Origin of the sequence: Sporosarcina siberiensis, assembly GCF_042681925.1 — a bacterium.
Lineage (GTDB): Bacteria > Bacillota > Bacilli > Bacillales_A > Planococcaceae > Sporosarcina > Sporosarcina siberiensis.
On the sequence record NZ_JBHUGI010000025.1, the window covers coordinates 1 to 57,671 of the forward strand.

At 36.7% G+C, this 57,671-nt stretch carries 58 protein-coding genes and 1 pseudogene; 10 read left to right on the forward strand and 49 right to left on the reverse strand.

Annotated features, from left to right (window positions below):
- From ACFSFY_RS09595 to ACFSFY_RS09620, 6 genes and pseudogenes are all read right to left on the reverse strand, one after another.
- A pseudogene (locus ACFSFY_RS09595) lies at positions 1–223 on the reverse strand (ISL3 family transposase); the annotation flags it as partial.
- A gap of 266 nt (positions 224–489) precedes the next feature.
- On the reverse strand, positions 490–810 hold the full coding sequence (locus ACFSFY_RS09600; RefSeq protein WP_381537566.1) for a hypothetical protein: 321 nt from the start codon (positions 808–810) through the stop codon (positions 490–492).
- A 67-nt stretch (positions 811–877) separates the two neighbouring features.
- Complete coding sequence (locus ACFSFY_RS09605) at positions 878–1,780, reverse strand: acetamidase/formamidase family protein (protein ID WP_381537568.1); 903 nt, start codon at positions 1,778–1,780, stop codon at positions 878–880.
- Positions 1,781–1,850: 70 nt separating this feature from the next.
- Positions 1,851–2,570, reverse strand: a complete 720-nt coding sequence (locus tag ACFSFY_RS09610) for a sulfite exporter TauE/SafE family protein (protein ID WP_381537570.1) — start codon at positions 2,568–2,570, stop codon at positions 1,851–1,853.
- Positions 2,571–2,676: 106 nt separating this feature from the next.
- The gene (locus ACFSFY_RS09615; protein ID WP_381537572.1) at positions 2,677–4,191 is read right to left on the reverse strand and encodes an acetyl-CoA hydrolase/transferase family protein; all 1,515 of its coding nucleotides are present in this window, start codon (positions 4,189–4,191) and stop codon (positions 2,677–2,679) included.
- A 126-nt stretch (positions 4,192–4,317) separates the two neighbouring features.
- A complete protein-coding gene (locus tag ACFSFY_RS09620; RefSeq protein ID WP_381537574.1) occupies positions 4,318–5,028 on the reverse strand; it encodes a LytTR family DNA-binding domain-containing protein in 711 nt (236 codons plus the stop codon).
- Positions 5,029–5,102: 74 nt separating this feature from the next.
- On the opposite strand from ACFSFY_RS09620, the gene ACFSFY_RS09625 reads away from it, so the two are divergent.
- Positions 5,103–5,735 (forward strand): CBS domain-containing protein, encoded by a 633-nt coding sequence (locus ACFSFY_RS09625; RefSeq protein ID WP_381537576.1) that lies wholly within the window; start codon positions 5,103–5,105, stop codon positions 5,733–5,735.
- Positions 5,736–5,955: 220 nt separating this feature from the next.
- Here ACFSFY_RS09625 and ACFSFY_RS09630 read toward each other — a convergent pair whose 3' ends face one another.
- Together ACFSFY_RS09630 and ACFSFY_RS09635 are read right to left on the reverse strand one after the other, a co-directional pair.
- On the reverse strand, positions 5,956–7,263 hold the full coding sequence (locus tag ACFSFY_RS09630; RefSeq protein WP_381537579.1) for an alkaline phosphatase family protein: 1,308 nt from the start codon (positions 7,261–7,263) through the stop codon (positions 5,956–5,958).
- A gap of 153 nt (positions 7,264–7,416) precedes the next feature.
- On the reverse strand, positions 7,417–7,593 hold the full coding sequence (locus ACFSFY_RS09635; RefSeq protein ID WP_381537581.1) for a hypothetical protein: 177 nt from the start codon (positions 7,591–7,593) through the stop codon (positions 7,417–7,419).
- Between the two features lie 126 nt (positions 7,594–7,719).
- On the opposite strand from ACFSFY_RS09635, the gene ACFSFY_RS09640 reads away from it, so the two are divergent.
- A complete protein-coding gene (locus ACFSFY_RS09640) occupies positions 7,720–9,684 on the forward strand; it encodes a GTP-binding protein (RefSeq protein WP_381537583.1) in 1,965 nt (654 codons plus the stop codon).
- A gap of 59 nt (positions 9,685–9,743) precedes the next feature.
- Here ACFSFY_RS09640 and ACFSFY_RS09645 read toward each other — a convergent pair whose 3' ends face one another.
- From ACFSFY_RS09645 to ACFSFY_RS09665, 5 genes are all read right to left on the reverse strand, one after another.
- Complete coding sequence (locus ACFSFY_RS09645; protein WP_381537585.1) at positions 9,744–10,058, reverse strand: DMT family transporter; 315 nt, start codon at positions 10,056–10,058, stop codon at positions 9,744–9,746.
- Between the two features lie 2 nt (positions 10,059–10,060).
- Complete coding sequence (locus tag ACFSFY_RS09650; protein ID WP_381537586.1) at positions 10,061–10,408, reverse strand: DMT family transporter; 348 nt, start codon at positions 10,406–10,408, stop codon at positions 10,061–10,063.
- Between the two features lie 60 nt (positions 10,409–10,468).
- The gene (locus ACFSFY_RS09655) at positions 10,469–11,044 is read right to left on the reverse strand and encodes a TetR/AcrR family transcriptional regulator (protein ID WP_381537587.1); all 576 of its coding nucleotides are present in this window, start codon (positions 11,042–11,044) and stop codon (positions 10,469–10,471) included.
- 94 nt (positions 11,045–11,138) lie between these two features.
- Entirely contained in the window at positions 11,139–11,768 is a 630-nt protein-coding gene (locus ACFSFY_RS09660) for an SAM-dependent methyltransferase (protein ID WP_381537588.1), read from the reverse strand.
- 207 nt (positions 11,769–11,975) lie between these two features.
- Positions 11,976–12,875, reverse strand: coding sequence for a LysR family transcriptional regulator (locus ACFSFY_RS09665; protein WP_381537590.1), 900 nt, complete (start codon positions 12,873–12,875; stop codon positions 11,976–11,978).
- Positions 12,876–12,995: 120 nt separating this feature from the next.
- Here ACFSFY_RS09665 and ACFSFY_RS09670 point away from each other — a divergent pair, with 120 nt between their 5' ends.
- Together ACFSFY_RS09670 and ACFSFY_RS09675 are read left to right on the forward strand one after the other, a co-directional pair.
- Positions 12,996–14,186, forward strand: coding sequence for a coenzyme F420-0:L-glutamate ligase (locus tag ACFSFY_RS09670; protein WP_381537592.1), 1,191 nt, complete (start codon positions 12,996–12,998; stop codon positions 14,184–14,186).
- Between the two features lie 111 nt (positions 14,187–14,297).
- A complete protein-coding gene (locus ACFSFY_RS09675) occupies positions 14,298–14,831 on the forward strand; it encodes a GNAT family N-acetyltransferase (RefSeq protein ID WP_381537594.1) in 534 nt (177 codons plus the stop codon).
- Between the two features lie 19 nt (positions 14,832–14,850).
- On the opposite strand, the gene ACFSFY_RS09680 is transcribed toward ACFSFY_RS09675, so the two are convergent.
- A complete protein-coding gene (locus tag ACFSFY_RS09680) occupies positions 14,851–16,539 on the reverse strand; it encodes a diguanylate cyclase domain-containing protein (protein WP_381537596.1) in 1,689 nt (562 codons plus the stop codon).
- A gap of 359 nt (positions 16,540–16,898) precedes the next feature.
- Here ACFSFY_RS09680 and ACFSFY_RS09685 point away from each other — a divergent pair, with 359 nt between their 5' ends.
- Entirely contained in the window at positions 16,899–17,183 is a 285-nt protein-coding gene (locus ACFSFY_RS09685; protein ID WP_381537598.1) for a phospholipase, read from the forward strand.
- Positions 17,184–17,264: 81 nt separating this feature from the next.
- Here the strand turns inward: ACFSFY_RS09685 and ACFSFY_RS09690 are convergent, their stop codons facing one another.
- A complete protein-coding gene (locus tag ACFSFY_RS09690; protein ID WP_381537599.1) occupies positions 17,265–17,375 on the reverse strand; it encodes a YfhE family protein in 111 nt (36 codons plus the stop codon).
- Positions 17,376–17,521: 146 nt separating this feature from the next.
- Between ACFSFY_RS09690 and pgeF the strand changes: the two genes are divergently transcribed.
- Positions 17,522–18,298, forward strand: a complete 777-nt coding sequence (gene pgeF, locus ACFSFY_RS09695; RefSeq protein WP_381537601.1) for a peptidoglycan editing factor PgeF — start codon at positions 17,522–17,524, stop codon at positions 18,296–18,298.
- A 270-nt stretch (positions 18,299–18,568) separates the two neighbouring features.
- Positions 18,569–19,102, forward strand: coding sequence for an ECF transporter S component (locus ACFSFY_RS09700; protein ID WP_381537697.1), 534 nt, complete (start codon positions 18,569–18,571; stop codon positions 19,100–19,102).
- Between the two features lie 285 nt (positions 19,103–19,387).
- Here the strand turns inward: ACFSFY_RS09700 and ACFSFY_RS09705 are convergent, their stop codons facing one another.
- The 10 genes from ACFSFY_RS09705 to ACFSFY_RS09750 all read right to left on the reverse strand — a co-directional run bounded on the left by ACFSFY_RS09705 (position 19,388) and on the right by ACFSFY_RS09750 (position 31,227).
- Positions 19,388–19,933 carry a hypothetical protein gene (locus tag ACFSFY_RS09705; RefSeq protein ID WP_381537603.1) on the reverse strand — a complete coding sequence of 182 codons (546 nt, stop codon included), beginning with the start codon at positions 19,931–19,933 and terminating at the stop codon, positions 19,388–19,390.
- An 11-nt stretch (positions 19,934–19,944) separates the two neighbouring features.
- Positions 19,945–21,126 (reverse strand): Alp7A family actin-like protein, encoded by a 1,182-nt coding sequence (locus tag ACFSFY_RS09710; protein WP_381537605.1) that lies wholly within the window; start codon positions 21,124–21,126, stop codon positions 19,945–19,947.
- Positions 21,127–21,710: 584 nt separating this feature from the next.
- Entirely contained in the window at positions 21,711–22,358 is a 648-nt protein-coding gene (locus tag ACFSFY_RS09715; protein WP_381537607.1) for a vWA domain-containing protein, read from the reverse strand.
- A 107-nt stretch (positions 22,359–22,465) separates the two neighbouring features.
- Positions 22,466–23,500, reverse strand: coding sequence for a macro domain-containing protein (locus ACFSFY_RS09720; RefSeq protein ID WP_381537699.1), 1,035 nt, complete (start codon positions 23,498–23,500; stop codon positions 22,466–22,468).
- Positions 23,501–23,643: 143 nt separating this feature from the next.
- Entirely contained in the window at positions 23,644–24,174 is a 531-nt protein-coding gene (locus tag ACFSFY_RS09725) for a YehS family protein (protein WP_381537701.1), read from the reverse strand.
- Positions 24,175–24,290: 116 nt separating this feature from the next.
- On the reverse strand, positions 24,291–24,926 hold the full coding sequence (locus tag ACFSFY_RS09730; protein ID WP_381537608.1) for an NUDIX hydrolase: 636 nt from the start codon (positions 24,924–24,926) through the stop codon (positions 24,291–24,293).
- A 145-nt stretch (positions 24,927–25,071) separates the two neighbouring features.
- Positions 25,072–26,652, reverse strand: a complete 1,581-nt coding sequence (locus ACFSFY_RS09735; protein WP_381537703.1) for a malate:quinone oxidoreductase — start codon at positions 26,650–26,652, stop codon at positions 25,072–25,074.
- Between the two features lie 193 nt (positions 26,653–26,845).
- On the reverse strand, positions 26,846–27,418 hold the full coding sequence (locus ACFSFY_RS09740) for an MEDS domain-containing protein (RefSeq protein ID WP_381537610.1): 573 nt from the start codon (positions 27,416–27,418) through the stop codon (positions 26,846–26,848).
- A gap of 95 nt (positions 27,419–27,513) precedes the next feature.
- Positions 27,514–28,704: a DUF4317 domain-containing protein gene (locus ACFSFY_RS09745; RefSeq protein ID WP_381537612.1), complete on the reverse strand. Its 1,191-nt coding sequence runs from the start codon at positions 28,702–28,704 to the stop codon at positions 27,514–27,516.
- 195 nt (positions 28,705–28,899) lie between these two features.
- Positions 28,900–31,227: a putative bifunctional diguanylate cyclase/phosphodiesterase gene (locus ACFSFY_RS09750; RefSeq protein WP_381537614.1), complete on the reverse strand. Its 2,328-nt coding sequence runs from the start codon at positions 31,225–31,227 to the stop codon at positions 28,900–28,902.
- Between the two features lie 453 nt (positions 31,228–31,680).
- Between ACFSFY_RS09750 and ACFSFY_RS09755 the strand changes: the two genes are divergently transcribed.
- Positions 31,681–32,580, forward strand: a complete 900-nt coding sequence (locus ACFSFY_RS09755; RefSeq protein ID WP_381537616.1) for a diacylglycerol/lipid kinase family protein — start codon at positions 31,681–31,683, stop codon at positions 32,578–32,580.
- Between the two features lie 114 nt (positions 32,581–32,694).
- On the opposite strand, the gene ACFSFY_RS09760 is transcribed toward ACFSFY_RS09755, so the two are convergent.
- From ACFSFY_RS09760 to rpsF, 16 genes are all read right to left on the reverse strand, one after another.
- Positions 32,695–33,366, reverse strand: coding sequence for an ankyrin repeat domain-containing protein (locus ACFSFY_RS09760; RefSeq protein WP_381537618.1), 672 nt, complete (start codon positions 33,364–33,366; stop codon positions 32,695–32,697).
- Positions 33,367–33,570: 204 nt separating this feature from the next.
- Positions 33,571–34,050 carry a 23S rRNA (pseudouridine(1915)-N(3))-methyltransferase RlmH gene (rlmH, locus tag ACFSFY_RS09765; RefSeq protein WP_381537620.1) on the reverse strand — a complete coding sequence of 160 codons (480 nt, stop codon included), beginning with the start codon at positions 34,048–34,050 and terminating at the stop codon, positions 33,571–33,573.
- A gap of 399 nt (positions 34,051–34,449) precedes the next feature.
- On the reverse strand, positions 34,450–35,700 hold the full coding sequence (locus ACFSFY_RS09770) for a S1C family serine protease (RefSeq protein ID WP_381537622.1): 1,251 nt from the start codon (positions 35,698–35,700) through the stop codon (positions 34,450–34,452).
- Between the two features lie 101 nt (positions 35,701–35,801).
- Positions 35,802–36,590: an MBL fold metallo-hydrolase gene (locus ACFSFY_RS09775; RefSeq protein WP_381537624.1), complete on the reverse strand. Its 789-nt coding sequence runs from the start codon at positions 36,588–36,590 to the stop codon at positions 35,802–35,804.
- 14 nt (positions 36,591–36,604) lie between these two features.
- Positions 36,605–37,417 (reverse strand): two-component system regulatory protein YycI, encoded by an 813-nt coding sequence (locus ACFSFY_RS09780; protein WP_381537626.1) that lies wholly within the window; start codon positions 37,415–37,417, stop codon positions 36,605–36,607.
- Positions 37,404–38,741 (reverse strand): YycH family regulatory protein, encoded by a 1,338-nt coding sequence (locus ACFSFY_RS09785; protein ID WP_381537628.1) that lies wholly within the window; start codon positions 38,739–38,741, stop codon positions 37,404–37,406. The genes ACFSFY_RS09780 and ACFSFY_RS09785 overlap by 14 nt, the downstream gene beginning before the upstream one ends.
- Positions 38,732–40,564, reverse strand: coding sequence for a cell wall metabolism sensor histidine kinase WalK (gene walK / locus ACFSFY_RS09790; RefSeq protein ID WP_381537630.1), 1,833 nt, complete (start codon positions 40,562–40,564; stop codon positions 38,732–38,734). The genes ACFSFY_RS09785 and walK overlap by 10 nt, the downstream gene beginning before the upstream one ends.
- A gap of 5 nt (positions 40,565–40,569) precedes the next feature.
- Positions 40,570–41,280, reverse strand: a complete 711-nt coding sequence (yycF, locus tag ACFSFY_RS09795; protein ID WP_381537633.1) for a response regulator YycF — start codon at positions 41,278–41,280, stop codon at positions 40,570–40,572.
- 178 nt (positions 41,281–41,458) lie between these two features.
- On the reverse strand, positions 41,459–42,916 hold the full coding sequence (locus tag ACFSFY_RS09800) for a peptidoglycan DD-metalloendopeptidase family protein (RefSeq protein WP_381537635.1): 1,458 nt from the start codon (positions 42,914–42,916) through the stop codon (positions 41,459–41,461).
- Positions 42,917–43,291: 375 nt separating this feature from the next.
- A complete protein-coding gene (dnaB, locus tag ACFSFY_RS09805; protein WP_381537637.1) occupies positions 43,292–44,644 on the reverse strand; it encodes a replicative DNA helicase in 1,353 nt (450 codons plus the stop codon).
- A gap of 16 nt (positions 44,645–44,660) precedes the next feature.
- On the reverse strand, positions 44,661–45,107 hold the full coding sequence (gene rplI, locus ACFSFY_RS09810; RefSeq protein WP_381537639.1) for a 50S ribosomal protein L9: 447 nt from the start codon (positions 45,105–45,107) through the stop codon (positions 44,661–44,663).
- 2 nt (positions 45,108–45,109) lie between these two features.
- Positions 45,110–47,080 (reverse strand): DHH family phosphoesterase, encoded by a 1,971-nt coding sequence (locus tag ACFSFY_RS09815; RefSeq protein WP_381537641.1) that lies wholly within the window; start codon positions 47,078–47,080, stop codon positions 45,110–45,112.
- Positions 47,081–47,094: 14 nt separating this feature from the next.
- On the reverse strand, positions 47,095–48,039 hold the full coding sequence (locus ACFSFY_RS09820; protein ID WP_381537643.1) for a YybS family protein: 945 nt from the start codon (positions 48,037–48,039) through the stop codon (positions 47,095–47,097).
- A 236-nt stretch (positions 48,040–48,275) separates the two neighbouring features.
- Positions 48,276–48,512, reverse strand: a complete 237-nt coding sequence (rpsR, locus tag ACFSFY_RS09825) for a 30S ribosomal protein S18 (protein ID WP_381537645.1) — start codon at positions 48,510–48,512, stop codon at positions 48,276–48,278.
- A gap of 108 nt (positions 48,513–48,620) precedes the next feature.
- A complete protein-coding gene (ssb, locus tag ACFSFY_RS09830; protein ID WP_381537647.1) occupies positions 48,621–49,136 on the reverse strand; it encodes a single-stranded DNA-binding protein in 516 nt (171 codons plus the stop codon).
- 60 nt (positions 49,137–49,196) lie between these two features.
- Positions 49,197–49,484 (reverse strand): 30S ribosomal protein S6, encoded by a 288-nt coding sequence (gene rpsF, locus ACFSFY_RS09835; RefSeq protein ID WP_381537649.1) that lies wholly within the window; start codon positions 49,482–49,484, stop codon positions 49,197–49,199.
- A gap of 149 nt (positions 49,485–49,633) precedes the next feature.
- On the opposite strand from rpsF, the gene ACFSFY_RS09840 reads away from it, so the two are divergent.
- On the forward strand, positions 49,634–50,203 hold the full coding sequence (locus ACFSFY_RS09840) for a DUF3267 domain-containing protein (protein ID WP_381537651.1): 570 nt from the start codon (positions 49,634–49,636) through the stop codon (positions 50,201–50,203).
- 39 nt (positions 50,204–50,242) lie between these two features.
- Here ACFSFY_RS09840 and ychF read toward each other — a convergent pair whose 3' ends face one another.
- The 3 genes from ychF to ACFSFY_RS09855 all read right to left on the reverse strand — a co-directional run bounded on the left by ychF (position 50,243) and on the right by ACFSFY_RS09855 (position 52,650).
- Complete coding sequence (ychF, locus tag ACFSFY_RS09845) at positions 50,243–51,343, reverse strand: redox-regulated ATPase YchF (protein WP_381537653.1); 1,101 nt, start codon at positions 51,341–51,343, stop codon at positions 50,243–50,245.
- Between the two features lie 210 nt (positions 51,344–51,553).
- Positions 51,554–51,751: a DUF951 domain-containing protein gene (locus ACFSFY_RS09850; protein ID WP_381537655.1), complete on the reverse strand. Its 198-nt coding sequence runs from the start codon at positions 51,749–51,751 to the stop codon at positions 51,554–51,556.
- Complete coding sequence (locus ACFSFY_RS09855; protein WP_381537657.1) at positions 51,748–52,650, reverse strand: mechanosensitive ion channel family protein; 903 nt, start codon at positions 52,648–52,650, stop codon at positions 51,748–51,750. The genes ACFSFY_RS09850 and ACFSFY_RS09855 overlap by 4 nt, the downstream gene beginning before the upstream one ends.
- Positions 52,651–52,722: 72 nt before the next feature.
- On the opposite strand from ACFSFY_RS09855, the gene yyaC reads away from it, so the two are divergent.
- Complete coding sequence (yyaC, locus tag ACFSFY_RS09860; RefSeq protein ID WP_381537659.1) at positions 52,723–53,331, forward strand: spore protease YyaC; 609 nt, start codon at positions 52,723–52,725, stop codon at positions 53,329–53,331.
- Here the strand turns inward: yyaC and ACFSFY_RS09865 are convergent.
- From ACFSFY_RS09865 to rsmG, 5 genes are all read right to left on the reverse strand, one after another.
- Positions 53,275–53,979, reverse strand: coding sequence for a DUF554 domain-containing protein (locus tag ACFSFY_RS09865; protein WP_381537661.1), 705 nt, complete (start codon positions 53,977–53,979; stop codon positions 53,275–53,277). The two genes, yyaC and ACFSFY_RS09865, sit on opposite strands and share 57 nt — an antisense overlap.
- Positions 53,980–54,039: 60 nt before the next feature.
- Positions 54,040–54,879 (reverse strand): ParB/RepB/Spo0J family partition protein, encoded by an 840-nt coding sequence (locus tag ACFSFY_RS09870; RefSeq protein WP_381537664.1) that lies wholly within the window; start codon positions 54,877–54,879, stop codon positions 54,040–54,042.
- Positions 54,872–55,633 carry a ParA family protein gene (locus ACFSFY_RS09875; protein WP_381537705.1) on the reverse strand — a complete coding sequence of 254 codons (762 nt, stop codon included), beginning with the start codon at positions 55,631–55,633 and terminating at the stop codon, positions 54,872–54,874. The genes ACFSFY_RS09870 and ACFSFY_RS09875 overlap by 8 nt, the downstream gene beginning before the upstream one ends.
- A gap of 341 nt (positions 55,634–55,974) precedes the next feature.
- Positions 55,975–56,847, reverse strand: coding sequence for a nucleoid occlusion protein (gene noc / locus ACFSFY_RS09880; RefSeq protein WP_381537666.1), 873 nt, complete (start codon positions 56,845–56,847; stop codon positions 55,975–55,977).
- 94 nt (positions 56,848–56,941) lie between these two features.
- Positions 56,942–57,658 carry a 16S rRNA (guanine(527)-N(7))-methyltransferase RsmG gene (gene rsmG / locus ACFSFY_RS09885; protein ID WP_381537668.1) on the reverse strand — a complete coding sequence of 239 codons (717 nt, stop codon included), beginning with the start codon at positions 57,656–57,658 and terminating at the stop codon, positions 56,942–56,944.
- Positions 57,659–57,671 lie beyond the last annotated feature (13 nt).

Consider the following 57,671-nt stretch of genomic DNA (forward strand, 5'->3'; position numbering starts at 1 on the left):
AGGGAAGCGTAATACGTGAAGTCTGTGTTCCATTTTTATAGATTGTATAGTTTTGATTTACAATGCCGCAGGCATCGCAATGTGTAGGGGTAAAGCTTAGTTTTTCTTTTATAAACTTACAGCTATTTCCTTTAAAAGTACCCATTTGAAAAAAATCATGTTCAAAAATAACGTTTGAGTCTTGAATATCAATGAGCATTCTAATATCATTAGTAATTGACAAGTGAGTTCCCTCCTAGATGATGGTTTTCGACGACTTTAATTCTACAGGGAGCTTCACTTGTTTTCTACTGAAAATAAAAATAACGTAAGTGAAATTCCATCACCTTCTCCAGTAATTCAGGAGAGGGTGATTTTCTTTCACCAACGTTATAAATTATAGAACCAAAAAGACCCGGCCAGGGTCTTTTTTCAATTTCCTTTATATCCTCTATTTGTATCATCGATGATTTCTAACTGTATAACCAAAAGATTGTTTAATAGCGTTTTTCAAGAAAGTAATTGTGCCAAACCACCAATGATTGCTATTGTAAGTAATACCTTGCTAACCGTAATAAGTTTTTGGTTTGTTAACTTCAATACCACTGCCAAAACAGCTATGAGACCCCAAGCTGTCGCCAAAACTCTTTGTCCTGTGTAGCTTGTAGGCAACGCGGTAAACGCTAGGTAAGAAACAAAGATGCCTAACAACATATTAATAATAAAAATACTATTTCCCGACCCGCCTTTACGTCTATGCAACAAAACTAGAGTAATGACTGCCGTTATTATTAAAATGATAAATAATATCTCCAATATTCCCAGTGCCATAAAAGTTTCTCCTTTCTCAACTTATAACTGTACTACCATTTATGAACCATCTTATATCTATGATACCCTATTTTGACGCCAATTTAAATAACGGCTCGCCAAAAAGTGATTTTGGTATAGCAACACGCACAGTCATTAGCGGATTGACAATTTGGCTGATTTGCAAATCGCATGTCGCACTTAATAAACGGTAGGCTTCATTGAATGGCAGCGATAACTTTTCCTGTAGGAGTGTAACAACAGTTTCCAGTCCTCGGTTCGTTGCTTCCTCGAACGTCTTACCTGAAGAAATCACCATATAGGAATCCTTTGTTTCTACGAAAGGCATTGTAATTTTCTCCGTTAGTTTCGTAAGTCTTAGCGTTACTTTCCCATCGATTTCAACACCGGAACCGTTTAATTCACCATCACCCATTGCTGCGTGCAAATCCCCAAGTCCGAACAGGCCGCCATCATGGAATACAGGGAAATAAACCGTATTTCCAGTTGTGATGTATTTGGTATCCATATTTCCGCCATGATTTCCGGGTGAGACAGTCGAAACTGCTTCTCCTTCTGGAGCAACACCTATGACACCAATCATTGGACGAAGTGGCAAGCGAATATTTTCATTAAAAATCACTTTATCCCCTACGATAGGCATTATTCTAGTATCCATTTTCGGTACTAATTCTCCAATAGGTCCCATCCCTGGATAAAGCATCATTACACCATATTCATCTAATTGAATATCTAAAATTTCAACACGTAATGTATCTCCGGCCTTCAATCCTTCGATGTATATGGGCCCTGTCGCAGGATTAATAAAGGGTACTTCTACATCTGTTCTAAGTTGTTCCTCACTTTTAAACACACCGCTGTAACAGTCATGCGTTTCAACAACAAATGTTTCTCCCAGAGTAACTGTATAAGCAGGTTCATGTGCGCTTGAAAAGCTTGTAACAAATCTATTCTTTTCCAAGTAAATCATACCAAATTCCTCCATTTCTCAAGTTCTGTACTTGTATTCTTTTAATCAATTTAGTTTAGTATAACTTTAATCAGTTCATTGTGGAATCAAGTAATAAATAGAGTCCAGTGAACACCAAAATTACATACGTAATCCTTCGAAAATATTTTTGATTGATGTAAGCAAAGATACGCTGTCCTATATAAAGACCAATAAACAACACAGGTAAAGCAGCTAAACTAGAAGTCCAAACAACTTTACTTGTGCCCGCAAAAAATACTTGAGTAAGTAAGCTTGCGGAATAAATAAAGAGATAAAAAGCCAGTGTTGTTGCGCGCAAGGATTCCTTATTCGTTTCCGTGCCAGAGAAATAAAGTAATAACGGGGGTCCCGGCATACCAATTGCTGTAGTAAGTCCTCCCGAAAATAAACCTACCGCATAATCGCGACGGTTCGTTTTTTTAATTCGGTATTTTAAAATCAGTAAAAACGTAAGCACTAAAATTACAATGCTTATTCCAAGCTTCAATCTTGTAGCATTCGCCATTAAAAACAAAAAAATACCAATCGGCAAGCCAGGAATACTTCCTATGATAAAGCGTTTTACGATACCCAAATCTATATCTTGCCGTATTTTAAAGAATAGGACGGCAGAAATAATAAGAGACAATACGATATTGATTTGAATGGCTTCCCTAGGCTCATATATCATAAGTAAAAACGGAGTGGCCATAATTGAAAAGCCAAAGCCTGTACTTGTTTGTAAAACAGAGGCAAATAAAATAATTAAACCGAATCCAATAATCACCAAGTCAAAACACCACTTTCAAATGAACCTTGTGATATCTAACTATACCATTTTAAACCATAAAAAAAGAACCTAAGCAAGTCGAAATTGCTTAAGTCCCTTTATTTAATCAAACAAGTTGTCTAGCAAGTTCACGCATAGTCCCATTCTTCGCAAAGTTTGTGTGCCAAGAAAATGCCTTTTCCAATACGTGTGGCGTATGCCCACCCCGTTCAAGTGCCTCACTATAGTATTCGCGAAGTTGCTCACGATACATTGGGTGCGCACAGCGTTCGATAATCAGTCCTACACGCTCTCTTGGAGCAAGTCCGCGTAAATCTGCATATCCTTGTTCCGTAACAATTACATCGACATCATGTTCCGTATGATCCACATGCGAAGCAAAAGGTACAATGCTAGAAATGTCTCCACCTTTTGCAATTGATTTCGTCACAAAAATCGCCAACCTTGCATTCCGTGCAAAGTCTCCAGAACCACCAATCCCATTCATCATTTTCGTTCCCGAAACATGCGTTGAATTTACATTTCCGTAAATATCCAACTCCAACGCTGTATTAATTGAAATTAATCCAAGACGGCGAATGATTTCAGGGTGATTCGAGATTTCCTGCGGACGCATGACCAACTTATCTTTATACGTCTCAAAGTTATTAAAAACATGTTCCATTTTCTCTTCAGATAAAGTAATGGATGCACATGAAGCAAACCGTACTTTTCCAGCATCGATTAAATCAAACACCGCATCTTGAAGGACTTCCGAATACACTTCTAAATCCTCAAATTCCGAGTGAATCATCCCGTGTAGGACTGCATTAGCAACGGATCCAATTCCCGATTGGATAGGTGCAAGTTTTTTCGTGAGTCTTCCCGCATGAATCTCTGTGCGCAAGAATGTAAGTAAATGCTCCGCCATCACTTCAGTTTCTTCGTCTGGTGCAACAATTGAAGACGGCGAATCAAGTTGATTTGTAAGAACGATCCCTATAACTTTATTGACATCAATCGGTATACCAATCGAACCAAGTCGATCATCCACTTTTGTTAATTGGATTGGTTGTCGCTCACCGAGCTTGCCCGGATCATATAAATCATGAATGCCTTCAAGTTTTGTTGACTGAGCTAAATTAATTTCAATAATAATGGACTTCGCATGCTTTGCAAATGCCAATGAATTCCCAACGGACGTCGTTGGAATGATCATTCCATCCGCCGTTATTGAAACCGCTTCCAAGATTGCTATATCGATTGGTTCAAGAACATTTTCTCTAATTAGTTCTGCTGTATGTGAAAGATGATGATCGACAAACAAATGTTCACCGTCATTGATCTTTTTACGCATTGTTGGATCCGCTTGAAAAGGAAGACGCTTGTGCACAATTCCCGCCTCAGCAAAAAGTCGGTCGATATCAGAGCCGAGTGAAGCACCTGTATAGACATTTACTTTAAAACTTTCTGTTTCAGCACGCTTTACTAATGCTAAAGGAACCGCCTTTACATCACCTGCACGTGTAAATCCACTTAAACCTAGCGTCATACCATCTTGAATCCAAGAAGCTGCCTCTTCAGGTGAAACAATTCGATTCCTCAATTCAAGATTATTAATTCGCTCGTTAACGTTCCCCATTCAATTCTACTCCTTTGTTCACACTATCTACTTATTTTATCTCAAATACGAATAATAAAGAGAAATTCGGTACTAAAGAGAGAATTACACGCCAGGGCAGTAGGAAAAGCGTTTAAAACAGTGTATTTAAAAACCCAATAACTTCCTAAAGTAGCTGGAGTATGATTGGCTTACAGGTATTCTTGTCTGATCGTCCATAGCTAACACAAAAGTAGAATGGGTATCTGGATAAATCGCACGAATATGATTGACATTTACAATGTAAGACCGATGACAGCGTACGAATGATTTTCTAGGCAAAATATATTCAAACTCTTGCAACGTATTTTTATGTGTTCCAAAAAACTCTTTTGCATAGACATATGTTTTTCGATCTTTCACCTCTATGTACCGTACATCTGAAAAGTGGGTCGGAATCCATCCGTCCGTTGTTTTTACTGTAACAACGATCTGTCCATCTGTGAATGTCGGGTGAATTGCCAATACACAGCCTTCAATCAGTCCGTTCTTATGAAAGGGAACGGCCATTCCATGATACGGCACTCCGAATAATTCACGATTAATGAATTCAGATACTTTTTGATTTTGGGCGATTGCCTTATATGCAATCGTCCCTTCCCTAACCGGATCACCCGGCCGAATCTTTAAGTCGACACGTTTACTTGGACGATAATAAATGTATTCTGTTGTATTTGTAACTGCAATTGATATTTCATCAGAAAAAAGCTCTCCTACTACATCTAATAGTGATGTGCTATTTAAAAACTCCACGGAAATATACCTCCCAGTTAATGGCTGCTCATTTTTCTGTTTTTCATCAAAAGCTCTTATTGTCATCTTACCATTTCTCCATTATAGTATATATATAGTCGAAAAATTTCGATAATGTTAAACTGGAGGAGGAAATAGAAATGTTTGTAAGGGATTTATATTTAGAAATACATGAAGTAACCACAGTAAGAAATGATCAGAGTGTAGCTGAGGTCTATGAAACCATCAACAAAAGTGGATACAGATGTATTCCGGTAATCGATACTGAAGGCATGTATAAAGGAATGATTTACAAAGTCCATATAATGGAGTATCTCTATGAAAACGATGGCGACGAAAATGCTACAATCGATTCCTTATTGAAGCATAAAAACGAAACCATCTCCAAATTCTCGCCTTTCTTAAAAGCTTTAATAGCCATTAAAGCGTTACCATATGTGTGTGTTGTTCAAGACGGTAAATTACTTGGGATTTTAACACAAAACCGAGTAGAAAGTGTCTTAAAAGATGCATTTGGAATGACTACAGGTGGTATAAATATCACACTATCTTCCGTTGAAGCGAAAGGTATGATTGAAAAGTTAACAAGGACGCTTCGTGGTGAGAATATTGAAGGTATGTTTACACTAGATAATGGATCCGTAATTGCCCGTAGAGTCGTTATTACGCTTGAAGATGGAAAAACGGATGAAGAAATCAATGTACTTCGCGATAAGTTAATTAAACACGGATTTAGAATTTTACACATTGATCATATTGACAAAGTAGAGTAAAGAAGAGGAGAAAATCCTCTTCTTTTTTTAATTTGATAGATATCCGACAGCTGGACGACGATATCCGCACATTCAAGGGCGATATCAGACACTTTCTACCAGATATCCGACAAAACAAGCGAGATATCCGACACTTCTATCATTATATCCGCATAACAGGTCTTACGGCCTACGTGAATTGCTTCATTACTTATTCAATTTATCGAGCTTGCACCTAATCTTAATTGTCCAACATTTCTTCTATCACTCTTCCGTCCGTATCTCCTAAGTCCACCCCAAGAAGCCGCGCAAACGTTGGTCCTTCGTCAACGAGACTCATCGACTGTACTTCCACATTTGGTTTAATGCCCTTACCCGTTGCAATAAAAACCGTAGAATACGATTCTTTTTCGGGAGAATACCCGTGTGAAGCATAGGTATACTTGCCTTCTTCCACATCTTTAGTAGATATTACGTCGATTGACTCACCATCAAGATGTTCCGTAAAGTAAAATCCCTGCCGCGCTTCAAGCATGAAGGCAGCCTTTGAATCAGCTCCAAGCCCTCCCGCATCCTCACCGGTCAAGACAAACTCAATTCCGTTGTCTTCATTTGCAACAAGTGAATAAAGTAATGCACTTAACCTAGCCTTTGTTTGAACATCTTCCGGATCTTTCAAGTAAATATAAGCCGAACCATCGTTACTTTTACATATTGCCTTCCATTCTTTCACTTTTCCTTTGTTATTAAGAATAATGAGGCCGCTTTCCTTGAGATATACATTCATTTTAATCACTTTTGTATGATCGAGAGAACTATGATCACCAAGCGCGACAATTGTGGAGTGTTCATACATACCGCTTTCTTTTAGAGCCAACAGTATTTTTCCAAGTCGCGCATCGTGACGCTCGATTGCGTCTGAAGCTTCTTTTGAAGAAAATCCATAACGATGTCTTTGTGTATCAAGATCTACAAGGTGAATGAGCATCAAATTCGGCTTTTTATTCATTATTGTATAAACGGTAGATTCTGTAACGAAATCATCCAATTCCGGTTGCGCGGTTCCTCTTCGGAGATGGCCAAACATTCGATTCAGCTTAAGTTGGTAAAGCTTACTTCCATTCATAAACGAAACCGCAATCTGGTTATGCCAAGGCCGATTCGCAAATATTTCGGGCATATGATAGTCAATTTTGGCCTTTGCCGTTACGGGCCATAAGAACGCAGCAGTCGTCATACCGGCTTTCTTGGCCTCGTCATACAAAGTTGTACCTTTAATGTGATGTCGCTGCCAGTACCAATCTGGTGATTCTCGGTTCGGTTGCAACATCGTGTTCGTCACAACGCCATGTCGATTCGGATAATTCCCCGTTACTATACTTGTATGACACGGATACGTTACCGATGGATAAATCGTTTTTACTTGCTTACAAACTGCCGCCTTATCAAATAACTCTTGAAAATTCGGGAGTTGTTCTAATTTCGGGAGATCTAATGCAGAGAGACAATCAAAAGAGATCACAATTAAATGCTGAGTTAAGCGTGTCATCTTACACTTCCTTATCATTTAGAAGATTATTAACAACTCTGTACTCTTTTACTTTGAATCAAATGTAAAAGAAAAACACCAACTTAAATTAGCTGGTGTTTTGTCAGGTATACGGAAATCTATGGGTTACTTTTCCGTCCTGTTGTTTTCCTATTATAGCTCCTGATAATCTCTTTGATGCAGTCCTCCGTCTTTCACTTCTGAATGATACAAAGCTTTAAGTGCATAACTTTTTTCAAGATCAAGTTCTTTCATAACCTGTTTAAGACGAGCGGAAAGTTCGGGACTGTTTTTCACGAGCTTCTCCATCTTTGATTTAACGTATTGCATAACTAATTCAACCTCCTGTACACTCGATTTGTCTTTACAGTATACCATTAATTGAGCCGACATTTCGTTTCAACGAACAGGTGGTATAATAAATCCAATCACTACGAAGTGAATGGAGGGTCATGAATGAACAAGACCATCGGAATTCTTGCACATGTAGATGCGGGTAAAACCACTTTCTCTGAACAACTGCTTTATCACACAAATAGCATTCGCGAGCGTGGCCGTGTAGATCATAAAGACGCTTTTTTAGACAGTCATGCAATTGAAAAAGACCGCGGCATCACAGTTTTTGCCGATCAAGCGGTATTCGACTTTAACGATTCTCACTATACAATTATAGATACTCCGGGACACGTCGACTTTTCACCCGAGATGGAACGTGCTGTGCAAGTAATGGATTATGCCATTATTATCATTAGTGCTGCTGACGGTGTTCAAGGTCATACTGAAACCGTTTGGCAACTTCTACAAAAAAATCATATACCTACTTTTTTCTTTATTAATAAAACAGATCGTCCCGACACGAATACAGCTGCTATTATTGAAGAATTACGTTTGAACTTATCGGATAACATTATTGATAGCACTAACTCTTTCAATGATGGTGTAATGACAGAGGAATTCATTGAGTTCATTGCTGAGCGTAATGAAGGTCTTTTCGAGTATTATATGGAATTTGGATACGACAAGGACAAATGGTTAAAGGCAGCAAAGACAATGATTAAAGACGGCAGCCTGTTTGTTTGTTCAAGTGGTTCCGCACTTAAAGATATTGGTGTCCTTGAGTTTTTCAAGAAGTTGGACCAACTTACAGATACATTTTATGAAGATGAGCAAGAATTCGCAGCACGTGTGTACAAAGTTCGACATGATGACAGTGGAAATCGCGTTACTTTCCTTAAATCGGTAAGTGGTGTCTTACGCGTAAGGGATGAAGTATTGGCTGGTGGAAACGTAGAAAAAATTACGCAGATCAGACACTATAACGGTGCTAAATATAAAACAATCGAAACTGCCCATGCAGGTGAACTCTTTGCGGTGACAGGTTTAACAAACGCTTCCGTAGGTGACGGTCTTGGTAAACTAACCGAGAAAGCTACTTATGAGCTAATTCCTACGCTCAAATCAAATGTTTTGTTCGATCCAACTGTTCATGTCCAAGAAGTGCTTCGTGTATTCAATATACTGGATGCTGAGGACCCTTCCCTGCGCGTCATTTGGGATGAATACTTTCAGGAAATCCATGTTCATGTGATGGGAATTATTCAGTTGGAAGTTCTTCAGCAAATTGTTAGCGAACGTTTCTCCATCCGTATTACATTTGCAGACCCTAAAATACTTTACAAAGAAACAATCGAAGACGCAGTAACGGGTTACGGTCATTTTGAGCCCTTGAAACATTACGCAGAAGTTCATATACACATCGAACCTACCGAAAGAAACAGTGGACTGTCCTTTGAAACCAACTGTCACGCCAATATCTTATCCATTGGCAACCAAAATCTTGTTCGTCATCATTTATTTGAACGAAGCCACCACGGGTTATTAACCGGATCTACGTTAACAGATCTCAAGTTCACACTGCTAACCGGCCGTGGACATAATGAATACACGTCTGGTGGGGATTTTAGAGAAGCGACATTACGAGCGCTTCGACAAGGTTTGGAACAAGCGGTAAATATTCTACTTGAACCTTATTACAACTACAAAATAAAAATAGAACTGGGTCACATTGGACGAGTTCTGTCGGATATACAGCAAGCACACGGAACATTTGAACCACCCGAAACAACAGGCAGTCAGACGACGATTACCGGCCGAGTGCCTGTTTCAACTTTTATGGATTACAGCACCACCTTCGCATCCATTACAAATGGCAAAGGGTCGCTCAGCTTACAATTTGGAGGGTACGACCGTTGTCATAATGCGGAGGAAGTCATTGAAGAAATTGGCTACGATAAAGACGCTGACCCGGAATACACATCGACATCTATTTTCATCCTAAAAGGTAAGGGCTATAAAGTTCCTTGGAACGAGGCAGAAGATGCAATGCATTGCCTGGATAAAAAGAAAAAGCTTCACTACTAGATGGGCATCGCAGCACAGTGCGATGTCTTTTTCATTAAAACGATTATCACTAGCTTTACTTAAGAAAGGACTTTTAATCCCACCACAGCAATTATAATAAGCAACACACTTGCATAGCGACCAGGACTTCTTGACTCACCAAAAAAGAACATATTAATAAGCACTGCACCAGCTGTACCAACACCTATCCACACTGCATAGGCAATACTAATCGGCAAGTAACTAAGGGCTCCATATAAAAACGCAAATGAAGCACCAAAACCAACAATGTATAAAGATCCACTTTTTAATGTTTTTTCTTGACTATGCATTTTAAGACCAATAACACCGACAATTTCACTTACGGATGCTAAAAAGACAAATAACCATCCCATTTTCACACAAATCCTTTCGCTTGTTTTTCTTCTTCGACTTTATCCGCTAAATTTAAACTAATAACTCCAACTACTAATAGAACGATGAAGAAAATTTTACCGCCACTTAAACTACCACCAAAAAAGAATACATCCATTAAAGAGGTTCCAACCGTACCAATTCCAGCAAAAACTGCATATACCGTTCCAGTGGGAAGGTTTTCACAAGCTTTCGCTAAGAAATGGAAATCAACCAAAATGAAAGCGACAATAATAACCCAATGCCACCAAACGCTTGCGACATTGAAACCGAAAATCCAAAATAGCTCAAAAAAGCTTGTGAGTCCTACAAAAATCCATCCTTTATTCATTTCCCATTCCTCCAACACTTTTAATGACTGAACGTCATTCATTAAATTACGTACTAAAAGTTAATCCTTCACACCAAGTGCATGTTTTACAAATTGATTCACTTCAATCTTTTGAATTCGCGCCTGATCGTCTTTATCGCTGTCATATAAATAGATTTGCTCGGCCGCTGACTCAATGAGCCCAATCATAATTTTTGCAGTTCGTTCAACATGGATTGATTCACGTATGACACCTTCCGATTGAGCTTCTCGCAACAGGTCGCTTACCCATACATAAAAAGGATTGTATACCGCTTCCCATTCTTTTAAATGTTCTGTTGATGCGAGTCCTGCATAAATCAGGGCCTGTAACTCATTATAATCACGCGTTACCATGAAGATGGAATCTATTATTTGTTCTATTTTAGTCGAAAAGGAGACATCATCTTGAACGTTTCCTTTTATGATCGTTAACGTTTTTTCAACCATAATTTCTGCGATTGCGGGCATAAGTGATAATTTAGAAGGAAAGTATAAATAAAATGTGCCTTGCGCAACGCCCGCTTCTTTCACGATATCGGAAATCTTTGTTTTTTCAATTCCTTTTTCACTAAAGATCTTTACGGCTGCACGAACAATATTGTCTTTTTTATTCAACTTTATGACCCCTTCCACAATTATGACTGAATGTCATTCATTATAATACGCTTATTTAATTCCGTCAAGCTATTCAAAATTAAAAGCCTTTTGTTCAACGAATAAATTGACCGTCTTCCAATGCTTCGTAACGAAATATTAAGAACCGTTCATTGTCATTTACTTCGTACATTCGAGGCACTTTCACTTCATTCAAAAACTCAAAAGGTGTCGTTTCAAGATATTCAATATACTCCATTGTTGGATAGTAAAGGATGAGATCGACAGAACGATTCTTTTTATCGACAGAAAGTAATATATTATCAATCACTTTTGAAAATATTTGTACTGAAAATGGATTGAAAAAGTAAAACAGATTATCCGTTGGCTCTACTTCATATTCCTCAGCCAAACACATTTCAAACTCGATGAATCCCTCCTTCTGCTTATTCTTCTGCATATAGCTGGCCTGGTTCTCAAGTGCTTCTTGGTACATCTGTGGGTTCATTTCAATGCCTTTAGACGATATATGGAATCGATTGTGTACATAAAAAGGTAGTCGCCCTTTACCACACCCAAAATCGACAACTACATCGGACTTCCCTAGTTCATATTCGTCGAAGAGGGCGTCTAGTGCTTCGTAGGGTGACGCTTCATAGCGGTTGTAATGTGCAGATTGTGTATACCATTCGCGCATTCCAATCGTTTTAATCCCTAGACTGCGATCGTATTCTTTTTCATTCATAAACATTCACCCCTTAAAAAGTTCATCTCTAATTACAGATTATCACACTAAACAGAAGAGAGTATACGTACTTAAGTACAATCGTCAAACTCCACGGGCTCCAGGTTAATTTAGTACTTACTACATCATAAAGATATATCTACGTTTTCCATATGAATAAAAAGAGAGTTTGATGAGAATAAATAAAACACAAGTAAGGATTGTTCCTTATGCATCGCTCAGACTATTCTTTTCGATTATTTCTACAAACCGAGTTGCAGCCGGCGATAAAGATACGCTTTTCAAGTAACAGACGCCTATGCTTCTTTTCGGTATTTCTTCTACTAATTGAACTTCATATAATAGTCCTTTATTTAAATAGTCCTTAGAAAACTCTTTGGATACACATGCAATTCCTAAATTTATTTTTGCAAATTCAAGCAATAAATCATGGGAACCCAACTCAAATTCCGGAGAAACTTTAATACCTTTAGATTCTAGAAAGTCCTCTACATACTTTCGTGAATTCGATTTCGGCTCGAGCAATATTAAAGGCAGTTGCACAACTTCGCTAAACTTCATTGGTTTAGATACGATGTTTTTGTATTTTTCTCCGCTCACGAAAATATCATGGATATCAATGCTTGGTCTTAATTCCAATGCGGGATCATAGAGTGGGAAATTACAAATTGCAATATCCACTTCGCCAGACTTTAATAAAGAACAGAGCTCAGATGTTGTTCCATTAATGATTTTAAACTTAATTTTATGATATCGATTATGGAATGTCTCTAAAAAAGGAAGTAAAAAGTACCTTGAGATTGTATCCCCTACTCCTATTTTTAATTCGCCGGCGGTTAAATTTTGGAATTCTAATATTTTTTCTTCTCCTACATGGAGTAAGTTAATTGCCGAGTTGGCATATTCAAATAACAGACTTCCTTCATGTGTTAACGAAACTCCTTTAGGCGTCCGATTAAACAAACGTATGTCCAATTCTTTTTCTAATTGCATAATCGACTGACTTACTGCCGGTTGTGTCATATACAATTCTTTTGCCGCTTGAGAGAAACTATCGCTTTTACCCACTTTGCAAAATACTCTATATAAATCTAATCTACTAACCACATAAGCACCCCTTATACCACCTATTCGATATATTAATTTTACTTATACCATTATTTTAGTGTATATTACAAGTAGATACGAATATTAAAAAATAATCTTTAATAATTAGGAGCGATACTATTGGAAAGAGTCGTTGGTACAGTTGTTAGAGGTCTACGTTGCCCAATCATAAATAGAGGCGACAATATCGAAGAAATTGTTGTCGATAGCGTTTTAAAAGCTGCAGAAGTTGAAGGAATTCGATTTAATGATAAAGATATTGTTACAATTACAGAGTCTATTGTTGCTCGTGCCCAAGGGAATTACGCCACAATCGATCACATAGCTAAAGATGTTCACGCAAAGTTTGGGGATGAAACAGTAGGTATTATATTCCCGATTCTAAGCCGTAACCGTTTTGCAATCTGCCTTCGCGGTATTGCCAAAGGTGTTAAAAAGGTTGTTTTGATGTTGAGCTACCCATCAGATGAAGTAGGTAACCACTTAGTTGAGGTTGATACTTTAGATGAAAAAGGTGTTAACCCTTGGACTGACGTTTTAACGGAAGAACAATTCCGTGGTCATTTTGGATTCGTTAATCACGCTTTTACAGGTATTGATTATATCGAATATTATAAATCCATCGTTGAAGAATACGGCGTTGAATGTGAAGTAATTTTCTCGAATAACGCCAAAACAATTTTAGACTACACAAAAAATGTTCTAACTTGTGATATACACACGAGACTCAGAACGAAAAAAATACTGAAAGAAAATGGCGGAGAAATCATTTACGGTCTGGATGATATTTTAGCAGAATCTATTGATGGAAGTGGGTACAACGAAGACTACGGTCTTTTAGGCTCAAACAAATCAACAGAAGATGAAGTTAAACTTTTCCCACGTAACTGCCAGCCCGTTGTTGATAAGATTCAAGAAATGCTTATAGAAAAAACTGGTAAGAATATTGAAGTGATGATTTATGGTGATGGTGCATTCAAAGATCCTGTAGGAAAGATATGGGAACTCGCTGACCCTGTCGTATCTCCAGCTTTTACATCTGGACTTGAAGGCACACCTAATGAAATTAAACTAAAATATCTTGCAGACAACAACTTCGCTGATTTAAGAGGCGACGAACTTAAAACTGCCATTTCCGAGTTTATCGACAATAAAGACGATGACCTCGTAGGTTCAATGGAGTCACAAGGTACAACACCTAGGAAACTGACGGACCTTATCGGTTCCCTATCGGATTTAACTTCAGGTAGTGGAGATAAAGGTACGCCAATCGTATTTATACAAGGCTACTTTGATAATTTCACAAAGTAACATTTATAAGTGCATGAAAAACAAGCAATACTAATGAATTCATTAGTATTGCTTGTTTTCATCTAATTTCCCCCATCTTCATATATAAAACTAGAAAGTAGCTGAAAAAGGATGACGATTATTCGTTTAAAAAACCAAATGAAGGTCACAGTTCAAGAAGCAACTAAAGAATATGCGAAACAAATAATTGATTTTTATAATGTTGTAGGCGGTGAAACAGACTTTCTTTCATTCGGGAAAGATGAATTTAAGCGCACTATAGAAGATTATAAAGACTTTATTGAATCAACCAGACTTGAACAAAACTCAATCATCTTATTGGCAATCCACAACGATGAAATAATCAGTATTGCTACCATTAGTTCGAGCCAAAAAGTAAGAGTAAAACATGTCGGTACGTTAGGTATTGTCATTAGCGAGAAGTTTATTGGAGTTGGTTTGGGAAAAGAAATGATGCTACAGCTCATTCAATGGGCAAGTTCAAATAGTATAACGAAAAAAATTAGTCTTGTGACGAGAGAAGATAATACCGTGGCCATTAAGTTGTATGAAAAACTTGGATTTAAAGAAGAAGGTCTTTTAATTAAAGACAACTGCATTAACAACGTGTATTACAACTCTTTAATAATGGCCCTGTTTATATAAAACACAAAACAGAAAATCTTTATACCCCTCCCTTCCCCTTAATCGCCACCTGAACATCTTCTTTAAACATCAGGTGTTTATCATTCTCCTCAAATAGTTGATTGCTATAAAATTGATAGATATTTTCACCCGTACCCTTCGCATTATACATAGCAATGTCTGCATACTTAATCAATTCGTCTGGCCTTTGACTATCGTCTGGAAACATAGCTATCCCCAAACTAGCTGTTACATGCAATTCGTTACCTTCAACAAGAAATGGTTTTTGTACAAGATCTAATAGCTTTGCAATTTTACGCTCAAACTCCTGATTAGATGTCACATTATAAAATAGAAAAGTAAACTCGTCTCCACCCATTCGTGCAACAAAGTCTCTATCTTTCACAAAAGAATCCAGACGCTTAGACAGCGCTTTTAATAATTCGTCCCCCATGTGGTGACCTAGTACATCATTAATCACTTTAAATCGATCTAGATCCATTAAACAAATAGCCATTGGTTCTTCTTCTATTTCCAGTCTTCTATTCAGCTCTTTTGAAAAATATGTTCGATTTGGAAGTTTGGTTAAGGAATCATGATAAGCCATATGCTGCATTTTCTCTCTTGTCTCTACAATCTCAGTAATATCTATTGTATAGACGTGAATATTTGTTAACTCTTCTTTTCTATAGATAGGTACTAATGTAATTTGTACGTTTATATACGTATTAGATAAAGTTTTAATTTTTGTTTCAAGCATTCGAGAATTGCCACCTAATGCCTCCGATAGATGAAAAGAAAATTCCTCTTGATCTGAAATATGGATAAAATCAATGAATGAGCTATTCCCTTTAATACTTTCAGGTTTCACACCAGTCATTTTTTCCACTGCATAATTAATCTTCTCAATTAGTCCTTTTGGATTCAACGAATAAATAGCAATAGCCTGATTATTAAAAAGTGTTGCATAGCGCTGCCTATTTTCATTAATTGCCTCTTTTTGTTCCTTACTATAAATTTCAGAAAAGAATCCTGGAACTAATTCTAATAAAATCAAAGCAAAAATATTCACCATTATTGGAAGTAATCCGTTATGTAAGTAAACCCATTCAGTTATTATAATAAATTGTTCTCCAAACAAATCAACGTCAGAAAACATTGTAATACTCGAGTAAAGAGCGTATCGAATACTCGCGAAAGCGATACCTATAGCAATACTACCAACAATAATCCATTGGATACGAATCATTGTTATATTTCTAATCTGCCTAATAAAACGAATTGCTGATATTGTATTTCCAATGAGCAATAGATTTGCACTAATAAATAAATAAAGACTCATCTTTAATTCTTCTTCAACCATATCACTCCAAATATCTACAATATTAATCAGGCTGATACATAAAGCAAAAATAATTGAGCTGAAAATTAATTTTAATATTGATACATCCCTCAAACAAATGGTGTTGATTGCCGTATTCACTGCAAAAGTACTATAAAGAAAAAGTCCTATTCCAAGCAAAAAATTAACATCGACAAACACACCCTCCACGTCTGAATTAAGGTGTACTATAAAAATAAGCGCTCCAAATATGAAAGATATGACGTGTATTTTTATTTTCGCTTGTTCAACAACTTTCATTTTCTTAATGAAAGTTATTGCTATAAAAGCGCATAGGCTAGCTACTATAATAGATATTAAGTATTCAGTTAGGGAGTAATACACCATTTATAGAAACCTCCATTTTAAACTACAATCATTACGATACTGAATCCTTATAACCATCAACTAGTGAATGTATAAGTTCTTCCACACACTTTCCATCTAGTTTCTTGTAAGCACCTTAGATTAACGTTACAGGGTATTAAGACTTTTTTTCAATTTATTAGCAGGTAATATTCGCTACTGAGCTATGATTTTACAGAATACTTAGTCGCTTTGCAACAGCACAATTCTGGGAACTTTATCACATTATCTATAATTACTAGTATTGTTAGAAATATCTACATCGTCTTTAGGCAATTATTGTCACATTACTCTTTCCTCTTGAATAGCTTGTATTAAGCGAACAAAAGGAAGTGATGTGAATGAATAGAAATGAGAAAAAGAGACTACGTTTTTGCGTATTCCCAGGATATAATTGGTGTGGGCCCGGCTGCAGCGGTCCAGACGCCCCTATAAACGCTGTAGATGCAGCTTGTAAAGTTCACGATGAATGTTATCGGGGCACTGGAAACCGGTGCAGATGTGACCGTGAGTTCTTACGGCAACTAGAGCAACATATGGATTTAAATACACAAGAAGGTCATCATGCCCGCGTTATTCATAAGTATATGAAGGTCCATTCTTTCTTCAACTGCAAGTTTCTTTAAAACACTAAAAACGATTGCCTGTAACCTGCAATCGTTTTTCAGCATTTATTATGATGTATGCTCGATTACCAACCTGAGTAGTCATTTGTGTCTGGATTTTTCTTCCTCTTCTTTAATTTTGTCCGCCTTCTTGAACTCTTCCTGGTACAATACTTCTTGCGCTGAACTAAGGCCATTATTTTTAACAGTCATTCGTTCATGAGGCGATCTTTTATCACTTATTAATGGATTCTCCTTTCCCTATGTCGTTAATTAGACATTCAAAATGATTGTTTATGTTTATTTGCTCAACATATACATTTTGAATGCAGTTGAGTATATTAAAAGCAGGTGATGATATGAAGACAAAAATGTATGTAAATAATGAGGTATTTATCGCAGGGATGACACTAAAAGATGAAACACAACTTGAAGACAATAATACCGCTCTTCATTCCTGTACGAATGCAAAAAGTATATTGGAAAACCGTAATAAGCTAGCTCATACCTTAAATTGTGATCTGGATAATTTTGTTTGCGCCAATCAAACACATAGTGCAAATTTCCACCGTGTAACACTTTCTGATAAAGGAAAAGGATCCAATCAATCGGATACTGCCATTCCAAATACAGATGCACTGTATACGTACGAACCGGATTTGTTGTTATGCAGTTTTACAGCCGATTGTGTCCCCGTAATTTTTTATAACAAAGTCAACGGCATGGTAGGAGTCATTCATTCCGGTTGGCAAGGTACTGTAAAAGAAATCACTTCACAGGTTTTTGGACATTTAACACATATTGAACTTTGTGATCCTATGGATGTTCATATCCAAATTGGTGCCGCTTTGAGTCAGGAAAGATTTGAAGTCGATGAAGACGTTTATTTAAAATTCAAAGACCTTGGTTATGCGGATGATTTTATTTATTACAACGATCAAACCAACAAATATCACATCGACAATCAGCTAACAGTGAAAAAGCAATGTGAATTAGCAGGTATCCCAGCTGGACAAATTACAATTGACCCGACTTGTACCTACTTGAGTCCAGATGGATTTTCATACCGCAAGGACAAAAGCACCGGAAGACATCTGAGTTTTATTATGAGAAAAAGCTCAACACTCAATGAATAAGGGTTTATTTTCTAAAGAAAAAGTGCTTTAGACCAATTGGTCTGAAGCATTTTTTGTACTCTATATAATCTTTAATAACGAAGAGTAGAACTTTCTAATTCATTCACTTGTCGTAAAACTGACGAAGTATGAATTCTTTATTGCTAGCAATTAATTATGACCCCATTCCAATCTGACCCCTACGTTTTATTCTTAATTGGCACTTTCAATAGCATCAACGATTTGCTAAGATTGAGAAAATTACAAACGAGGAAAGAGATGTTGAGGACAATGCAAAATACTACAAGTCAATCACAGGCACGTACATTTAATTTAATTCTTACAGCTATACTTATTGCGCTCGTTTTCGTCGCAACCCTATTATTGAACATTAAACTGCCCATTCGAGCAAACGGAGGACTCATTCATATGGGAACTGCCATGCTTTTCATAATTTCAATCTCATTTGGGCCGAAAAAAGGAGCCATCGCTGGTGCTGTAGGAATGGGTTTATTCGACTTAATATCCGGTTGGACGTTGTGGGCACCAATCACGTTTTTAGTTCGGGGATTGCAGGGATATATCGTCGGTAAAATTGCTTGGTCCAATGGCCGAAACGGAAATAGTAAAGGATACAATTTATTGGCTACAATTGTTTCGATTCCACCCATGATTGCTGGTTATTATATCTGGGAAGCATTTCTTTTCAACAGTTGGATTATACCCATGGCATCTATTCCAGGTGACATCGTTCAAAACGTGGTTGGAGTTTTAGTAGCCATTCCATTATGTGTTCTACTGAAAAAAACACCGTTCTTTAAATAGATTTTGAGGAAGAATGCTTTGTACATAGAGCATTCTTTTTTTGTTGCTTTAATATGAAACCTCGCAACGTTCTGAAAACCTCGCAACGTTTCGCCCAAACTTCCCAATGTTCTATGAAAATTCACGACGTTCCCCCTAGACTTCGCAACATTTTCCGAAAACCTCACAACGTTATACCATTCTAGCTCTATCAAGTCCTTCTGCAGTATTTACATAATATACAATAAAAACACGTCGACATATGTTATGTCGATGTGTTTTTATAATTATTTCCGAATAGAAAAGTCATTTATTCATTTGAGCAAGAAAGTCTCCTAAAGGATCTATTTCTTCCTCTGCTTCAACAGGGTTGTCCTCAGCCCTTGTGATCTGACCCCAGTCAAAGTTGTCTAAATCATCGTCAGGATCTCCCTTAGGTGAGTGATCTTCGATTTCGGGTTCTACTACTGTAGCAGCTATTTCTTCTTGTAGATATAAAGCGTCATCCACCTCTAACGCATTACTATTTAGTGATGCAAAGAGTGAGGCCGTACGATTCGGGTCTGACATTAGCTGATAGACAATGCTTCCGAGCAGTGCTTCGGAATGTTCGTGTTTCAGCCAATCCCTTTGCGCTTTGGTTAAGCCTTTTGGCAGCGGAATGACGATGGCTTCTCTATGTTTTACTATAGAGGCATTCACCCCATCGATTACAAATTCAGCAATTTTACTGGAGAAGTTTCTTCTTTCGACTTCTTTCAGCTTTTGCAATTGCCGTAAAGTGTGATCGGACGTATCGGACGGAAGACGAAATGTAATGGGCTGCCCTCTTTTTAATCCTTTTTCATTCATGCACTATCACCCTATTTTGTTTTTACTGTTTTCTCTTCTACTTTTGGTTGTACCTTTTGATTTTTTCTAGCAAAATCCGAAATTAACTTATAATACGAATTTGCCATCATCCAAACGCTTTCTTTTTCATCTTCAAAGAAATCGATATTATAACCATCTAGGCTATTATTCAGCGTTTTAAGATAATCTTTAAGGACGATTGAACCTCCACCAATAAAGTAACAAATTTCAGATTGCGAGTTTCTAGCCCACACATTACGCAAATGGCGGTATTGCTTTTTCGCTAAATCCATGAGAATTCGGTCTACGATATCATGCACGCTTGTCCGACTTCCTTTAACCATGATGTGGTTACGGTCATTTTTCTTCGTAATAATATCCACAACATCCATACGGCTGTCTAACTCAACACCGTGCCTTGCATAAATTTCTTCACGAATGGCATCAAGTGATGCTGATACTCCCAAGTTAAAGCCCTGTGCTTTATCATCATCGACTTTACGGTCTTTTATAACCGCCACATCCGTTGATAAACCACCAATATCTTGAATCAAAATTCTCTTGTCTATCAATTCTTTATTTATGATATTCAAGTCATTATCCATCACGAGATTAATAAATGCCGCAAATCCTTCTGGATACACTTTCACTTCATCAAACTTGATGTTTACTTTAATTCCTTGATATTTAGGCGTAACTAAAAACTCTACTTGGTGTACAGATCCAAGCAATTGAGAGCGATAGCCAACGTCTTTTCCTTCTTTAACTTCTCTTAGTGGAAGTCCTGTCCCAAGTGTATACGTAGCCTCGATGACATTATTATTGCGTTTGAAAATTTCTTTATTTTCATCGCGTGCCGCATCTAGTGCTAATGAAGCAAACATCATTACGAGCGTTTGGTCTTCCTCTGATTTGTTACTCCCTGGATCAAGTTCTGTTGAATTACCGCTTTTTGTAGCTAAGCTTCCTACACGGTAAATTGCGTTGTTTTCTTTTAATGCCGGAGAATGTAAACGAATATGGATACCACTTATAGGATCCTGACTGTCAAGTTCTTCAATTCCGATGATTGGACGATCTTCAACATCCTGTGCAATCACATTTGGTATATTAAGCTCTGCATCTAACTTTCCAAAAATAGCTTTCAAAGAATCATTTCCTACGTCAATTGCTGCAATTCGAGACACTGTCAAAATAATCATCCTTCCTATGAATATACATTACTACTTAAACTTTATCGGAGTTGAGCGGTAAGGTCAATATTAAACCCACAGTTGACATACAAACGTAATCTTGTATACATTAATGTAAACAAGATTACAATTCAGTACACTCCATCAAATAAGGCATGTGTACTACTTTGTAAACTTGTAAACTTTATTGTTTACATTTGTACACAGCTTTGTACACAACGATACTTATAATGTATACATGCAAATAGCAGTTTTTTCGAATACAGCATCTGACGTATTTTTGCTGTTTATTATCAAATTCGATAGTTCTGAATCCCCTTACAATTAAAATAACATCATTCTTTTATCATAATTCAAAATGGAAAGTACCACTATATTTGTATTTCATAAAAAACCAGCCTTACAGTTGCTCGTATTAGCCTTTTAAAATAGAAAAACGCATCATTCTATCAGGTTCTTACAAAAGCGCTTATAGATACCGCTCCTATAGCCTGAGGTGGTATTGGGTCAAAATAAAAAGGTGTTTGTGTTAAACATTCATGAAAAATCAAAATTCACGATTGTTTAACACAAATACCTCATAATTACTTCTGACGATTCTCGTAATCTTCTTCAATATCTTTCTTCCAAGAACGATCTATTTTCTTACCTTGTCGGAAGGAAGTAACAGCTTCATTAAGTACTTGATAGTTTAACTGCGTTCCCTCATTATCCGCATGATATTCAACTGCAAAGTCTTTATGAATACCAAACCTTGCCGCCGTAGAAATTGCGTCTATATTGGCACCAAGGAATATGAATTCCCAATTGTATTTTTCTTTTTGTTGGGAAATCAGTTTATTTACCATACTGTTAGTATATTCCTTACTTGAATTTTCCATTCCATCCGTAGTAATTACTACAAGAACCTTCCCGCTACTGCCTTTTTCACTTTTACTTTTTTGCACATGACTGATTTTATGGATTGTAGAACCAATTGCATCAAGTAGTGCAGTTGTGCCACCAACCTCGTATTCTCTTTCTGAGATAGGTTCAATCTCAATTATGTTCATACGGTCATGAATTAGTTTTAGTTCATGATTAAAAAGCACTGTAGAAACAGCTACCTCACCTGCCTCGCTTTTCTGTTTAGTAAGTATCGCATTATACCCGCCAATTGTATCCGCCTCAAGACCAGCCATAGAGCCGCTTTTATCTATAATAAAAACTAATTCAGTTACATCTCTTTTCATATTCATCATCCTCCTATTTACTTTGTAACCGGATTTTCTGACCGATTAACTTAATAAATTAAGAATAACAATTTAATTGAACGAATGGGTCGCTTCTAAAGCGACAATTAAGCCCCTAGTATTATTTGATCAAAACTAAATAATACTTCATTGATTTCATGAATATTATAGTTTTTTTCTTCGATGAAGTATTCAATAATAACATCAAACTTGTTACTCCGCGATAATGCATACCCCGCTCTTCCTAGTAAGTCGATCGTTTCATCTAAATTTAACTCGAGCGCTATTGCAAATGCAATGACCGTCTTTTTTTGTGGAGTATAATCTATGGAATTGCGAATTTTGGAGAAATGACGACGGTCAATATTCGCTTTTTTATAAGTTTCCACATCTGTTTTCTCTTTTTCATCAATTAATCGAAAGAGCATAACGGTGAACGAATCCTCTAATTGGTTCAAAACAGCTTCCAAACTTCTACTTTTCAGATTTTTACTTAATGATTCTTCGGAAGAAACCTGAGATTCTAACACTTGTTCTTCTCTCAACTCAAAAACTTGTTCGAATTCATAGTTTGAATTACGACGATCTAGGAGAAAATGAGTATCTTGTTTCTCTACATAATGCTCATTGATATATTGATCTATCTTAGGAAACAGTTTCTTTGTTAGTCCGAATGCATCTTTGTCATAAACAACGATATAAACATGAATTTCATGGTCCATTAGAAATGAACTAATTGTCGAAATTGCTATTTGTATAGCTTGCTCCTTCGGATACCCATAAATGCCCGTAGAAATAAGTGGAAATGCAATGCTCTCATATCCATGTTCTACCGCAAGCAATAGCGAGTTCTTATAACAATTCGAAAGAAGATGTTCTTCGTTTGAACTTCCGCCATGCCAAATAGGACCAACCGTATGAATAATTTTCTTTGCTTTTAATTGAAAACCCTCTGTCATAACAGCCTGTCCTACAGAACAGCTACCAATCTCATTACATGCCGCCTGCAATTTGCCTGCACCAGAAGCACTAAAGATGGCACCACATACTCCACCGCCTTCTTGAAGGGCACTATTTGCTGCATTTACAATGACATCTACTTCCATTCTTGTAATATCATTTCGTACAATCTCTAAAGGAATGATTTCCAACCTCCATTTCAATTAAGCTTAATAATAGTACGTATGTATTTTATCCATTCGATTCTCATCACACGAAAACCTGTAAAAACCATATAAAAAGGTCAGAATTCGATAAAGAATCCTGACCTTTTTCCTATAATTATTTACTCTCGATATCTAAGTGCCAATCCTTTTAGGAAATTTCGTGCATAGCGATCGCCACATTCTTTGTAATTACGTTGGCCTTCTTTTCTAAGAACTGCACTCAATTCACTTTTTGAAATAGTTACTCCAGCGTCTATTAAGATGTCTAACATGTCCTCACTTGTTAGAGAAAGTGCGATTTTCAACTTTTTAAGCAAAACATTATTTACATTTCGATTGTCTTTAGTCATTAAGAATTGATTCGGAGAAGCCCCAGGTTTTGATTCCTGTTCCCCTCTTTTGAAGACTATGAATCCATTTAAAAAGGATTCAAATGAAGAGTTTTCAAGACTTGTTTCATACTCATTAACTTGATTTTCATTTTCTTCTGGATCAGTAGCAGCATTGCCTTTTGATTTTGACAACATTTTTTGTACTTCTTGTTTTGTTAATTCCATACCGCCTAGTTTAAAAATCTCAACCATTTCAGCATCTTTTATATCCAGTGCATAGCGTAATCTAACCAATCGATCATTATTATTCATCTTTATCCCTCCAGAACCTTTGAAACCTTGTCTTCAGTATAAACCTTTACCTTATCCAATGCATTTATCTAACAAAAGAAATTACATTTTAACATGTCTTTTAAAATACACTGCTTAAACACTTATACTTTTCGGTTATCTAATTTCATAATTTCTATAAAGTGTTTTAAAATCCGAGCCGTTAGTCCCCAAATCGTACGCTCTTCATAATCAAAAAACCATTCTTCCATTGACCGGTTTCTCCATTGATACCGTGTACCGTTCATTATCTTTTCATAAGGAAAATTTGGTGAGGGTACTGAATCAATGCTTATTAAATGCATATAGGGTTCATGGTTTAAAAGCCAGTTGATTGGGATTGTAAATACCTCTTCGACTTCATCTTTATTGTACGAATGAATAATTTGATTGTAATCAATGGTTGCCACAAACGGATACACAACAAATGAGGAAGATGCAATATAAGGGCTTAATTCCCCAACAATTGTTATTGTCTCGGGGTCAATACCTAATTCCTCTTGTGTTTCCCTTAAAGCCGCCGCCACTGGAGATGCATCTGTAGAGTCAATGCGACCACCTGGAAAGCTAATATCACCTGGCTGTTTTCTCATGGTGAATGAGCGCACTTCGAAAAGGACATGCCATTCGCCATCTACTAAAACAAGTGGGATTAAAATTGCAGAACGAAAAGCTGTATCTTCACCGATAAATAGGGATTTACTTTCATTTAATTGGTTCTTAAGTTTGTCTAGAAACAAGTTATTTCCCTCATCTCATCTTCTAGTATTCATTTAATCTTATCACTTAAAGATGGAGGATTAAAGAATACCCTTTATTTTAAAAACATAATAAAAAGTAAGCAAGAACAGCCTAGCACCGGCCGTCCAAGCTTACTTTTATTTTTTAATTCGTTTCGATATCAATTTGAACTACTTCTGGTTCCACATCTAAAGAATTGTCTACAGACTCACTTTTGTCGCTTAAACCCAACAACGTTTTTCCAGTGAAAGCGTGAGTTTCCTCCAAAAGTTCAGGGTTGTCCATAAGTGATTTGCCATAAGAAGGAATCATTTCTTTAATTTTAGGTTCCCATTCCGACATATGTTCCGGGAAACATTTCTTAAGTAATTCAATCATAGCGTGAACTGCAGTAGACGCACCTGGAGACGCGCCGAGTAAAGCAGCAATTGTACCATCAGCCGAAGTAACCATCTCTGTACCAAACTGAAGAGTTCCTTTACCACCAGCCTCAGTATCCTTAATAACTTGTACACGTTGACCGGCTACAACGGTATCCCAATCTTCAATTTTAGCGTTGGGGATAAATACCTGTAATTCTTTCACGCGCTTATCTTTGGATAGCATTACTTGCTGAATCAAGTATTTTGTTAATGACATCTCTTTAGCACCTGCAGCCAACATAGTTACAACATTATTTGGCTTTACTGAAGTTACTAAGTCTAACATCGAACCTGTTTTTAAAAACTTTGGAGAAAATCCTGCGAAAGGTCCAAAAAGCAATGACTTTTTATTGTCAATAAATCTTGTGTCAAGATGTGGAACAGACATTGGCGGTGCACCAACTGCCGCTTTTCCATATACTTTAGCATGATGTCTCTCAACAATTTCAGGTTTGTTACACACTAAGAACATTCCACTTACTGGGAACCCACCAATGTGTTTCCCTTCAGGAATACCAGACTTTTGCAGTAAGTGTAAGCTTCCGCCTCCGCCTCCTACAAACACAAATTTAGCTGTGTGGTTTTCGATTTTTCCTTCAGCATTATTCTTGACTCTTACTTCCCAATTGCCTTCTTCCGTACGTTTGAGATCTTCAACACTTTGATTGTAATTAACTTCTACGTCTTGAGTTTTTAAATAATCCAGTAACATTCGGGTTAAAGCACCGAAGTTAACATCGGTACCCGTGTCGATTTTTGTTGCCGCAATAACAGCATCTGCCGAACGATTTTCCATAATAAGAGGAATCCATTCCATCAGTTTTGCCGGATCATCCGAAAACTCCATGCCTTTGAAAAGAGGATTCTCGGACATTGCTTCAAAGCGTTTCTTTAAATAGGCCACATTGTCTTTTCCTTGTACCATACTCATATGCGGCAATGGCATAATAAAGTCTTCGGGATTTTTTATCAACTTTTTAGTGACAAGATAAGACCAAAACTGCATGGAAATCTGGAATTGTTCATTAATTTTAATCGCTTTTTTTATATCTATTGAACCATCTGGTTTTTCAGAAGTATAGTTAAGCTCGCAAAGTGCAGCATGCCCTGTACCTGCATTATTCCATTCATTAGAGCTTTCTTCTCCTGCTGTATCGAGCTTTTCAAATACTTTAATATTCCATTCTGGTTTTAATTCCTTCAACATTGTTCCTAAAGTAGCACTCATAATTCCAGCACCAATTAGAATAACGTCTGTTTTTGTTTCTCTGTTATTCATTTTAACCTTCCTTACTCTATTTATTTGCAGAAGATAAGGGCCATCTGCTTAGTCTTCACATCAATGTGAGGAGCGACCTAGTCGCATATCTGTTCTATTTTAATTATATCATATTGTTTTATAGATTAAGCATTATACCCTTGCAAGAAAGATAATTTAAGTATGATTCAAAAACGGGAAAATAAAACACGCCTGGAGGAATTGCACCAAGCGTGTTTTATTCTCCCGTATTCAATGGCTTATACTGTTCAGAGATAACAAAATCATCTTCCATTAATACATAAGGATGTGTCTCCAACAAAATATTTTTTAAATACTCTGGCATTCTCTTTGCTTCGTATGCACAAATTAAAGGAAACGACAGCAAACTCACAGCTTGGTCTACTATCTTCTCAAAGTCTTCTATAAGGTGTAGCGGTTCTTTCATACTCGCCCACTCCACATGTGCCCAAGATCGAAATGAAATTTTGTTTTCCACATAGGGCTGGACCATTTCAGTAAAGTACTCTTCGATTGCAGGAGGATGATAACTACCACTCGACCAATAGAAGTCAAAACTATTTACAAAGTGAAGATACTTCATTTCGTCCTTTGTTAACCGAGCACTCAACTCTTTATGAATAATAGGGTAAATACGATCATTTTCAATTAAAATAACGTATTCTTCGGACTTGATAGCCTCTTCTATAAAGTTTAAGACTTGCTTGAGATAACTACTCATCTCATTATAGGAATACAGAACATGGGCATCTCTTTGATTTTTAAACAACTGATTGATTTTAGTGATCATCTATTTATCACCTCTTCTCTGTATTTCACTTAATTATATCATTATTTTGCTCAGACAACTACCGTGTTTTTAGAAAAGTCAAATTACATTCATTGTTAATACAATAATTCTTCCTGAACGAGCTTAAATCCTTCTATTATCGTATCTTCTTCGACTTCTATTAATAAACAACGTTTACCGTTGTAATTGACCTGTCTAACATATTTTAAATCTTGAGGACTAATTGCGATATTCGCCACTTTTGTGCTGATTTTTATGGACTTCGATGTGAAACTTGGAAGGATATGACTCGCTTGCATTTCATATGTTTCATCATCAATCACCTTTTGGAAAGCCATTTCCACTTTTTCCGCATTCACATCTTGCACACCACAGGCCTGTAACACCCGTTCCATCTCTTTAGTGTCTAATGTAGGCATAACGGTGTGTTCATCGTCAGCATCTTCCTCATCCATCATACGATTGATTTCTTCATAAACACTGGCCAGAGTTTGTGCATTCACTTCATCGCCAATCACTTCTTTTACAATTTCTTCGAAGACAGCTTTGTCATCTTCTGCAGTCATAATTTCTTCGCCATCAAGAACTTTCTCTATAAAATGGAGATCTGGCTTATTCGCCTTTCCTGCAGCATAAAGGATGCGGTTGACATCTGCTGCGTTATCGGTAAAGACAGGAAACAAAAATCCTCCAATCGGAGAAGTAAGATTAATGACAGGATCCGCCATTGTATTTGACTTATATTCTTTCTCAACAAAATCAAAGGTAAGTGAATGCTTCGGCAGTTCAGTCTGATTTAAACTACAAAGAATAAAAGGAGTTGTATATGCCTCGTCACGAGGTGCCATACCGTGTTCATCATAATTATGTTTTGCCGGTATAAAATAATTTCCTCGAACGAATGTGACAACTATATCTTTTTCATATTGGACTTCCTCCACCATTTTCAGTGCAATTCGATTCATATCCGCTTTCCATTCTTCTATACCATCTGCGTGAAGACCTTTATATAGATGCTGCTGCGTATGATCTGTCTGCTCTTCTGTTTGACGTTGAAATTTCACTTCAAATAACTTCATGCCCAGTTTTCCACCCAAAACTTTTTTAAAGTTTGTAAGGAATAACTCTTGTTGTTCACGTTCTAACATGGAAAACAACTGTTTCTCCTCATGAAAAATTTCACTGCTTTCCTGTTTAATATACACTTTATAAATATCAGCAATTGTCAGTAATTCATTATCTAACTTAAATTGTTTGCGTATTGATGCAATATCTTTCTTATTCATCTCTATATCCAACTCCCTAACTTATCTTATTAATCCTAAAAAAGAGCATCCAAAGCTACAGATGAGCTTTAGATACTCGTTTATTATAGCAATGTTTTGGATGGATAACAGTTATAACCTTCGTTATTTATGGTACGACTGCCATTATACTTTTAAGAAGTTTTACACTCTACCAGAAGCCTAATTTGAATTACATTACATAATTGTTTCAAGAGTCTCCTTCACTGTAGCGAAATTATTATTCATAGTACCAGCACCCCACTCGGTACGGTCAAGTAAGGCTTCTATTTGATTGGCCGGCAATGGACGGCTAAAATAGTAGCCTTGCACTAAATCACAGCCCTCCATTTTAAAATAGTTAAATTGCTCCGGAGTTTCTACCCCTTCCGCGACAGACTTTAAATCCAAATTTTTTGCCAAAGTAATGATTGCGGAAATAATAGATGCAGTCTTTTTGTTTTCGCATAGGTCTCTAATAAATGATTGATCAATTTTTATTGAATCGATTGGTAAATCCTTTAAATAGGACAAAGAAGAATATCCAGTTCCAAAATCATCAATTGAGATTCGAACCCCTAATTTCTGCAATTTATTTAGTGTTGATATCATAGATTCAGTGTTTTCTAGGAAAATGCTTTCTGTCAACTCAAGTTCCAAGATTTCCGGATCCAAACCAGTTTCATGAAGCGTTCTTTCGACAGTTTTAACAATATCATTGTTCACAAATTGCTTGATTGAAAGATTTACAGCTATATGGACAGGGTGATCATATTTGCGATTCCATTCCTCTGCCTGCATACAAGCCATTCTCAGCACCCATTCTCCTATCGGGATAATCAGTCCCGTTTCTTCCGCAATCGGAATAAATTGATTTGGAGGGATTAGACCTCGTTTTGGATGCTCCCACCGAATTAGAGCCTCTGCACCAAATACATGTCCCGTTTGAGAGTCTATTTGTGGCTGATAGTGCAACACAAGCTCATCATTTTTTAACGCGCTATGAAGATCTCTCTCAAGGTTGACTCTTTCCTCAAGAGAACGACTCATACAACTAGTGAAGAATTTGTAGTTATTCCCACCCAATATCTTACTGTGATACATAGCATAATCCGAATCCCTGATCAACTCTTCTACATTCTCTCCGTCTGTTGGATACAGGGTGATTCCAATACTCGCTCTTACATAAATTACATTGTTCTCAATAACAAGTGGTTTCCCAATTTCCGTCAAAATCCTCTTCGCAATCCGAGAGACCTTAGATTTCTCATTTGTTAACAATATTACAGTGAATTCATCGCCACCTATTCGGAATACGATATCCTCTTCAGATACACAATTGATTAAACGTTTTGCAACTTCCTGCAATAGTTTATCACCGACCGTATGACCATGAGTATCATTAATCATTTTGAACTTGTCTAAATCCATGAATAATACAGCAATTTGATTCTTCAAATCTACAAACTGCTTTAGTTTCTGAGTAAACTGAAGTCGGTTAGGAAGTTCAGTTAATGTGTCGTGATAGGCTAGATATGTGTTTTTCTCTTCCGCCTTCTTCCGGCCAGAGATATCCTGGATGGCACAAATAGTAATCTTCTGCCCTTCCCTTTCTACAAAATTTACACTGATCAAGGTAGAAATAACAGTACCATCTTTCTTCAATATTTCTGTTTCAAAGTTGTGTATGGGGGTCCGTTTAATAAAGTTTCTAAGCAAGGCCATTCGATGACGCTTGGAAGGTACTAATAACTCTTCAATATAATGCTGGTGTTCGCCGAAAAGCTCCATTGCTGCTGGATTGGCTTCTAGAATTTTATGATTTTCTTCCGCGACAATGATAGGCACCGGTACGAGGTTAAACATGTTGTTTAGAAATTCACTCTTATCACGGTTTTCAGCCTCTGCCATTTGTCGCAACTTATTCTGAATAAACGTTCTACGGTTTGCCCGTTCCATAATATTCCCGCCAACAATACAAGTAATTACTAGCACCCATAAAAGTGAAGAGTATATTCCAACTTCACTTGTACCGAACAATACAACTTGGTAGAAGGAAACTAAGACAAGGGTGATTGGAACAGCAATTTTAAATCTTTGTCTGTAAATATAAAAGGTAAACATACTTACTACAGTTATTCCGCAAATCGTCAAAACAATATTTTCTAATATAATATGACCAACAATAACAACAACAAGTCCGGCAGTTATATTTGAAATTACTGTTAGAAGCTGATAATAGTTCAAAAAACGTTTTAAATGTAAAACTATTAAATTTACAGTAAGTACTGGATATAACCAAAAAATTATTACTTTAACAACCTGAGGATAATATTCTGGATAGCTTATATACGATAATATGCCTACGACAATCCAGGATAAGTAAGATAGTATAATACTAATCTGGTGAAATACTCGCACTTCGCTATCATTAAAATATTTAAATTCCTTCTCTAAAGTCCGATTCCGGAAACTTAAACTCACTGGATGAAAACCAAATTCAAGCGGTCTTTTTTTATTAGACATAAACTCACCAAACTCCTTTATAAATTTAATAATTTCAATAATTTATAACAAGAGCCATATCCCTTTACTTCGTACACTCTGAATGTATTTGCAACTTTTATTACTTACACTTCACTATTAGGCCTAAATATCCAACAATTTAATAGGTCAATTAAACTATAACACAAAATCTTTAGAATTAATTAATGTTTTCGGATAACAATTATTAGATGAATTAGTATATCTATAAAAGGTACCTGGGCAATGGAATTATTTGATGCACAGGTTGTCCTAAGAACGTTGAAATTTCCCCTTTCACCAAACGATACATAAACACGACGGGTACAGTTAACTGAATATTATTGAGTAACATCTTGACAATAATCACTTCAATCATTCTTTCATGAAAAATGATTGAAATAGATACAAAAAGGTAATAGATAGTAAGTTACAAGAATAAAAGGAGTGAACAATTTGAAAAAATCAGCATTAGTCATTATTAATCCTTCCTCAGGGAAAGAACAAGCAACAGAATATGAAGAACAAATTAGAGAAACACTCCAAGATACATACAGTGAAATCACTGTGAAATATACGGAGGGCGAAGGTGATGCGACACGCTTTGCAAAAGAAGCTGCAGAAAATAACTATGACTTCGTTGTTTCACTCGGTGGAGACGGGACTGTGAATGAAACTGTCAATGGACTCGCTCCATTTAATAACCCGCCAAAACTTGGAATCATTCCAATGGGCACAGTGAATGATCTTGCTCGTTCATTAAACATTCCAATGAAACCTGTTGACGCGATTAAATTGCTCGTCTCAGGTACTGAAACAAAAATTGATATTGGAATGGCAAACGACGATATTTATTTTACAAATATTTTAGGAATTGGAAGTGCTGCTAAAGCAATTCATCATGTCGACAGTGCAGAAAAATCTAAAATTGGACCAATTGCCTACTTGAAAGCAATCGGGAAAGAAATAATGGATGACCACACTTTTCCGATTAAGTTTGAGATGGAAGAAGATATATGGGAAGGTGACGTATCGGTTGTCCTAATTTCCCTCATCGACTCGCTAGGCGGTATCAAAACAATTGTAAACGAAGTTGAAAATGGAGACGGAAACTTCCATATCTTCGCGGTTAAACACCTTAACTTAACTGAGCTTGCGAAGATGACCCCTTCAATCGTGATGGGCAAATTAAAAGAATCAGAAAACGTTCAATACTTTAAAACAGGACAGGTCAACATAACGACTTCTGCCGGTGAGACACAAGAAAGTGATATAGACGGTGAACAAGGACCGAATTTACCACTCGACTTAAAAGTTCTCCAACAACATATAACAATCATTTCGAACAAATCTTAATCAAGCTTAAAATAACCACAAAAAAGATTCCAGATTTCATCATCTAGAATCTTTTTTAATCTCACACGATTTTAGTACAACTGGGTCAATCCTTATGGCTATATCACTTTTCTCTTATTCTTCTAATATTTTAACCATTGTTGTATAGCCTTTCTCCTTAGCATAATCAAGTGCTGTCTTACCCGAATTGTCACGAAGTTCTTTATTCGCATTATATGTTACTAATTCCTGTACAATTTGCTGATACACTTCTGAACCATCAGTTAATGCAACTGCTTCAATTAATGCCGTATAGCCAAACTTATTTTGATGATCGATATCTATTTTACCATCTTCTAAAAGTAACTTCACATTGTTTAAATGCCCTTTTTCAGCAGCGGGTATTAACGTATTGCCACCATAGCGATTAACAATATTTTGATTGGGTTCCGCATGCTCGATCATATATTTTAAAATCTCTGTTTTACCTTGTGCACCTGCATATAGATAGGCACTATCCTGAATACTATCTTGTTTATTAATGTCTGCGCCCGCTTTAATTAAAAGTTTCGCTACCTCGATATTATTGTCATGAGTAGCAATTAAAAGAGGCGTTTCCTTTTCATTATTCATTTCATTTATTGGATATGACGTATCTTTTAAAATTCCTTGAACCTTTTTTATATCATTGTTCTCGACCGCTTGAATAAGTTCGCCTGAGTATTTCTTCACATTCTTTTCCCCTTCCTGACTACATCCCGTTAATAGTAATAATATACTTGCGACCAGGCCTATAAAACGGTTCATGCAAAACCTCCCTTTCGCTGTAAAGTTTTCAGCTGTTAAAGCGGTATCAAGTACCCTAAATTAACGGAAGTCTCCTTTGTATTGATTAACGCCAGCGTCTCCAGACAAATCGCAGTAGAGAATGACTATTTTCACTCTCTAACTTATAGAAAACCTATGTTTAAAATTGTCTGCAATACACTTCTAGTCAATCAAAAAACTCATTTACTTATGGTACGGTTCACCTTTCATTATCCTAAATGCACGATAAATCTGTTCTACTAAAATCAGTTTCATCATTTGATGTGGAAACGTCATTTTGGAAAAGGACAATAATTCGTCCGCCCTTTTTAAAACATCAGTATGTAAACCGAGCGATCCTCCGATAACGAATGCCACCTTGCTTCTACCATAAGTCATCAAGGATTCCATATCTGCCGCCAACTGTTCTGATGTTTTCATTTTCCCATCAATTGCAAGAGCAACTACATATGCATCAGCACCAATTTTCGATAGGATTCGCTCTCCCTCTTTTTTCTTCACGATTTCCATATCTGCATCGCTTAAAGATTCAGGAGCTTTTTCATCTGGCACTTCAATAATCGTCACTTTTGCATAAGCACCAAGACGCTTCGTAAACTCTTCTATTCCCATTTTCAAATACTTTTCTTTTAATTTACCAACAGTCACAATTGTTATATTCATAGGTTATCCACTTCTTTCTAATAGTTACAAACAAATCTTATGCACATATCCACAGAGCCTAACTACATATTGTGTACGATTGTTTGTTCGCCACAAGATATAATATCGCCTCTCCACAACAACAATTGATTGTGGATAACCTTTTACTTTCAAGATGAAAGCCAGTTAAAACACTTCCACTTTGGATGCCAATGAAATCTTCTAAAGACTGATCCTTATGAGTTAGATGGCTATAAATCCTTATTCCAGCCCTTACTTATTTGATAATTAAACTTACTCACAATTAAACGATTCTATCCACAAAGACGAATTTATCAAAAACAATTCACAGTATGCTCATACATTTGGATGACTGTCCCTTGTGGATAGAATACTTAATACCTGTGTATGAAAAAGATCTTAAAATGCCGTACCGTCTTTCAGAACCATTTCAATTTCTAATAGTTGACTGCCTCGATATACTTTCATTTTCAGTAAATCTCCTATTTCTTTTTCATTATACAAATGTTTCCGTAAACTAACCATATCACCAATCTTTTCTCCATCCATTTCCACTATGACATCATATTGAACAATGCCTGCTAAACTCGCGGGTGAATTTTGAATAACTTCATTGATAACGACACCTTCAGTTACGGAATCAGGTATTTTTAAAATGCTACGCTGTTGTTGTCCAGGTATGCTTGAAAGATCGAGTAAGGTTACACCCATTGTTGGTCGATGTACTTCACCAAACTTTTCAAGCTTCTCGATAATTGGAATGGCAAGATTTATAGGTATTGCAAGCCCGATTCCTTCCACAGTTTCTTGTGAAATCTTCATTGAGTTAATGCCAATAAGTTGTCCCGTGAGATTCATTAATGCGCCGCCTGAGTTCCCTGGATTTATAGCAGCATCCGTTTGCAACACATCAGCGTACCAGTCGACAATATTATCGTTGTTAAAATCAATGGGAATCGATCGATCTTTTCCAGAAATAACGCCAACTGTTACCGAACCGGAAAATCCTAGACCAAGCGGATTACCAATTGCAATCACTGCTTCGCCACGTTTTAATGCATCAGAATCTCCAAACTTTGCTATAGCTTTAACTTCAGTTGCATCGATTTCGATGACTGCCAGGTCTGTCCATATATCACTACCAACGAGACGTCCACTTGCTTTTTTTCCATCATCAAATGTAATTTCAAGTTCCTCAGCGTCTTCAACAACATGATGATTGGTTACGATATATGCTTTATCTCCTTGTTCTTTATAAATAACTCCAGAACCGCTTCCTGTTTCTTTTGTCATTTGAGACGATGACCAAATATCGCGTACTAATTTCAAGTTTGTCACTCCAACTACGGAATCTGCTACCTTTTCCACAATTCCAGTTACATCAGTAGTTACTTCCACAGAAACACGATCCGATTGTAAAGCTTCTGCAGCAGACGGACTAGTTTCACTTTGTGTAATTTCTTTATCATCCCAAATAAACCAAATAACTAAAGATACAAGGATACCTAAAACTAATCCAGTAATAAAAGTTCTCTTTTTCTTGGGAGGTTTGTGTTCAAGTGTTGAACGTTTATTCTGATCGTTATTAAGAATTGATTGGTTTGATTCTTTATTTTCGATTGGATTGAAGTTCTCATCCATATATCTCATCCTTTCTATACCACTTTTATTCAACTGTACCCTATTTCACTCATTTTCAAAATCAACAATTCTTTTTAAATTAAAAAAACCTTACCCGCAGGCAAGGTCCTTCATACAGTTATAAGGTCAGTCGGTCGATCAGGGTCTGTATCATAGAGATGCACGTATTCACCCGCAATCACGCCACATGATTGAAGCGTCTGACTCACACTCATTCGAGCAAGATCTTTCATATTATTATCTTTACTTAAATGTGACAAATAAATCTTCGTCTCTTTCAAATCAACGACTTCACTAATTGCAACCGCAGCGTCTTCATTTGACACATGGCCTACATCACTTAGAATTCTTCGCTTTACGGACCAAGGATAAGGACCCATCTGCAACATACTAACATCATGGTTACTTTCAAAAACGTAGGAATCCGCACCTCGAATGATGCCTTTCATTCGATCACTTACATACCCCGTATCCGTGATAATGACGAGTTTACGACCATTTTGATGGAAGGTGTAAAACATAGGATCTACTGAATCATGCGATACCGCAAAAGATTCAACATCTAGTTGACCAAAAGATTGTACGGTTTCCATATCAAATTGAAAGCGTTGTTCCAAAGGGACTTTACCGATTAAGCCGTCCATGGCTTGCCACGTTTTCTCATTTGCATAAATGGGTACACCATACTTTCTTGCAACAACACCGAGTCCTTTAATATGGTCGCCGTGCTCATGTGTTACAAATATCCCATCTAATTTTTTCATTGACCGATCGATAGTTGCAAAAAGACTTTCAAGCTTTTTACCACTTAAACCCGCATCTACAAGAAAGTTATGTTCATCATTTTCTATATATATTGCATTTCCGCTACTTCCACTTGCGAGCACACTAAAACGCATTTCTAAAAAACCCCTTATTCCTCTTTATGTTCTACTTTTTCACTTTGAAATTCTATAATTTTACCATCATTTGCGTTAATAAAAAAGTCTTCTAGTTCTCCACTACTCAATTCTACTTGAATATACCAAGTTGGTGCAAATACCTGAGTCTTGGTAAGTTGTGCAAGTGTCGAATATCCAAGTTTCATACTTAGTACTTTAGAGTCCGGTTTTAAATAGTTTCGAGTATTCAACGTGTTGATTGCTTGTAACGGTGGTAGCACGTCTTTCTTTCGATTAAAACTTACAAACTCTCCAAACATCCGTTGTTCGTAGCGAATGACTTCATCACTTTCATTCCAATAAAGAGTCAACATGGCATTTTGGTTGAAATAGATTGGCTGACCACTAACATGTTGAAAAAATGTTGCTTTACGCTCTTTATCATTTCTTTTCCACAAAACATATTGCTCACCATGCAAAACATAATCATAAAGGAATGAATTAAAATCAATTTCTCCACTTGAATCATTAAGCGAAATTGGTTTTTTAATTGTTGAATACAAGTGGGTACCGTCTTCCACTTCTATAGCTTGATTTTGAAGACTTGCTAGTCCTTCTTCGCTAAAGACAGCAATTTCCGCGGATACAAAATAAGAGTCTTCATTGTTTTTTGGAAGCTCACCGTAAGTGATATTATCAAAACGCAGCGAGTCTTCTATTGAAACATTCCCCTGAATTTTCACATTCAGAGTTTCGGAACGTTGTGTAACATACAGTGAATATAAAAATACGTTTAAAATTGAAAATACGACGATGAAAATTGTTTTTGTTTTATTCCAATCCAATCTTGTCACCTCCAAGTGCATCGGGTGAATATAGATTCCATTTCCCATTTGCAAAATAAAACCAAGAAGGATCTAAAAGGAATAAACGTTGGTCTGTGTCATGTTTCATATAGTATCCCATTTCTATTTCTTCTACAGTATTAAAATCAATCTCAGTAGAACTCTTGAGCGTCTCCGCTACTTCTACACCTGAGGGAAGAGATGTATAACGGGTCTCTGATGGAAATGTTAGATTCAGCGTATAATACGGTCTAATATAACCATAAATTCCATCGTCACCCCATATTTCTTCTATTTCAGTGTAGGTTGTATCACTATAAACAGGCAAACCATGAATAAAAAGTTGAAACTTCACATTTCTAGATTTTGGATTCATAAATGTGTATCTGTATTCATCGGTCCAACCGCCGTGCTCATTTACAAAATCGATTGTGTTAAAAAGCAATTCTGATGGGATTGCCAGTTCAGTACTTTCTGCAACAGGATGAAAGAAACTCAACGTCTTCATCATTGTTTCAATTCGCATAATCGCATGATCGTCTTGATATTCCTCGCGCGAAGATGAGATTTGTCCACGTCGCACCGCATTAGGATCTCTAAAGAGTGCATCTTTAAAACGCCTTGGACTAATTTCAGCTTGATAGAACGTATTACGTATTAATTCCACTGGATTTTTAGGAACTGCAATAAAGGGACTTTTATCGGCATCTACCTCAACATAATCTGAATAGCTGCGACCGTTTGGTAAAACTTTACGATTGAAGCTTTGATATTCATTTATTTTTCCGGTATAGCGCAATCCATTCATTCTACTAATGAAATGTATTTCCATTGCTGTACTTGCAGGATTCCAGTCTACGACGAGGCGATCGAAAGATGCTTCAGGAAAGTTTGAATCTTCCTTATTCAATACCACATCATATACAGGTAGTGGTACTTCTCCGTGGTAGTATAGCGTAAACCGATTTTTCTTTCTTAAAAATACATCTAAGTCTTTTTCGGTAAACTCAGAATCCTCTAAAGTAACTTCTGTAATTTTCCATTCCTTCATAGCTTCAATACTTTCATCCAGTGCGTCTGAATCCGTGGTTCCTTTCATACCTTCTTCAAAATTAAATAAAAGCTTGTAAGGTTTAATAATATCTTGAATCCCTTTAATCTCTTTCTTATCTTCGTCCACAATCGATGTGGGAATCGTCGGAGTCTGTTCTATCGTTTTATATTTTGGAGTATACGTCCATATTGAGAATGTCAGTGTGATGCTTAAAATGATTAGGAATACAAGAATCACTGATTTTACTGTTTCAATGTATTTCAACCCCACTCACCGTCCTCTAAAGGTTCAAATGGCAATGTGAAAAAAATTGTCGTACCGTTTCCTTCTTCACTCTCTGCCCAAATTTCCCCTCCATGTGCTTCGATCATTTCACGTGCAATTGCAAGTCCAAGTCCGGTTCCACCCATAGCACGAGACCTTGCACGATCTGCTCTATAAAAGCGGTCAAATATACGCTTTACATTTTCGAGAGGTATTCCCATACCATCATCTGAAATCTTTACTATAATCTGATCATCTAAGACATCCATACTAAAACGGATATCCCCACCATCCGGGGAATATTTTAATGCATTAGATATGATATTATCCAATACTTGCGTCATCTTGTCTGTATCAATTTCAACAAAAGACTCTGATGAAGGTAAAAGTCTTTTGAAGTGAACGTCTTGTGATTTTGAAAACTCAAAACGATCAATTATAAGACTGAAAAAGTAGTTAAAATCAACCCATTCTTTATTCAAATCATAGTCTCCGCTATCCATACGAGACAGTTTCATCAAATCATTAACAAGTCGAATCATTCGTTCCGTTTCCATTTGGGTTACATGAAGAAACGATGGTGCAATCTCAGAGTCTTGCCATGCACCTTCAGCTAATGCTTCCAAATAACTTCGCATTGTTGTGAGCGGCGTACGTAGTTCGTGAGAAACATTTGAAACAAATTCTCTTCGTTCCATATCAATCTTTTCCTGCTCGGTATTGTCATGTAAAACTACAATAAGACCATTAACAAAGCCCGTTTCTTTCTGTGTAACCGAAAAGTTCGCACGTAAAATATAAGGTCGTTCATTTGAGCTGAAATCAAGAGTCAATGAATCTTTCATTTGAACTAAATCTTCAAATGCATATTCTGTTTCAACACCTAAAATCGAAGAAATAGGTCTATTCAACACAGTGTCCTCAGTCATTCTAAGCATAAGAAGTGCAGCTTCATTTATAAGAATAACTCGTCCTTTTCGATCGGTCGAGATTACCCCATCCGTCATATTTGCAAGGACCGAAGCTAGTTTTCGACGCTCTCCTTCAGTAGTAGCTTGTGATTCCTGAAGGCGATTGGTTAAGTGATTAAACGCAATTGCCAATTGTCCCATCTCGTCATTACCATAAACACGTACTTTTCTTGAGAAGTTACCTCTAGACATCGCCTGGGCTTGCCGTCTCATGTCTGATATCGGTCTTGTCATCGTCTGGGCAATGAATATACCGATAATAATTGTAATCGTTAAAGAAACCGCTGTGCCTCCAGCCAGTATCTGGTTAATTTCATCCATTTGTGTATATACTTTTTCAATATTTGACTCAAGATAAAGAGCCCCAATAACTTCACCTTCTGAAATAATTGGGGTAGCTCTGACGAGTATTCTTTTCCTCGTATTTTCATCAAGTTCAATTACCTCATAAGGTGACTCTGAAGTAATTGATCTTCTTACAAGGTCATCCATAGAACGTTGACCAACCATAGACTGGTTATCTAGAACTGACGTTGCAAGTATTAGGTTTTGTGTATTTATAACTCTAATTTCTTGTATATCGCCTTCAGAAGTAATACCCGAAAGAACGCTCCTCAAATTCGATTCAAGGGTAGGATCGTCAACGAGTCGATATTTATCTTTCAGCATTTCTTCACGAACACTAAATTCAACGAGATTCATTCGATCATCAATTGATGTGGTAAAATTTGTTTTCAATGTATGTTCAAGCTCACGAGCAAAATAGAGTCCAATAATCTGCATTGCAATTAAAATAAGCAGTACATAAATAAGAACGAATTTAACGTGAATAGAACGAAAAATACCGACTTTCTGCATACTTTCTACTCCTGCTCTGGATCACGTAAATAATAACCGACACCACGTCTGGTCACAATCCATCCTGGATGACTTGGATTATCTTCTATTTTTTCACGTAATCGTCTAATTGTTACATCTACTGTTCGAACATCACCAAAATAATCATAACCCCAAACAGTTTGTAATAAGTGTTCCCGTGTCATTACTTGGCCTATGTGTTTAGAAAGATAGTGAAGGAGTTCGAATTCACGATGTGTCAGTTCAATTGTCTTATCTCTTTTTAAAACAAGATAGGCATCCGGCTGAATAGTAAGATGACCAATCGTAATATCATTCGTTTCATTTTCCTCATCTTCTGAAACAATTTTCATATGTCTGCGTAAGTTCGCCTTAACACGAGCGATCAGTTCTCGAGTGCCAAACGGTTTTGTTACATAATCATCTGCACCTAGTTCAAGTCCTAATACTTTATCGATTTCAGAGTCTTTCGCTGTCAGCATTATGATTGGGAAATCATACTTCTTTCGAACTTCCCGACAAACTTCCATACCGTCCCTTTTGGGCAGCATTATATCTAAAAGCATAAGGTCCGGTTTTACTTCTTCTACTTTTTTAAGTGCTTCTTCGCCATCATATGCACAATAGACAATAAAGCCTTCTTTTTTTAAATTAAACTCAAGAATGTCTGCGATGGGTTTTTCATCATCGACGACAAGAATAGTTTTATTTTGCATGAAAAATCCTCCTCAAGTCATTTTATATTCTGCATGTGTTCTTTTTACTCTATCACTCTTTTATAGGATCCGCACTTATAAAAGAATTATTTCCTAGGATATTTCCTGGGGAATCTATAGTATTCTTTAAGGATAAAAAAAGAATGGTGCATAGTTTTTCGCACCATTCTACTGCTATTTATCGTAAAACAGTTAAAGGATTCACAAGCGAGCCATTTTTCCTTACTTCAAAATGAAGATGAATTCCTGTAGAACGTCCAGTCGTACCCATCACACCTAAATTCGTGCCTTGTGGAACAACTTGTCCTACTTTAACATTAATGGAGGATAAGTGAGCATAAAGAGTCTCATAACCGTTGTTATGGTTAATAATCACTTTATTTCCGTAAGTACTATCCCACCCAGCAAATTTAACGACTCCGTTATCAGAGGCTTTAATGGCAAATGAGGACGGACGAGCGATGTCAATTCCATCATGAGATCGACCCCACCTATGCCCCATTTGGCTCGAAACATATCCGCCCACAGCAGGCCATAGAAAAGTTCCCACACCTCTGGAAGGTGTTACTTTTGTTCCAACGATAGTGATTTGGTCTTTTGCTTCTATAAGTACATTTTCATCAATGACTGATTTCCCAATAACTTGACCATTTTTCTTACGGATGAGTTCTGTAATTTCCTGCTCACCGTCAGAACCTTCTTGTTTTAATTTTGTATCACCTTTATAGCTTGAATTATCTTCTTCTGTGACGAGTTGATGTTTAATTGGTTGTACACTTTTAGTTTCGTAATGTACTTCTATTTCCAAGAACGGCTCAACAGCAGTAATATTCAATTCTTCACCAATATTAAGTATTGTTTCTGGTGTAAGTCCTGGGTTAATTTCCAATAGTTTAGCTGTTGGCATATTGTGATCACTTGCTATTTTACCGATATGATCTCCAGCTTGAATACTATATTTCTTTTCTTCTAGTGTACCTTTATTAAGATACGTGATTGCATCATTCACGGTCATAATTTCCTCAGGCTTTACTTGTCCTTTCTTCATATCTATATCTGCACTCATAATAATATTCGCTAAACGTGTTTCATTTTCTTTTAATGGTGGTATAGAAGTACTGGATTGTTTTTGAGCCTCATATGCGCTGAGTTCTTCTTCCGTAACTTCTTGTAATTTTAGCTTTCGAATTACTTCATCGTAATCCGACACGTTATTTAGATTGAGTACCAGCTCATTGTCGACATATAAACCAATTGCATCCGCTTGTACAGACAAAAGTTCAGATAATTCATCTAAAACCAGAGCATCATCAGTACCCGCAGTGAAAACACGTTCCTGAACTACTGTAATAGCTGTTCCAATTGTAAGAGACTGATCAACGTATTTGGAAGATGCCTCTTTTAACATTTCCTTTTCCATTTGTTCAATTTTTGATTCATCCGATAAAACACCTATGTAGTTTCCATCGGAATAAACATGAAATACAGTTTGTAAACTTTCGTTTGCCAAACCACTCTTCAAAGTAAAACTAACAAGTAAAATCGATATGAAGAGAACTTTATAAAGTTGCTTGAACGAAGATTTCCTGCCATTCAAAGAACTATTAGATTTATCATTTATAAGTTTTGTTATCATACTGCTAAATTCCTCCCGTATCTTTACATCAGAAGACAAACATTTGTCTATTTGAATCCGAATAAATTTCACGCCTCTCTAATCTAACATATACTACTCTACTGTTGTTGCATTCAAGTCATTTGTAACAAGAATGTATAATAGCATCCATATATTCTTAATTAATTACATATTATTGAATTTAATAGCTACTAAAATCACACTGGAATAGTCTGTGAATTTATATTTCGACCTATTTCTACATAATACGACCGTTTTTGAATGTCATTTTTGTCATATTACCGAATCCTGTGGCGTCGATTTTGGTAGAAACAACAAAAAAGGATGTTGTTCGAACCCATACAATCGGGTCGAACAACATCCTTTTTATTTTTATTAATAAGCCGGAGATTCGTGTTGACTCCAGTCGACATTCACAAACTTGTTATACTCCTTTGCAAATGCAAGTTTTACCGTACCTGTTGGACCGTTACGTTGTTTAGCTATAATGATCTCAATCATATTCTCATCTTCTGTTTCTTTATCATAATAGTCTTCGCGATAAAGAAAGGAAACAATATCAGCATCTTGCTCAATACTCCCAGATTCTCTTAAGTCAGACATCATCGGGCGTTTGTCCTGTCGTTGTTCAACACCACGTGACAACTGTGATAAAGCAATAACAGGAATTTGAAGCTCTCTTGCAAGTCCCTTTAAGGAACGCGAGATTTCAGATACTTCTTGTTGTCGGTTCTCACCAGATCCAGCACTACCGGAAAGTAACTGTAAGTAATCTATAATAACCATACCCAATCCGTGTTCCTGTTGAAGACGACGACATTTCGAACGAATTTCACTGACCCGTAGCCCAGAAGAATCATCAATAAATATTCCGGCATTTGAAAGATTACCCATAGCCATCGTTAGTTTACGCCAATCTTCTGTCTGTAATGCTCCTGTTCGAAGTACCTGGCTATCAATATTACCTTCTGCACAGAGCATACGCATAACGAGTTGCTCTGCACCCATTTCCAAGCTAAATATTGCAACGTTTTCAGTTGTTTTAGTCGCTACATTTTGAGCGACATTCAGTGCGAATGCAGTTTTACCAACAGAAGGACGTGCAGCAACAATAATAAGGTCATTGCGTTGAAATCCTGCCGTAAGTCGATCTAAATCACGAAAGCCTGAAGGAATACCAGTAACGTCACCTGTTTGTGTATGAAGCAGTTCAATATTATCATATGTGCTTACAAGAACTTCCTTAATATGTTTAAAGTCTCCAGCATTTTTACGGTTTGCAACTTCCATCATTTTTTTCTCAGCTTCTGATAAAAGTGCTTCCACTTCATCTTCACGTGTATAACCGTCTTCGACAATTGTCGTTGCAACTCGAATAAGACGTCGCAGTAATGCCTTCTCTTCGACTATATTTGAATAATGAAGAATGTTTGCCGCTGTTGGTACTGAATTGGCAATCTCAGTTAAATAAGAGATTCCGCCAACATCTTCTAATTCTTTTTTAGCAGACAATTCTTCAGTGACAGTAACAACATCTATCGCTTGTCCTTTATCACTTAACTTAATCATCGTGTTAAAAATCTTCTGATGTGCCATTCTATAAAAGTCTTCAGGTATAAGAACTTCTGCTGCAGTAATGAGCGCTTGCGGTTCTAGGAAGATTGCTCCGATAACCGACTGCTCCGCTTCGTTATTATGAGGTGGGACACGATCGATCATCTGATTCATCAATAAGTCTCCCTTTTTATTCTTCTGTCACATGTACTTTAAGTGTAGCAGTTACATCAGGATGTATTTTAACCGGAATATTAGTGTGTCCAAGTGCTCGAATAGGCTCAGGAAGTTCCATTTTTCGACGATCAATTTTAATTGCATCTTTTTCAAGTAATTCATCAGCAATTTGTTTTGCAGTGATTGAACCAAATAGACGGCCGCCTTCACCTGATTTTGTTTTCATTTCTACAGTTACTTTTTCAATTTGTTCTTTTAAAACTTTAGCTTCTTCAAGCTCTTCAGCTGCATTTTTTTCAACCCGCTTTTGTTGTCCTTCAAGTCTACTTAAGTTTGCAGGTGTAGCCTCAATCGCAACATTGTTTTTAAATAAAAAGTTTTGTGCATATCCTACTGATACTTCCTTAACTTCACCTTTTAGTCCTTTTCCCTTAACGTCTTTTAAAAAGATTACTTTCATTATTAATTTCCCCCTTCTATTTTTGCTTCTATAACGGATTTTAAAATTACTTCTGCTTCTGCTATAGTCTCAACGTCCAACTGACAGGCCGCATTTGTTAAATGGCCACCACCGCCAAGTTCTTCCATTACTAGTTGAACATTTAGTTCACCTAATGATCTGGCACTGATACCTATTTTACCATCAGCCCTTTCAGCAATCACAAACGAGGCTGTTACATCTTTCATTGTCAATAGAATATCTGCTGTTTGTGCAATAAGAACCGAGTTGTAAACTGTGTGATCAGCACCTTTAGCAATTGCGACCCCTTCTTCCGTTAACTCAACGGTTTCAATAATCTTTGCTCGTTTCACATAAGTGTCTATGTCTTCTTTTAATAGCCTTTGGACAAGAATGGTATCTGCACCATTTGTTCGAAGGTACGAAGCAGCTTCAAACGTTCTAGCCCCTGTACGGAGTGTAAAACTTTTTGTGTCAACAATAATTCCAGCTAATAGAGTGGTCGCTTCAAGCATTGTTAGTTTTTCATGCTTTGGTTGATATTCGAGAAGTTCTGTTACAAGCTCGGCTGTTGATGAGGCATACGGCTCCATATAAACCAACATTGAGTTATTGATAAATTCTTCCCCGCGTCTATGGTGATCGATCACGACTACTTTCTCCGATTTATCTAGAAGTCGATCATCTGCTACCAAGCTCGGTTTATGCGTATCCACGACAATGACTAGTGATCTTTCCGTGATTAACGGCAACGCAACTTCAGGTTCTATGAACTTGCTGTATAAATCCGTATCTTGCTTAATTTCGTGCATAAGCCTAGATACACTTCCGTCCAACTCATCATAGTTTACAACGATATATCCTTCGACACCATTCAATTTCGCCATTTTTCGAACACCAATTGCTGCTCCAATGGAATCCATATCGGGCATTTTATGACCCATGATAAATACCTTATCACTACTTTTGATTAAATCACGTAATGCATGTGAAATCACTCGAGCGCGTACTCTCGTCCTTTTTTCAACAGGATTCGTTTTACCGCCATAAAACTTAACTTTTCCATCCGGTTGCTTGATTGCTACTTGGTCTCCACCACGTCCAAGTACTAGGTCAAGACTGGATTGAGCCAATTCCCCAAGTTCATTAAGTGATGTCGACCCCATCCCGACTCCTATACTAAGTGTCAATGCAGTGCTTTGATTTGCTTTTGTTTCTCGAATATCATCTAAAATAGAAAATCTTGTTTTTTCTAAGTTGGTTAAAATTTCTTCGTTAAATACAGCTAAAAATCGGTCTGAAGCAATTCGTTTAACAAAAATGCCATTTTCAGTTCCCCATTTATTAATATGCGAGGTGACAAGGGAGTTGAGTTGACTTCTTGTTTGATCGTCCATCGCTTGTGCCAACTCATCGTAATTATCAATGAGAATAATTGCAATAACTGTACGATCCGCAAAATATAACTTTTTCATTCCTACTCTTTCTGTAATATCGAATAAATAAATAAGTTTTTCTTCAGTTTTATAAACTACCTTGAAAGTTCGATCTCCTACTTTTAAACTCTCCGTTTCAAGATCTTCACCATTTACGATTGAATGGAATTGTTCAGTTAAACTAAACAACTCTTCACCTATAAGAGATTCCGATTCAAATATCTTAGATACATAAGGATTTACCCATTCTATTATATTCTTCTCGTTTATAAGAATAATCCCAATAGGTAATTGTAGAAGGGCTTCTTCACCCACCTTTTTCATTCGAAACGAAAGAGTTTCAATATGTTTTTCAGTTTCAACATATGTTTGTTCTTCAATTCTCCATGCAAACCCTAAAGCGATCACAAACAATACAAAGAATATCAACGCAGCCCAGAAATTCGTCATAAATAACAGAACTGCGGCTAAAACACCTAGAAAAGACAATACTGACAATGGATACCGTATTGCCCTTTTTCTAAAAAAAGAAGTCATTGTTGTCACCTCCTTTATTTCGTTTTATCTTTCTTAATCCAAGTTCTAATCCCAATTCCAGAATCTAATATACCGATTATTATTGTAATTGGGTGTAGTATCAATGCAAAAATTGTTGCTATAAACGCCAACCACCTCGGCAATTTCTTTTCATTCATAAAGTAATGGATGAATGAAATTCCTTGTAAGAAAAATAAAAATCTCAGAACTATAGATGCATTTACGTATATTAAATTTGCGTTTGACCCTTGTTCCATCTCAAATAGAAATCCCGCAAGCAATACAAGTAAGTAGTACCATACTGTAATCATCGGTAACTTCATTTCTCGAAACGGAGGAAACTTCACAACGTTGTTTCCAAGCCTTTGGACTGCATGCATGTTAAGTGATACAAATATAAAGGCAAAACTAAATACACCGATAATAAATACTGAAGGGATTGCCGCTTGGTAAAATGCAATTGAAGCATCAAGTTGCTCTTTAAAATTCGCGGGAAGTTCGCCTCCGTATGTTTCAAAAAAGGCTAATACATCCTGACGTGCAACTTGCATAATTCTCATTATCTCTTCTATAAAGTTAAACTTTAAAAACAACACTGCTCCTACATACATAATGACAGATATTATTAAAATCGTCAGGCCTGAAGCCATAAATGTATATAACTTTGTCTTTCTTAACTTTATTGTGTCACCAATAACGATCCCCAAAATCCCGAAGACTACTGCAAATGGTACTAAGTAAATACCTCCAATTAATAGAGATAAAACAATTCCAGTAAACATTATTAGAATTGAAGATGCTCTGTCGTTTCTAATTCGATAAAGTATAAGTGGTAATGGTATATAAAACATCGTTATAGTACCAAGTACTGGTATATAAAACGAAATCGCAAGTAAAATCGCGAAAAATGCAATCATCATGGCACCATAAGTAATTTTTTTTGCGTTATCCTCCTGCATACTATTGATTCCTCCGGTTACTCGTTAGATGTCTAACTAATTGATCTAGTCAAGTGTATGACTATGGATTTAAGCTATATGAATAGAACTTTTATTATATCATGTTTGACGCTTATAAACCAAAATCAGAACGTATGTACTTAAAGGTTTTCTATGGCTTTCTTTTATATAAATAATAAAAAATCGCCTTCCCGCCGGATAATCCGGAACGGCAAGGCGATTTGTATAAGGTTGTCTTATCTCTCTTCAGAACTAAACGGAAGAAGAGCCATAATACGTGAACGTTTGATAGCTAGTGTTAGTTTACGTTGGTATTTCGCACTAGTACCTGTTACACGACGAGGTAAGATCTTTCCACGTTCAGAAACGAATTTCTTAAGTAGGTCAGTATCTTTATAATCGATGTGTGTGATGTTATTGGAATTGAAGTAACAGACTTTACGGCGTCTTTTACCTCCACGACGTGGTGCCATATTGTTTTCCTCCTAACTATAAAGTACGATTAAATTTAATCGACTCGGTTTTTTTGATAATTACTATACCTAGTTTAAATTAGTAAATTCATACTGATTACAATAGTGTTAGAACGGCAGGTCGTCGTCCGATACTGTTACCGGACCTCCACCTGGCGAAAACGGATCATCGTCAGTACGGGTATAGTTTTGATTATTCGACTGCTGAGTTTGTTGATTTGACTGTTGATAGCTTGGTTGCTGATTTTGTTGAGAACCAGAGGATGATGCTCCTTGAGAAGATCCAGACCTGTCAGAATTCGCACTTCTTGGTTCAAGAAACTGAGTGCTGTCTGCTACGACTTCTGTCGTGTAGACGCGCTTTCCATCTTGTCCATCATAGCTACCCGTTTGTATACGGCCATCTACTCCAGCAAGACTTCCTTTTCTTAAAAAGTTTGCGACGTTCTCGGCTTGTTTTCTCCAAGCTATACAACTAATAAAATCAGCTTCTCTTTCGCCTTGGGCATTTTGAAAAGTACGATTTACTGCTAATGTGAAACGAGTAACAGCAATACCAGTTTGTGTATACTTGAGTTCAGGGTCTTTCGTCAGTCGGCCAACTAAAACGACACGGTTAATCATCAGAATTCAACCTCCCTCATCATAATTACAGGTAAATCCTGTAATTCGAGATTTCATAGCTTATGCGTCTAAACGTACAGCCATATGACGAATGATTTCTTCGTTAATATTAGCTAGACGTGTAAATTCTTCAAGTGCTTTTGAACCTGAGTTCATCGTTACGAGTTGGTAAAAACCTTCGCGTAGATCGTCGATTTCGTATGCTAAACGGCGTTTGCCCCACTCTTTCGACTCGATGATTTCCGCACCATTTGAAGTAAGTACTTCGTTAAAACGTTCAATCAAAGCTTTTTTAGCTTCATCTTCAACCGTTGGGCGGATAATGTACATAATTTCATATTTTCTCATCTTTAGTCACCTCCTTATGGACTTGGGCCCTGCTGATGACAGCGGGCAAGGAGTAAGTAAAAAATTATTACTCACATCAGTATATTATATCATGCAGTTTCAATGAAATCAAGTCTTTTCTTGTATACTAAAAGAAAGAGGTGAATATATTGAGTGGTTTTCCAGAACCAGACGAAGTGATCGAAATTGATTTACCAAAAGTAGCTAAGCACGGATTGTATATTACAGCGTTTTCACTTGTTCTTTTGCTAGCTATACACTTCATACTGGAAAAAGCAATTTACTTTTTCACAGATATTATTTCTATTTTACTTCTAATAGTCGGCTATGTTTTACTCATTGTTTTGCATGAGTTTTTTCATCTTCTCGGATTTCGGGTGTTTGCCCACGTACCCTGGAAGAGAATGGTTGTTGGGGTGAATCTAAAATTAGGCATAGCATATGCAACTACAGACAAACTTATGACGAATAAAGCAATAAGAAAAGCCCTACTACTTCCTTTTTGGATGACAGGTATTATTCCTGCAATAATCGGGCTTTATCAAGGAGAACTTGTTCTAATCATTCTAGCAGCACTTCTTATTGGAGGAGCCGCTGGTGATTTCGAAATGTATCGTAAATTAAAAAGATTACCCAATGATTGGCTTATTAAAGATGATCCAAAATTACCAAAACTTTATGTCTTCGCACCGGAACGTATCGAAAAAGAAGTTAAATAAAAAAGAAGTTACCCTTCAATAATGCAGGGTAACTTCTTTTTATACGTTAAATCGGAACAATAGAACATCGCCATCTTTTACAATGTATTCTTTTCCTTCTAATCGAACCTTACCTGCCTCTTTAGCTGCAGTCATTGAACCTGCTTCAACTAAATCGTCATATGCTACTGTTTCCGCCCGGATGAAACCTCGTTCGAAGTCCGTATGAATAATTGCGGCACACTGTGGAGCTTTCATTCCTTTACGGAACGTCCACGCTCGCACTTCTTGTACCCCCGCAGTAAAGTAGGTTGCAAACCCAAGTAAAGAGTACGTAGCTTTTATGAGTTGATCTAATCCAGACTCTTTAATTCCAAGTTCTTCTAAGAACATCTTTTTGTCTTCATCATCCAATTCGGCCATTTCTTCTTCGATTTTTGCACAAACTACAATTACTTGAGCATTGTCTATTTTCGCAAAATCACGAACCTGTTGTACAAGTTCATTTTCATCTGTATCTGCAATTTCATCTTCAGCGACATTTGCTACATAAAGCATCGGCTTAATTGTTAATAAATTCATGCCGTTTGCTATCTTCAATTCATCCTCAGTGAAATCAATTGAACGAGCTGGCCTTTCATCTTCAAACGCTTCTTTTAATTTAATAAGGATAGGCTCTTCAATCATAGCTTCCTTTTCTTTTTGCTTAACCATTTTCACTACCCGTGCTAATCGTTTTTCAACGCTTTCCATATCCGCTAGGATAAGTTCAAGATTAATAATTTCTATATCATTAATTGGATTTACTTTACCTGCAACATGTGTAATGTTTTCGTCAACGAAGCAACGAACAACTTGACAAATTGCATCAACTTCTCTTATGTGAGAAAGAAATTTATTTCCAAGACCTTCGCCTTTACTCGCACCTTCAACAATTCCGGCGATATCTGTAAATTCAAATGCGGTTGGTACTGTTTTCTTCGGTGTGACCAATTCTGTTAACTTATCGAGTCTTTCGTCTGGTACCTCAACAATTCCTACGTTTGGATCAATCGTACAGAACGGATAGTTTGCAGCTTCCGCCCCCGCCTTTGTAATTGCGTTAAATAATGTAGATTTCCCTACGTTGGGAAGTCCAACGATTCCAGCTGTTAATGCCATTATACTCCACTACCTTTCATCCATATCAGTGATGTTTCTACTTGCTCTTTATTCTTTATAATCATTCAGCCCGTGTTAAGACACTGCCAAAAATAGCTCACTACATTTATCCCCTGATGGGAGTTTTCATTAATTACACATAAAGTAATTATTAATCTGATTGCAACTCTTTTATTATAGTGATAACTGCGGTAAAAGTCTATTTTACCTTCAAGAATCGGTTCTCAGAAGTACCTTTTTCATTTTCTTTGCAAATTGATTACGCGGAATCATAACGCTGTGACCACAACCTTCGCATTTTATTCGAATGTCTGCACCCATACGAATGATTTTCCACGCGTTTGTTCCACAAGGATGTTGCTTTTTCATTTCAACAATGTCATTTAACATGAATTCTTTAACATTCATTCCTGCTCACCCCGTTCTTCCTTATGATATACAACCATTTTTGGATAAGGAATTTCGATGCCGTGTTGATCTAAAAATAATTTTAAATCTTTGCGGAATATTCTAGCAAAGGCCCACTGCATAACTGGTTCTGTTTGTGCAGTTACACCGAATACAATTTCAGATGCCGCCAAATCCTGAACACCTATTAATGTTGGTTGAGCAATGAGTCCGCCGTAACCAATCGGTAGACTCTTTAGAAACTCTTCAATAAGGTCTTCTGCACGTTGGATATCTATATCGTAACCAATGCGTACATCGATAATAGCTAATGAATTGTTGATTGAATAATTGATGACCTCAGCAATATTTCCGTTCGGGATGATGTGAATCTCCCCACCATATGCACTTAGCTTAGTTGTGCGAAGTCCTATTTCTTCTACAGTACCTAAAGCTGTGCCGATCATAACATAATCTCCTACTGAGAACTGGTCTTCAAAAATGATGAAAAACCCTGAGATTACATCCTTCACCAAACTCTGAGCACCGAACCCGATAGCCAGACCAAGAACCCCTGCACCCGCTAGTAATCCGCTTATATCTATAAACTCAGCAAGAATAGCAAGGATGGCTGCAAAATATATTATATAGGAAACGGCATTTTCTAATAACTTAACTAACGTTTTTTCACGTCGCTCTGTTGGCCGTAAGCGTGATTTTAATTTCAGAGAGAACACTCTTCTAATAACTGATTTCAAAACAGATACGATAATAAAGGATATTAAAATGATAAAAACAATCTTAATGGAAGTAAACCCTACTTTAACCCAGGTTTCCTCATTAAATATTAATTTTTTAACTACATCCAAAACACTTTTAATATTTGATGTTGCTTCTACTACCTCTTCTTTTAAAGCCATTGCTATCCCCTTTCGTATAATTAAGTCTGTTTTTGCATATACTTCTAAAATAATAACGAATGGAGTTTTGTCATGAGAGCAACCACTATATCTACTTATGATTATCGAATTCATTTCGAAGAATCAGGGGCAATTTGGAAGTTAAGTTCAGTGTTTCTCGAACATCTTCCCTTTAACTCTTCTGATTTAACTTTCTTTTGCATCGGTACGGATCGTTCTACCGGCGACTCATTAGGACCTCTTACCGGGTCACGACTTACGGAATCACATATATTCCCTTTTCCCGTATTCGGTACCTTGGAAAACCCACTACATGCACTTAACTTACAAGTAAAGTTTGACGAGACAATTGCAATGAAACCTAATTCTTATATCGTTGCCATCGATGCCTGTCTTGGAAAATCTAGTTCGATTGGACAACTACTAATTCACAATGGCCCTCTTCAACCTGGTAAAGCAGTTGGTAAAGAGCTACCCGCAGTTGGTAATATCTCCATTAAAGGAATTGTAAATATTGCTGGATTCATGGAACACGCTGTACTACAGAGCACAAGATTGCATCTTCCCTTTGAAATGAGTCGAACACTTTCTCGAGCATTGTTACTTGCATACAACCGTTCTAAATCAGAATGCATAGACAATCGTTACAACAACAGCTACTACAAAAATACCGGGAATTAGGTTTGCTACCCTTATCTTTGTCAATCCAATCAAATTTAAACCAATTGCAATAATCATTAATCCGCCAGTTGCAGTCATTTCAGAAATAAAAAACTCTAATAATCCATCTGGAATAAATCGGCTTATTTGTGTTGAAAATAACGTAATAATAGATTGATATAAAAGTACAGGAATTGCTGCAAACGCAACTCCTATACCCAGTGTTGAGCTTAAAATGATTGCAGTAAAGCCATCAATTATTCCTTTCATCACAAGAACATCGTGATCATTTCTAAGCCCACTATCAATTGCTCCAATTATCGCCATAGATCCTACAGCGAAAATGAGTGTTGCTGTTACAAATCCTTGGGCGACTCCCGGTCCATTGTTACGATTAGGCAACTTACTTTCCATCCATACACCTAATTTATTTATTCTACCATCCAAATTCCCAAGTTCTCCAAGAACAGCTCCTAAGACAATGCTAATAATTACGATAAGAATTTGTGTACTTTCAAATGTCATTTGTATTCCTATTACAGTAACGGCTAACCCAATTCCATACATTACTGTTTCTTTCATACGTTCAGGAATATTATGTAGAAATCGACCAATTATAGCTCCAATTATTATTAAAATAACATTAACTACCGTTCCAAATAAAATCAACCAACCACATCCATTTTATAAATAATACCCATTTTGCAATTGTGCAAAATAGGTATCGATTCAGTCATTCAATAATTCTAGTATTCGTTCTAAATCTTCTTCAGAGAAGAATTCAATTTCAATCTTACCTTTATCTTTCCTCTTCGTAATCTTAACGCTAGTCCCGAAATAGTCACGTAGATTAGATTCCTGTTCCACAATAAATACATCCTTTTTAACTTCTGGAATTGTTTCACGTGGAACATCTTCATTCATTTTTTGGACGAGTCGCTCTAATTGACGAACATTGAGACCTTCTCTTAATACTCTTTCTGCTACCAATGAAATCTGTTCTTTTTTTCGAATTCCGAGTAAGGTTCGCCCGTGCCCCATTGATAATTTACTATCCATAATATATGATCGAACCTTTTTTGGAAGCGAGAGTAATCGAACGTGATTTGCAATATGTGATCTGCTTTTACCCAAACGAAATGCAAGCTGTTCTTGTGTAAGTTTCAAGTTTTCCATAAGATTCTGATAAGCTTCTGCTTCTTCAATTGGAGTAAGATCTTCCCTTTGAAGATTTTCAAGAATAGCAAGTTCCATAGTTTCTTCGTCTGTAAGATTACGAACGACTGCTGGAACTTCCTGAAGTCCGGCAAGCTTTGCTGCTCGATATCTTCTTTCACCTACAACAATTTCATAGGACATTCCTTTTTTTCGAAGAATAATAGGTTGAAGAATACCATGTTCTTTAATTGAATCGCTTAACTCAGCAATTGTTTTTTCATCGAATACTTTGCGTGGTTGAAACGGGTTCGCTTTTATACTTTTTACATTAACTTGTTCAACAGACTCTGCTTTAATAAGAGACTCACCAGGAAATAAAGCATTTACACCTTTGCCAAGACCTTTAGCCATTGCGCACCACTTCCTTTGCCAACTCTAAGTATACTTCTGCTCCGCGTGATTTAGGGTCATAAATAATAATTGGTTCCCCGTGACTTGGTGCTTCACTCAACCGAACGTTTCTCGGGATAATAGCTTTATAAACTTTATCTTGGAAATACTTTTTTACTTCTTCTATTACTTGGATACCTAAATTCGTCCGTGCATCAAACATCGTTAATAAAACACCATCAATCATTAAGTCCTCGTTTAAATGTTTTTGGACAAGTCTAATTGTACTTAACAACTGGCTAAGTCCTTCAAGTGCATAATATTCGCATTGTACTGGAATCAGTATTGCATCAGAAGCAGTCAACGCATTAATGGTAAGCAATCCAAGAGAAGGTGGGCAATCGATGATAATATAATCATACATTTCCTTCGCTTCCTGAATTGCATGTTTCATTCGTACTTCTCTTGAAATCGTTGATACCAACTCAATTTCTGCACCCGCCAATGAAATTGTTGCTGGAATAATATCTAAGTTTGGAACTTTAGTTGATAAAATTACCTCTTTTATATTAACATCATCAATTAGAATATCGTAAATACATTGTTGAACATCGCCTTTATTAATACCCACACCACTGGTTGCATTACCTTGTGGATCAGTGTCTATTAAAAGTACTTTTTTGCCGATATGAGCAAGGCAAGCACTTAAGTTTACAGATGTCGTTGTCTTGCCGACGCCACCCTTCTGGTTGGCAATCGCTATTATTCTACCCACGCTTGCACCTGCTTTCCTACTTTTAAAATATAATTTCATACCTTATTCTCTGTTTTGCAAACTACACTTGTCATTCCTTCAAAGGTAGCTATTCACAATGACCAATACTAACTAAAAAAGAAGTATAATTTTCAATTAGCAGCTTTGATAATATTGTGAAACATTTATAACCCATTGGTGTTTGCATTATGTAGTACATTCCTACGGCGACGATTAAAGAAGTTCATATGAAATCTCTAGCTAGAAAAAGAAATCAATCGTTTTAACGAACAATGTTCAATATTTGATGTGAGATAAACCTACAGATAAAAACTCTTGCCAATAATGATGCAAGAGTTTCCTTACTTTTTCTTCGGAATTCTTACTGTGATTGTATAAAAGTCTTCAGAGTCTTCTTCTTCGGTAACCAAATCTATTCCGCTTTTACTTACAAGTGCGAATGACTGTCGTATCGTATTAACTGCAATACGAACATCCCTACTAACTGATTTTCTTTTAGGGACTTGTTTTTTCGCTTCTTTTTCTTTTGGATTTAAAACTTCTTGAACTCTAACTTCCAACTGCTTAACATTCATTTGATTTTCTACAGCTTCTTTATATATCGAGATTTGCAAATCAGCTTCTTTTAGTGGTATAAGTGCCCTTGCGTGTCTCTCAGATAATTCTTTCGTCATTATTGCAGTTTTTATTTCTTCAGGTAATTTTAATAACCTTAATTTATTTGCAATAGTTGATTGACCTTTTCCCAATCTTTGAGCTAAAGCTTCCTGCGTTAAAGAATGAAGTTCTAATAATTTTTCATAAGCAAAAGCTTCCTCAATAGCGGTTAATTCCTCACGTTGTAAGTTTTCAATGAGTGCAACAGATGCCGTTTCTTTATCATCTAAATTTCGTATGATAGCCGGAACTTCCGACCAACCCAATGTCTTTATCGCGCGATATCTACGTTCTCCTGCAATTATCTCAAACTGACCTTCGCCAATTTCACGAACAACAATTGGTTGAATCACACCGTGTGTATGAATTGTTCTAGCTAACTCTTCGATCTTTTCTTCAGAAAAAATGGATCTAGGTTGATATTTATTAGGTTTTATTGAGTCAATCTTTACTTGAACGATTTTTTCAGAATGGTTCTCTGACGTTATTTCTGAATCATCACTTTTCTCTTCACCTTTATCTCCACTACCAAAAAAACGTGAAAACGGACTTTTCAATCAAGGCACCACCTTTTCAAAACTACTCCATACTTTAATTAGTTCGGGATACTTATAGAATATCCTCTTTAATTATTGTTCCACGTGAAACATTTCAACTAATCGGAGACTTATTTGGGATCCCCGGTTTACGCGGATATTTTTTTGGAGAGCTTTTAGTTTTATTAAAAATAAAGATATGTCTATCACTATTCTCTTCCGGTAATTTGAACGAATGCTCTTCTTTAAGTGTTACACCAAGAATTGAAAGCGACTTTTCAGCATCTACTAATTCGTCTTCTGCCGCAGCACCTTTCATAGATACAAACATACCACCATTTTTAACAAGTGGTACACAAAGTTCAGCAAGAACTGATAAACGTGCTACCGCTCTTGCAGTAACAATATCAAACTTCTCCCGATATACAGGGTTTTGTCCAAAATCTTCTGCTCTTGCATGAACAAAGTGAACGTTTTCAAGTTTTAATTGATCTGCTAAGTTCTCCAGGAAACTGATTCTTTTGTTTAATGAATCTACGATGGTTACTTCTAGATTTGGAAAGCAAATCTTAAGAGGTATGCTCGGAAATCCAGCTCCAGCCCCTACATCACATATTGTTTTTCTTTCGTTTAAGTTTATAAAAAATCCAGCTGTAATCGAATCATAAAAATGTTTTAAATACACAGATGGTTTATCTGTTATTGCCGTTAAATTCATTTTCTCGTTCCATTCGACGAGCAATTCATAGTACGAATGGAATTGAATTTTTTGGTTGGAATCCAACTCGATTCCCTTCTCTTTAAGTGCTTCAAAGAATTGTTCCTCGTTCATCAACTTCCCCCCT

Excerpts from the sequence above, each read along its gene's own strand:
- ACFSFY_RS09600 (WP_381537566.1), bottom strand. The coding sequence starts at position 810 with ATGGCACTGGGAATATTGGAGATATTATTTATCATTTTAATAATAACG.
- ACFSFY_RS09605 (WP_381537568.1), bottom strand. The coding sequence starts at position 1,780 with ATGATTTACTTGGAAAAGAATAGATTTGTTACAAGCTTTTCAAGCGCA.
- ACFSFY_RS09615 (WP_381537572.1), bottom strand. The coding sequence starts at position 4,191 with ATGGGGAACGTTAACGAGCGAATTAATAATCTTGAATTGAGGAATCGA.
- ACFSFY_RS09620 (WP_381537574.1), bottom strand. The coding sequence starts at position 5,028 with ATGACAATAAGAGCTTTTGATGAAAAACAGAAAAATGAGCAGCCATTA.
- ACFSFY_RS09625 (WP_381537576.1), top strand. The coding sequence starts at position 5,103 with ATGTTTGTAAGGGATTTATATTTAGAAATACATGAAGTAACCACAGTA.
- ACFSFY_RS09630 (WP_381537579.1), bottom strand. The coding sequence starts at position 7,263 with ATGACACGCTTAACTCAGCATTTAATTGTGATCTCTTTTGATTGTCTC.
- ACFSFY_RS09635 (WP_381537581.1), bottom strand. The coding sequence starts at position 7,593 with ATGCAATACGTTAAATCAAAGATGGAGAAGCTCGTGAAAAACAGTCCC.
- ACFSFY_RS09640 (WP_381537583.1), top strand. The coding sequence starts at position 7,720 with ATGAACAAGACCATCGGAATTCTTGCACATGTAGATGCGGGTAAAACC.
- ACFSFY_RS09645 (WP_381537585.1), bottom strand. The coding sequence starts at position 10,058 with ATGGGATGGTTATTTGTCTTTTTAGCATCCGTAAGTGAAATTGTCGGT.
- ACFSFY_RS09650 (WP_381537586.1), bottom strand. The coding sequence starts at position 10,408 with ATGAATAAAGGATGGATTTTTGTAGGACTCACAAGCTTTTTTGAGCTA.
- ACFSFY_RS09660 (WP_381537588.1), bottom strand. The coding sequence starts at position 11,768 with ATGAATGAAAAAGAATACGATCGCAGTCTAGGGATTAAAACGATTGGA.
- ACFSFY_RS09675 (WP_381537594.1), top strand. The coding sequence starts at position 14,298 with ATGACGATTATTCGTTTAAAAAACCAAATGAAGGTCACAGTTCAAGAA.
- ACFSFY_RS09680 (WP_381537596.1), bottom strand. The coding sequence starts at position 16,539 with ATGGTGTATTACTCCCTAACTGAATACTTAATATCTATTATAGTAGCT.
- ACFSFY_RS09685 (WP_381537598.1), top strand. The coding sequence starts at position 16,899 with ATGAATAGAAATGAGAAAAAGAGACTACGTTTTTGCGTATTCCCAGGA.
- ACFSFY_RS09690 (WP_381537599.1), bottom strand. The coding sequence starts at position 17,375 with ATGACTGTTAAAAATAATGGCCTTAGTTCAGCGCAAGAAGTATTGTAC.
- pgeF (WP_381537601.1), top strand. The coding sequence starts at position 17,522 with ATGAAGACAAAAATGTATGTAAATAATGAGGTATTTATCGCAGGGATG.
- ACFSFY_RS09700 (WP_381537697.1), top strand. The coding sequence starts at position 18,569 with ATGCAAAATACTACAAGTCAATCACAGGCACGTACATTTAATTTAATT.
- ACFSFY_RS09705 (WP_381537603.1), bottom strand. The coding sequence starts at position 19,933 with ATGAATGAAAAAGGATTAAAAAGAGGGCAGCCCATTACATTTCGTCTT.
- ACFSFY_RS09715 (WP_381537607.1), bottom strand. The coding sequence starts at position 22,358 with ATGAAAAGAGATGTAACTGAATTAGTTTTTATTATAGATAAAAGCGGC.
- ACFSFY_RS09740 (WP_381537610.1), bottom strand. The coding sequence starts at position 27,418 with ATGATCACTAAAATCAATCAGTTGTTTAAAAATCAAAGAGATGCCCAT.
- ACFSFY_RS09745 (WP_381537612.1), bottom strand. The coding sequence starts at position 28,704 with ATGAATAAGAAAGATATTGCATCAATACGCAAACAATTTAAGTTAGAT.
- ACFSFY_RS09750 (WP_381537614.1), bottom strand. The coding sequence starts at position 31,227 with ATGTCTAATAAAAAAAGACCGCTTGAATTTGGTTTTCATCCAGTGAGT.
- ACFSFY_RS09760 (WP_381537618.1), bottom strand. The coding sequence starts at position 33,366 with ATGAACCGTTTTATAGGCCTGGTCGCAAGTATATTATTACTATTAACG.
- rlmH (WP_381537620.1), bottom strand. The coding sequence starts at position 34,050 with ATGAATATAACAATTGTGACTGTTGGTAAATTAAAAGAAAAGTATTTG.
- ACFSFY_RS09770 (WP_381537622.1), bottom strand. The coding sequence starts at position 35,700 with ATGAGATATATGGATGAGAACTTCAATCCAATCGAAAATAAAGAATCA.
- ACFSFY_RS09775 (WP_381537624.1), bottom strand. The coding sequence starts at position 36,590 with ATGCGTTTTAGTGTGCTCGCAAGTGGAAGTAGCGGAAATGCAATATAT.
- walK (WP_381537630.1), bottom strand. The coding sequence starts at position 40,564 with ATGCAGAAAGTCGGTATTTTTCGTTCTATTCACGTTAAATTCGTTCTT.
- yycF (WP_381537633.1), bottom strand. The coding sequence starts at position 41,280 with ATGCAAAATAAAACTATTCTTGTCGTCGATGATGAAAAACCCATCGCA.
- ACFSFY_RS09800 (WP_381537635.1), bottom strand. The coding sequence starts at position 42,916 with ATGATAACAAAACTTATAAATGATAAATCTAATAGTTCTTTGAATGGC.
- dnaB (WP_381537637.1), bottom strand. The coding sequence starts at position 44,644 with ATGAATCAGATGATCGATCGTGTCCCACCTCATAATAACGAAGCGGAG.
- rplI (WP_381537639.1), bottom strand. The coding sequence starts at position 45,107 with ATGAAAGTAATCTTTTTAAAAGACGTTAAGGGAAAAGGACTAAAAGGT.
- ACFSFY_RS09815 (WP_381537641.1), bottom strand. The coding sequence starts at position 47,080 with ATGACTTCTTTTTTTAGAAAAAGGGCAATACGGTATCCATTGTCAGTA.
- ACFSFY_RS09820 (WP_381537643.1), bottom strand. The coding sequence starts at position 48,039 with ATGCAGGAGGATAACGCAAAAAAAATTACTTATGGTGCCATGATGATT.
- rpsR (WP_381537645.1), bottom strand. The coding sequence starts at position 48,512 with ATGGCACCACGTCGTGGAGGTAAAAGACGCCGTAAAGTCTGTTACTTC.
- ssb (WP_381537647.1), bottom strand. The coding sequence starts at position 49,136 with ATGATTAACCGTGTCGTTTTAGTTGGCCGACTGACGAAAGACCCTGAA.
- rpsF (WP_381537649.1), bottom strand. The coding sequence starts at position 49,484 with ATGAGAAAATATGAAATTATGTACATTATCCGCCCAACGGTTGAAGAT.
- ychF (WP_381537653.1), bottom strand. The coding sequence starts at position 51,343 with ATGGCATTAACAGCTGGAATCGTTGGACTTCCCAACGTAGGGAAATCT.
- ACFSFY_RS09850 (WP_381537655.1), bottom strand. The coding sequence starts at position 51,751 with ATGAATGTTAAAGAATTCATGTTAAATGACATTGTTGAAATGAAAAAG.
- ACFSFY_RS09855 (WP_381537657.1), bottom strand. The coding sequence starts at position 52,650 with ATGGCTTTAAAAGAAGAGGTAGTAGAAGCAACATCAAATATTAAAAGT.
- yyaC (WP_381537659.1), top strand. The coding sequence starts at position 52,723 with ATGAGAGCAACCACTATATCTACTTATGATTATCGAATTCATTTCGAA.
- ACFSFY_RS09870 (WP_381537664.1), bottom strand. The coding sequence starts at position 54,879 with ATGGCTAAAGGTCTTGGCAAAGGTGTAAATGCTTTATTTCCTGGTGAG.
- rsmG (WP_381537668.1), bottom strand. The coding sequence starts at position 57,658 with ATGAACGAGGAACAATTCTTTGAAGCACTTAAAGAGAAGGGAATCGAG.